The following is a 54,307-nucleotide window of genomic DNA, read 5'->3' as shown; positions in this document are numbered from 1 at the left end:
AACCCGGCATCGGCCAGCAGGACACGCCCCAGCTGCCGCAGCCGCGCGGCCGGCGTCGCATCGTCGTTGATCCCCTCCGAGATCCGGCCGCGCTCCTGCACCGACAGCGGCACCTCCCGCGTGGTCTCGCCCCACACCGAGTCGGGCAGGACCAGGCCCGCGCGCTGTCCCGCCTGCGCGAGGGCGTCCCACTCCTGCGACGAGACGATCGCCAGCGCGATGCCCGCCGCGGTCTGCCGCGTCTTCATGGCCTCGTTGATCACGGCGGCCATGGCGTTGACCAGCTTCGTGTCTGTCACGGCGCCACCGCCGCATCCGCCGGAGCGTCCAGCAACGCCCACGCCCGGACCGGCACACCGGCCACGACCGTGGTCATCTCCACGTACGGACGGGGGTCGTCAGGTCCGAACGGCGCGGTCGTGGCTGCCGCGCCGAGCGCCTGCGCCAGCGCCCTCACGCCCTCGGCCGACCGGTGGAAGTGCATTTCGACGCCCGGCTCCTCCGGGGCGTAGTGGGCGCACTCCGCGGTGACCGTGGTGGGGACGATCGGACAGAGCGTGACAACCTGTTCGATGACCGCCAGAGCGGCCGTGTACCCGCGGCGCTGTGCCTCGGCAGCGTCCGGCGGGGACGTAGTCTGTGTGATCACGGGAGCCTCATTTCTGGATTGGTGAGGCGAGCCCCAGGGGTCGTGTCCGGGGTCCAGCCGGCGCGGCCCCGACTCGCATCAGAAGTCGGTCAGGCGCTCTTGGGCGGCTTGATGAAGGGCCGGATGTCGCCCATCTCGGCGGTCTCGCGGATGTGAGCGAGCCGGAACGTGATCCGGCCACCCGCCTTCGAGTGCGGGATCTCCCGCGCGTTCGCCTTGTCACGCAGCGTTCGAGCGGTGTACGGGAGCCAGCGGTTCGCCGCGACTTCCTCGGGCGTGTAGTGCACCAGCTCGGCGAGGTCCTGGACGGGCGGAGTGGCGTCGAGGTCGGCGCTCCGATCCTTACTCTTCGTGGCCATGGCGGTCACGTCGTCTCCTCGTGGGTGATTGCGGAGAGCGGCACCCGCATCGCAGCCGCGATGGCCAGCACGTTGTCGTCTCCCGCGCGCCGGATGTGACCCCGTTCGAGGCGAGAGAGGTAGCCCCGGTCGAGTCCGGTCTGTTCGGACAGGGAGCGCAGGCTCAGCATCTGAGCCCGCCGTATGTACCTGATGGCGGCGCCGTTCGGTCTCACGCTCAAAATCTATGCATCGCGCCCGGTTGGCGCAACCCATTCTGCGCACATTTTGAGCCCGGTGTGGCACGTCCTGAGCCCGTCGGCGGGTAACGCGGACCCCGTGAGACCCGCTTTGCAACCCTCGAAGCGCAAAAATTAGGCTTTGGCCAAGGTCAAAGGGCTGGATCCTGGCTTCTGGGTTGCACCCGCGTCAGGCATGATGAGGAGTCATGGAGCGAGACTGGGCATGGCTGGGCGACGCCATCAGGCGCGACCGCAAGGCGGCAGGGATGAGCCAGGAAGAACTGGGTGCAGCCCTGGGCGTCAGCCGCGCCACCGTGCAGAACATCGAGCGGGGCCTCGCCTTCAAGAAACTGACGCCTACGCACCGCGCAGCCGCAGCCCACTTCCGCTGGACGCCGGACTCCCTCGACACGGTCCTGGCCGGCGGGGAACCCGCGTACGTGGACGCTGACCAACGAGCAGCGACCTTCATCGCGGACACCGGGGGCGCGGCGCCCGCCGATCTGCCTCTGCGGATCAAGACGGCGCTGGCGGACGGGCCGCTCCTGGACGCCGCCGTGCTGGCACTGCCCGGAGACGATGACGACGATCCCGACGCCCAGATGGTGGTCATCGTCAAAGGCCGTAAAGGAGCGACCCCCGAGCAGGTGCGGCGCGCCCTGCTCCGGTGGGAGAAGACCGAAGCGCAACTCAGGCGCTCAGGACCTGAGCGGACAACCTCCGAAGGTGGCGCCGAAAAGTAAGCGTGACCCTCCACATGCGCACATTTTGTGTGGTTGCATGGTCAACACGTAGTGAAGGTGCCGCCGTACTCGGATCCTTGGGGGGAACCGGTGCGGGTTGAAGTGAGATACGTACAGTCCCTGCCCGAAGGTGTGTGCGTCTGGCTGGTCAAGCGCGCCCACGCCTGGGTTCTCTACATCGTTGAAGAGGTGGCTCGCCACCTCGGTGGCAAGTTCATACCGGGGCTGCCGTTTACGCCCGTACGGCCGACCGCAGCTCGGCGCTGAGGGGAAGTTGTGGCGTACGCAGAGAAGCGCGTCAGCCAGGCGAAGGGCAGCAAGGGCAAGGTCAGCTGGCGCTCCCGGTACAAGAAGCCGGACGGGACGTGGGGGAGCGAGCCCGGATTCCCGACGAAGAAGACGGCCGAGAACTGGGGCGAGGAACAGGAAGCTGCTATCCGAGCCGGCCGGTGGATCGACCCGGACCTTTCGACGGGCTTGTTCGGCGTGTGGGCGCGCGAGTGGATGGCGGCCAAGGCCCCTCGCGGGCGGACCATCACCACGAGGTGGGACCGCCTGGACACGCACCTGTTGCCCAAGTGGGAACACACTCCGCTCAATAAGATCACTTGGTTCGAGGCCGAAACCTGGGCGAACGCGGTGTCGCTGACCCACGACGACGTCACCGCGAGCCAGTGTCTGACGCTCATGTCTCAGATCATGACGGGGGCTGTGGACGCCGACCGGATCCTCGTGAACCCGCTCGCGGGTCGCCGCCGGTCGAAGTCGGCTGCGGTGAAGGAGCGCATCAGGCGGAAGGAGCAGGCGAAGGCCGAGAGGCCGGCGGTGTCGCCCGAGGCCCTGTTGCGCATCGCGCGGCGGGTAGGACGGCTCAATGGCACCCACATGATCATGACGGGCTTCGTCGGGCCGCGGTGGGGCGAAGGGCTGGCGTTCACCCGGGACAGTCTCGGAGAGCGGCGCGAGCCGTACGGGGAGGGATGGTTCACGTGCCCCGTTCTCCAGGTGCGCCAGGAGGTGGCCGAGTACCAGACCCGCGATCCGGCGACCGGAAAAAGGGGGCCGATGTTCTTCGGGCTGGAGCCGGTCAAGACGGACGGGAGTCTGCGGGACATTGACCTGCCACCGTTCTTGCACGCGATGGTGCTGGAGGGCATCGAGCTACTGCCACCCCAGTATGAGTACCTGTACTGCACGCCGAACGGGAAATGGTGGCGCAACAGCAACTTCGGCCGTCAGGTGATGCGGCCGGCCGCCGACGGGCGGGAGGAGCGCAAGAGGAGCCGCGGGCGCAGCGCCAGGGAGGCGTGGGAGCCGCTCTGCCCTGGTCTGAACATGGATCTGCTGCGGCATCTTCACGACTCGCTGCAGGCAGAGATCGGAGTGAAGGAGCCACTAGCCTTCGAGCAGGCTGGACACCGCCGACCGGGAATCAAGCGCGTGTACCAGCATCCAACGCCTACGATGAGGATGGAGCGACTGAACGGATTGCAGGAGATCTTCGAACGCGCCATGAAGTCGCTGGGGTGGGAAAGCGTCTGGGACAGTTGATCTCCCAGATATCTCCCAAATGATCTACGCGGGCGTTGAAGTGGCAGGTCAGAGTCCTCACCATCGCTGCTCTTACAAAGCAGATGTCACAGGTTCAAATCCTGTTGTGCCCACCAGCGCGAAGACCCCTCGTCGATCTTGACGGGGGTCTTTGACATCCAGGATCGACATCAATGGCGCTGGTCAGCCGGTCACTGATGAGCTGCTTCCGAGCCGCCTCCTGAGCAGCCGACCCATGTACTCACGGCCTCACGCTGCGTGTCCTGCACGATGTGCGTGTACGCGTTCATCGTGATCGCGATCTGGCTGTGCTCAAGGATCTCCGGCACGACGTGGGGAGCGACCCCGGCGGCGGTCAGTAGGCTCGCGCAACCATGCCACGGGCCATGCCACGGGCATCGTGCAGCCGGATCGCTCGAAGATCAGCACTCGCGGCGACGCGGTAGGGGAGCGGTACAGATTTCTCATCTGCTGCCACCGGAGGGGCGCGACGTTGCCTACGGCCCGCCGGCCCGCCGGCCCGGCGTCAGAGGCCGAGGACAGTCCGGATGGTGCCCACCCATTGCAGCGCCTCGTGTACGAGACTTCCCCAGTCCGTGGCCTGTCGGCTGCTGGCAGCCAGTAACTGTGCGAGCAGCCCCGTCAATGGGTGTGCGGCGTTGCGGGTCTGCATTTTTGCCCAGTCCGACTGTGCCCGCGCTCGGTCTCCCAGCTGGAGGCTGGCGGCTCCGTGCACCCACAGGCAGGGGAGATGTTCGGGCTGTTGCCGGAGAGCGGTAGCGGCGTCATCGGCGGCGGCCGCCCATCGTTCCCGGCCGAGTTGAACAGTTCCTCGCACCACTAAGGAAAAGAACTCGTCCGTTTCCGATGGAGCACCATCTCGGCGTCCCGCAGCGCGGGCTCGTCCCGATCCGTGAGCAGGAGCAGCCAGGAACGTGTCGCAAGCATTTCCAGACTGCGGGGGAACGCAGACAAGCCCGCGTTCAACCGAGTGAGCGCACGGTCGGGGTCGTCCAGAAGCATGTGGCACACGGCTTCGCTGTGGCATATCGCTCCGACGGCGGACGGACGGCAATGGCTCGGCTCGGGCATAAGGGCAAGTGCGCGCTGGGGCTGTTCGTCGTTCAGTTCGATGGCCGCCCGCGTCGCGAGCATTGCATGGCTGTCCGGGGCAAGCCGTACGGCAGGACGCGAATCGCAGATCCTCCTCGCTCCCCGAGGTGATGTGTACCAGGGCCTGGGATATCAGGCCGACGGCGTGGTGCGGCCAGCGGGACACCACGATGCTCAGGTCCTGTAAGGCTTCCGACTTCCTATCCATTTCGTTCAGTACGTCGGCCCTGGCAATACGCAGTTCGGTCTCGAACGGCGCCCGCTCCAGTGCGGTCGACAGTAGTCCCAACGCCTCCTCGAACTGCCCGTGCTCCTGCAGGAGGTTCGCCAGCAGGAAGATGGCAAGCGGATCGGTGGCGTCCGCGCGTCGAGCGGCCTCGGCATCTGCCCAAGCATCGCTCAGCACCCCCTGTTCCAGGCTGCTTCGGCCGTGGCCCGCCCTGACGATCGGTATATCCGGGCCCAGTCGCACGCCCCGTTCGGCGCATTCGTGAGCGGCTCCCGTATGCCCAATGTCCAGGAGGATGAGCGCACGTACAGCCAATTGCTGTGCTGTCAGCGTCTCGACAGGCCCCCGCGATTCGTGGAGCGCAGCCGTCACTTGCCCCTGCTGCCGTTATTTCCGTCAGCGCGGTGTGCCAGCGGCTGGAATGGAGAATTTCCAGGCTGTAGGCGACAGGCTTCGGGTGACATCAGTGACTGTCATCAATGAGGGCGGGCGTCTCCGAGCCGCAGCGTCCTGGAGAAGGATGTTCGTTCGTTGTGGTGGCTGCCAGGCCGGGCTCCAGTCGACGTGCGTGGTGGTTGGTTGCGGTGCACGCTGAAGGTATGGCTGAGCATCCGCCGGTGATCGTTCATCCGCCCTCGTCGTCCGGGCGGCGACGGGTCACGGTTCATGGGCAGATCGTCGGGTTGGCGCATGGGCGTGGCGATGTCGCCGAGTTCCTGCGGCATGCGGGGTTGGCGCCGGACGCGGATGACATTGATCTGGATGCGCCGGGGCTCGTTGAGTGGCGTGGGGGCGATAAGGACACGTGGGTGGGGGTGGAGGGGGAGGGGGAGGGATGAGGGTGTGTGCGTGGGGGCAGGGTGCGGGTGTGTGCGGGTGCGTAGTGTGAGGGTTGGGTGACGGAGGGTGAGGTTTGGGAGTGAGGTTGGGGTGTTTGGGGGTGGCGTGGTGGGTATCGTTGGGGTGTGACTTGAAGTTTCAAGTATTTTGGTTGAAGGTTGAAGGGCGTTGGTGGGGTCGCCGGGTCGGGCGGGCCGCGCTGAGCAGGTAGACCGGATGGATCAGATAGGCCGGACAGGACAGGCCGGACAGGCCAGATAGAAGTGAGTGCTCGTATGACTTCCCCCCTCAGTCCTCTTCGTGATTACGGCAGCGGTGTCGACGACCGGCATGCCGCCACCCCGCACGCGTACGACGTCGGGCTGCTCGTGTTGCGGCTCGCGGTCGGCTTGATCATGGCCGCGCACGGCGCGCAGAAGCTGTTCGGATGGTTCAGCGGGCCCGGGTTGGACGGAACCGGGCAGTTCTTCGAGGCCAGCGGCTACCCGGCCGGCAAGGCCATGGCCGTGGTGGCCGGCCTCAGCGAGACGCTGGGCGGCCTGGGGCTGGTCCTGGGGCTGCTGACGCCGCTGGCGGGCGCGGCGGTCGTCGGGACGATGGTGAACGCGCTGGCGGTGAAGTGGGGCGGCGGGTTCTTCGCGCCTGAGGGTGTGGAGTACGAGCTGCTGCTCACGGCGGGCGCGGCGGCCTTGGCGCTGACCGGCCCCGGTCGGTACGCGGTCGACCGGCTGCTCCCGGTCCTGCGTACGCATCGACTTGCGTACGGGGTGGCTGCCCTGGTCTTCGGGGTGGTCGTGGCGTTCGTGATGTTGCTGGTGCGCGACTGAGCCGAGTGCCGAGTGAGTGCCGAGTGCGAGTGCCGAGTGTCGAGTGCCAGGCCGAGTGCGAGATGGAGTGAGCGGTGAGTGAGAAGCGGGAAGGGGAGGGATTGATGTGGCAGTTCGGCGGCTGAATCATGCGGTGCTTTACGTACGGGACGTGGCGCGCGCGGTGGCCTTCTATACGGAGGCGCTGGGGTTCCGGGTGGATACCGAGATCCCGGGGAGGGCCGCGTTCCTGAGTGCGGAGGGGACGGCCAACGATCACGATCTCGGGCTGTTCGCGGTCGGTGCCGCGGCGCCCGGCCCCGAGCACGGCCGGGTGGGGCTCTACCACCTGGCCTGGGAGGTCGGGACGCTCGGCGAGCTGGCGGACGTGGCCGCGGACCTGGTGCAGCGGGGGGCGCTGGTCGGCGCCACCGATCATCTGGTGTCCAAGTCGTTGTACGCCAAGGATCCGGACGGCAACGAGTTCGAGGTCATGTGGCGGGTGCCGCGTACGGAGTGGCCGGGGCCGGACGAACCGGACCGGCTCCGTCCGCTCGACCTCGAAGCGGAGCTGGCGCGCTGGGGACGTGACCTGAAGACGGGTGCGGCGGCCGGGTCGGCGACCTGAGGGTGGAGTGGGGTCGAGGTGGCGGATCCCGTGGGCCCGGTGGGACCAGGGGAGCTCGGGAGCTCGGGAGCTCCGGTGGTGGCGGGGCCACGGGATCCGGTGGCTCAGGCCGGTTCCCGGGCCTCCGTGGCCCTCGCCGACCAGCGCTTTTCCACTCCGGCCAGCCGCCAGTACGCCAGGGCCGCCGCCCAGACGACCACGAACAGGCCGACGATGATGAAGCCCACGTTGTCCAGGTCGATCGACGAGATCCAGCCGGTCAGGCCGTCCGTCAGGTCCAGCTTCTCGTGCAGGACGGTGACCAGCTCGATGGTCCCGATGAAGAAGGCGACGGCGATCGACAGGCCGGTGATCGTGAGGTTGTAGTAGACCTTGCGTACCGGGTTCGAGAACGCCCACTGGTACGCGAAGTTCATGAACGTACCGTCCAGCGTGTCGAACAGGCTCATCCCCGCCGCGAACAGCAACGGCAGCACCAGGATCGCGTACCACGGCAGCCCGGCCGCCGCGCCGCTGCCCGCCATCACCATCAGCGTCACCTCGGTCGCGGTGTCGAAGCCGAGGCCGAAGAGCAGGCCGAGCGGGTACATCTGGCCGGGCCGGGTGATGGAGCGGGTGAAGCGCCCCAGTACGCGGTTCATGAAGCCGCGGGAGTCGAGGTGCTGCTCCAGCTCCGCCTCGTCGTACCGGCCCTGCCGCATCGCGCGGAACACCCGCCAGATACCTGCCAGCGCGACGAGATTCAGCGCGGCGATGAGGTAGAGGAAGGTGCCGGAGACCGTGGTGCCCACGGTGCCGAGCACCTGGTGGGTGCTCGATCCGTCGTCGAGCAGGGTGCCGGCCAGCTGTGCGCCGCCGGCCACCAGCGCCGCCATGGCGACGACCACGCTGGAGTGCCCGAGCGCGAACCAGAAGCCCACCGAGACCGGGCGCTTGCCGTCGGCCATCAGTTTGCGGGTGGTGTTGTCGATGGCGGCGATGTGGTCGGCGTCGAAGGCGTGCCGCATGCCGAGGGTGTACGCGGTGACGCCGAGGCCGACTCCGAAGACCTGCGAACCCACGGTGTAGTGGTTCGGCACGACCAGGAGGAAGAGCACGCCGAAGGCGACGACGTGCAGTGCGGCGATGACCGCCATCAGTCCCGCGGTCCGCACGGTGTCCTGGCGCCGCCAGCGGAATCCGGGGAGAGGGGTTGAGGCGGTTGAGGCGGTTGAGGCGGGTGGGGCGGGTGATGAGAGGGGAGGGGGAGAAGAGGAGGAAGGGGTAGGGGAATCGGCGGACAGGGACATCCGGTGGTCACGCTCCAGCACCTCGTGGATCAATTCGTGAGATGCCGTGGCCGGTCTCCTGGCTGACGGGTGTACGCGCCCGCCCCGGCCTTCCCGGCCGCGGGCTGCGGCCAGTGGCTCCGTACGGGCGCGGGGCACGTACGGAATGGGGCGGGAACTTCCCGATCACAGTGGCGAGGGCCGCTCCGGTCTGGACCCGAAGGTCTTCACCGGTCTTCCCGACACCACGGCCCGGACACTCTAACGCCAGGTAGCGGCATGGTCATCGGATCAATGTCCCGGGAACCCGTGGCGCTCTCCGCTCGACTACCTGGTCCTGGGCTCGCAAGGGCGAGCCGTCGGGCAGTCGAGAGGCAGGGAGAGCGGACGTATGCGTTGTGGTGAGGGGTTGGGGGGCTCGGTGGGGTCAGTAGATTCGGTGAGTTCGGTGAGTTCGGTGAGTTCGGTGGGTTTTGGAAGTTCGGTGGGCTCGGTGGGCTCGGTGGGGGCGACGAGGTCGGTGGTCAGGGGGCGGACGGTGGTGGCGGTGCTGGTGGGGCTGGCGGTTGCCGGGCTGGCCACTGGTTGCGACAGCGGCAGCGGTGGCGATGGCGGTAGCGGGCGTACGGCAGGCGGTGCCGCGAACGACCAAGGGGGTGGAGCCGGTGGTTTTCCCGTCTCGGTCACCGATTGCGACGGGCGGCGGACGACGTTCTCCGCGGCCCCGCGGAAAATCGTCACGAGCAATGCGGCGAGCCTGGAAATGCTGCTTCGGCTGGGAGCGGGCGACCGGGTGGCCGGTACCGGGTTTCCGCCGGGGAAGGGAACGTTGCCGCCTGAACTCGATGCCCAGGCGCAGCGTGTCCCGGTACTGGGGAAAACGGTGATTCCGAAGGAAAAGCTGCTCGGCTCCGGAGCCGAGGTTTATATCGACACGTTCGCTTCCATGGGCAACATGGGCGGAGCGGCGGCCGGCCCGACCGAGGAAGAATTCGCTGCGGCGGGCATCAAGCACGTCTACCTGGCCTCGACGGCGTGCGCGCCACGCAAGAAGGCGCCGCAGCAGGACTTGTCCGCGGTGGAGGGGGACATCCGGCGGCTCGGGCAGGTCACGGGCACCTCGAAGCGCGCGTTGCAGCTGGTGGCGGAGATGGAGAAGAAGGTGTCCTCGGTACGCAAGGCCATTGCGGACGTGCCCGTGGCGAAGCGGCCGTCGTACTTCTTCTTCGATTTCGACGCGGGGACGAAGCAGCCCGTCGCGGTCTGCAACCGGCAGGTGGCCAACGCGGTACTGACGGAAGCCGGGGCGCGGAACGTCTTCGCGGACTGTGCGAGCGACTTCAAGCCGGTGTCGTGGGAGGACGTGGTCGGAAAGAACCCGGACTGGATTCAGCTCGGCGTACGGAACCGGGGGAGTGCCGCGGCCAACGAGAAGGCATTCGACGAGGCCGAGAAGTTCCTCAGGGAGTTTCCGGCGACGGCGGGACTGCGTGCGGTGAAGGAAGGCAAGTTCCTGCGTATCGGCTCGGAGCAGACGACCATCGCGGGGATGGGGAACGCGGATACCGTGCGGCGGATCGCGGAGACGCTTTATCCGGATCGTCTGGCCAAGGGGCGTACGGGCGGAGGACGCACGGGTGAGGGACGTACGGGCGAGGATGGGGCGGGGCGCTGATGGGGGCGCCGGCCGTTGTTGCGGGTGAGGCTGGTACCGGTGGCTCGGAGGGTACCGGTGGCTCGGAAAGTAGCGGTGGGGCGGCTCGTGCCGTCGGGGCGGCTCGTACCGTATGGCTTGCCGGCGGGCTGCTGGCCGCGCTGTTCGTCGCGCTGACCGCGGCCGTCGCGCTCGGTGCCACCGACATCGCTCCGGCCGAGGTGTGGTCGGTGGTGTTCCGGCGGCTGGGGGGCGCGCCGCCCCGGCCGGGTACGGACGACCTGATCGTCTGGCAGCTACGGGTTCCGCGGGCGCTGCTCGCGGCGCTGGTCGGCGCGGGCCTCGGACTCGTCGGTACGGCCACGCAGGCGCTGGTGCGCAACCCTCTGGCGGACCCCTACCTGCTGGGCATCTCCAACGGGGCTTCGCTGGGCGCGGTGGCCGCGATCGTGCTGGGTGCGGGCACCGTGGCGGGGGCGGGCGGCGTATTCGGTCTGGGCGGAGGCGTGGGGCTGTCGCTGGCGGCCTTCGCGGGGGCGCTCGCCTCGTTCGCGCTGGTGTGGACGCTGGCCCGCCGAGGCGGCGGCTTCGCGCCGTTGCGGCTGGTGCTGGCCGGAGTCGGTATCGGGCAGTTCCTGGCCGGGTTCACCAGCTATCTCGTACTGCAGGCCGGGGATGAGCAGCAGACGCGTGGCGTGCTGTTCTGGCTGATGGGCAGCCTCGGCGGTGCCACGTGGGGCACGCTCCTGCTGCCGGCCCTCGCCGTACCGGCCGGGCTGCTGGTCCTCCAGGCGCGGGCCCGTGCGCTGAACGCGCTGACGATGGGGGACGAGACGGCGGCGAGCGTCGGCGTGGACGTCGTCCGGCTGCGCCGCATGCTGTTCGTGGTGACGAGCCTGCTCACCGGCGTTCTGGTGTCGGTGTCCGGGGCGGTCGCCTTCGTAGGGCTGATGGTGCCGCATCTGTGCCGGCTGATCGTCGGGGGCGACCATCGCAGGCTGTTGCCGCTGGCCGCGCTGACCGGGGCGTTGCTGCTGGTGGTGGTGGACATCGTGTGCCGTACCGCTATGGACACCCAGGAACTGCCGGTGGGCGTGGTGACGGCGCTGATCGGCGCGCCGGTGCTGCTGTACGTGCTGGACCGGCGGCTGGGGGCCGGAAGGTGAGCGGGAGGACGCGCGGGAGGATGAGCGGAAGCGGGCGTATGGGCAAGGGGGTAGGTGCGGGTACGGAAACAGGTACGCGCATAGGTATGGGTGCAGGTACGGAGACAGACGCAGGTACAGACACAGCGACCGGCATGCGGATCGACATCGAGGACCTGCGGGTGTCCTACGCCGGCCGGTGCGTCGTGGCCGGAGTGCGTCTGATGGCCGCGCCGGGCGAGATCGCGGGGGTCGTCGGCCCGAACGGCAGCGGCAAGTCCACGGTGCTCCGTACGGTCTACCGGCACCTGCGCCCCGAAGCGGGCCGTGTGCTGCTCGCCGGTGAGGACATCCGGGCCATGCCGCCCACGCGCACCGCGCGGCACGTCGCCGCCCTGCCCCAGGAACGCGGCGGCGACTTCGAACTCACCGTCCACGAAGTGGTGGCGATGGGCCGTACCCCGTACAAGCGGGCCTTCGCGGGCGACGACCGCGCCGACCGGGAGACGGTGGCCCGGGCCCTGGCCGATGTGGGGCTGGCCGAGCACGGCGGCCGGCGGTTCTCGGCGCTCTCCGGCGGGGAGCGGCAGCGGGCCCTGCTCGCCCGCGCCTTCGCCCAGGACCCGGACGTCTTCGTACTGGACGAGCCGACGAACCACCTGGACGTACGGCACCAGGTCGAGCTGCTGGCCCTGCTGCGCGGCCGGGCCTGTACGACGCTCGTCTCTCTGCACGACCTGAACGCGGCGGCCTCCGTCTGCGACCGGCTCCACGTGCTCTCCGAGGGGGCGGTGGTGGCGTCGGGCGCGCCGCGCGACGTGCTGACGCCGGAGCTGCTGGCCGAGGTGTTCGGGGTACGGGCGGCGGTGGTCGACCACCCGCTGACGGGCGACCCGCTGATCGCTGTCGATCAGCGGCAGACCGCCGCCGCGGCGTCCCCGGCCGGCACCGGTCGCCCCGCCTCCTCCGCGTAGTGGCTCGGGCGGCCGTCCCGGTGTACGAGCCGCCCGCGCCGCGCCGCGTCCGCCGCGCGCAGCAGCCGTACGCCGCCGTTCGCGTCCCGCAGTACGCACGCGTGCCACGGCGTCATCCACACGTCGGGCGCGTCGAGCAGCCGGATCCCGAACTTCGCCGCGCCGCGCGGCTGCGGGTGGATGGACAGCCGTACGGCGTCCGGGTGGTGCTCGGCGATCAGCGCGCCCCACGCGCGGCTGCGCTGGATGACGCCGTAGGCGCGGCTGCGGCACGCGCGTTGCAGGGCGGAGCGGGTGCCCTCGAAGCCGGTGGCGTCCTCGAAGAGGAAGCGGGTGATGCCCCGGTAGAGGCGCAGCGTCTCGCTGCCGCGGGCGTCGCCGTCACCGCTGCGACTGTCGCCGTCCCCGCCGTGGCTGCGGCTGCCCCCGTCGTCGGCGGCCGTTCCCCGGATCTCGGCGCGCAGCGACTCCAGGGACGGGGCGTACCGGCGGTGCACCTCCGCGCGTTTGGTGTCGCAGGGGAGGTCTCCGTAGACGTCCCGTAGGTCGAAGGTGCTGAGGTGGGTCAGTCCGGCCGTACGGATCATGGAGCGCAACGCGTCGTTGTACGCGTCGACGTGCGGGTCCGGGACGCCGATCAGATCGCTGAAAAGGTGCCCGTCCGAGCAGATGACGAGCTGCGCGCCCGGTGCGTACAGCTCCCCGATCCGTGCACAGAGCCGGTCGAGGAAGTGCAGGGCCAGGCGCTCACCTTCGTCGGGGAGCCGGCCGATGACCTTGGCCGGGTTGGGGGACTTGCAGGGGAAACCGGGGAGCGTGAGGCGGATGGGGTTTCGGGCGGCCACCAGAGCTTCCAGTTGGCGGAGTTGGTGAGGGAAGTGGGCGGGGGTGACCTCGCCTGTGGCCGGTGTCTCCAGGGTGCGGCGGTGGGGGAGCAGGGTGGTGAGGATGGCGGTTGCCGTGTGTTTCATCGGGCGGCTCCGGCTCCGGCTCCGGCTCCGGTTCTGGCTCCGGCTCTGGCTCCGTCTCCGTCACCGTCTCTGGCTCCAGCTCCGTCTCCGTCTTTCGCTCCGGCTCCGTCTGCGCTGCCGCTGAAGGGGTAGCTGGCGCGTTCCGCCTGCGGAAGCGTCGCCGGAGCGGATCCGTACCTGACCGGAAGCTCGCTCACCCCCCGCGCGAGTACCGCCGGTATCCAGTTCAGCGCGCTGTCCGGTACGGCAAGGCGTAGGCCCGGCAGGCGGCGTAGCAGCGTCTCCAGGGCGATGTGCAGTTCGGTACGGGCCAGCGTGGCGCCCGGGCAGAAGTGGATGCCGTGGCCGAAGGCGAGATGGGGGTTGGGGGACCGGTCGAAGTCCAGCGTGTCGGGGGCGGGGAAGCGGGCGGGGTCGCGGTTGGCCGCGCACAGCGAGACGATCACGGAGTCGCCGGCCGGGATGCGGGTGCCGGACACGTCCGCGTCCTCGGTGAGGAAACGCCAGGTCGTCAGCTCGAAAGCGCTGTCGTAGCGAAGCAGTTCCTCGACAGCGCGGGGGAGGAGGGCGGGGTTGGCGCGCAGAGCGGCGACGTGGTGAGGGTGGCGCAGCAGGGCGGTCAGGGCCGTCGTGATCTGGTTGGTGACGGGTTCCTGGCCGGCGACGAGGAGCTGAAAGATCATGGAGTCCAGTTCGGCGTCGGTCAGGGCGCCTTCGTCGTGGGCGGTTACGAGGCGGGTGAGCAGGTCGGCGCCGTGTCCACGTCGTTCGTTGGGTTTGCTGGGTTCGTTGCGCTCGCCGCGGACGTCGCGTTCGTTGCACCCGCCTCGTGCGCTGCGCCCGCCTCGTGCGCTGCGCTCGCCTCGTTCGCCATGTACCTGCTCGTCGCAGGCCGCCGCCCCCGCCCGCTTGTGGCGTACCAGTGCGGCGATGTAGTCCTGCAGGCCGCGCAGTCGCGCCTCGTACGCCGGACGGCCGGGGTCCTCCGGGCCGACGGGCTGGACGACCTTGCCCCAGTCCCGGTCGAAGCGCTGGGCGAATTCGTCCGGCAGGCCGATGACCTCGGCGAGTACGAGGAAGGGGAAGCGGGCGGCGAACGACGCGACCAGATCGGTGGGGCCACCGTGCCGCCCCGGGCTCACGGGCGGCAACTCGTCCAGCAGCGCCTCCGCCAGGGCCTCGAAGCGAGGCCGGAGTTCCGCGACGCGTCTGGGCGCGAAGGCGTCGGTGATCAGCCGGCGCAGGGCGGTGTGCCGGGGCGGGTCCTGGTGCAGCAGATGCACCTGGAGTTGCGAGTGCTGCGGCTCCGGCATGATCGAGGCGCGGGCGCGCCAGGCCGCGTTGCCACGGGAGTGGTGCTTGCCCAGCCGCGGGTCGTTGAGTGCCTGGTGGGCGGCCTCGTATCCGGTGACGAGCCAGGCGCACACGCCGCTCGGGAACCGGACACGGTGGACCGGACCGCGCTCGCGCAGCTCGGCGTAGAGGGGGTACGGGTCACGCTTGTAGTCCTCACCGTAGAGGGGGAGCGGTTCGGGGAGGGGCATGGGCGGGGCTCCTTGAGAGGGGCAGAGGAGAGGGAGGCCGGTGGGGGCCGGCCGACCGGTCGCCGGCCGTACGTACGCCGACGGGGGCGGGGGAATCAGAAAGCCAGCTCGGGCCGGTGGTGCTCCAGCCAGAGCGACAAGTCGACGACGCGTTCCAGGCGCAGGCGGTGGCTCCACCGCAGGTGCTCGAGCGGGGTGTCGAGGCAGGCCTTGACGACGCCCTCGTCCACCAGGTCGCGGACGCGGCCCTGGCCGGCAGCGAGCGCGTCGCGCGCCAGGTTCTGGAGGCCGCGGTTGTAGGCGGGGTGGTGGGTGGCCGGGTAGTGGTTCTTGGGGCGGTGGAGTACGGAGCGCGGGGCGCGGCGGGCGCCGGCAGCGCGCAGCAGGCTCTTCTCCCGCCCGTCGAAGTCCTGGAGCGCGGCTGGGACGTTGAAGGCGTACTCGACGAGGCGGTGATCGCAGTACGGCACCCGCACCTCCAGTCCCTGCGCCATGCTGAGCCGGTCCTTGCGGTGCAGCAGCTGGCGCAGCCAGCGGGTCAGGGACAGGTGCTGGAGTTCGCGTCGGCGGTGCTGCGCCGGTGTCTCGCCGTCCAGGTGCGGGACGGCGGCCAGCGCCGACCGGTACGTGTCGGCCCGGAATTCACCGATCCGCAACGTTGCCGCCAGCGCCGGGTGCAGCGGCATCGCCGCCTCGTCACCGGTCACCAGCAGCCAGGGGAAGGTGCCGGCGTCCCGCGCGGCGGGGCTGCGGAACCAGGGGTAGCCGCCGAAGACCTCGTCGGCCGCTTCGCCGGACAGCGCGACCGTCGAGTGCCGGGCCGTCTCGCCGAAGAGGAGGTACAGCGAGGTGTCCATGTCACCGACGCCGATGGGCGAGTCGCGCGCGGCCACCACGGCCGTTCGGTGTACGGGGTCCAGCAGTTCGCGCGGGTCGAGCACGACGAGGTGGTGGTCGGTGCCGATGAAGGCGGCGGCCTCGGCGGCGTACGGGGTGTCGGGGCCGGTACGCAGGACATCGCCGGTGAAACGTTCCACTTGGTCGGTGAAGTCGACCGCGTACGACCGGATCCTGGCCGCGGGGCCCTTCCGTACGCGGAGTTCGTCCGCCAGCAGCGCCGTCAGTACGGTGGAGTCGAGACCGCCGGAGAGCAGCGTGCACAACGGAACGTCTGCCTCCGCCTGGGTGCGGACGGCCCGCTCCACGTGGGAGCGGACGGCGTCCACCATCGCGGCCACACCGGTGTCCGGATGCGGACGGGCCTCCAGGCGCCAGTAGACGCGCTCGCTCAGACCGCTCCGGTCGAAGACGGCCAGGCCACCCGGCTGCACCTCCCGCACGCCCGACCAGAGCGTCTCCCCGGGACCGGTACCGAAGACCAGGCCGTACGCCTCCCGCATCCCCCGCGCGTCGACGCGCGGCCGGCAAGCGGGGTGCACGAACAGGGCCTTGGGCTCGGAAGCGAAGCCCAGACCGCCAGGAACCTCGGCGAAGAACAGCGGTTTGACGCCCAGCCGGTCGCGCACCAGGAGGAGCCGCTCCCGCCGGGCGTCCCAGACGGCGAAGGCGTACATGCCTTCCAGGTGCTCGGTGAGGGCGTCGCCCCACTCCAGGTAGGCCCGCAGCACGACTTCGGTGTCGCTGCGGGTCGCGAAGCGGTGCCCGCGTGAACGGAGTTCGGCGCGCAGGGTGTGGTGGTTGTAGATCTCGCCGCTGTAGGTCAGAACGGCTTCCGGCGGGTGGTGCTGCGGCGGTGCCGCTCCTCCGGAGAGCGGTGGCAGGGGGCTGGTGGCGGCGGGCGCGACCATGGGCTGCGTACCGCCTTCGAGGTCCAGAACGGCCAGGCGCCGGTGCCCGATCGCGGCGTACGGGCCGCACCAGGTGCCGGAGGCGTCGGGGCCGCGGCGGGACAGTGCGGCAGTCATGTGCTTGATGAGGGATTTGAGGGAGGGGTGGGGGGCCTCGCGGTTTTCGTGGTCCTCCCAGTAGGAGATCCATCCGGTGATGCCACACATGGCCCGAGCTCCTCGGCGGTCGATCGAGTGTCCGCGTACACGCCGGAGGCCGGGCGTGTGCGCGCTTCACTCAGAGGTCGGGCGGAGATCGCGGGGAGTTCCCGGCGGGTTACGGGAATTCCGTCGGGGCTGTGGGAATCGCTACGCGGGCGTTCTCGTGAAAGGCCGCCGAAACTCAGGTAGTCGGGCGGGCGCCCGGTCGGGTTCCGGCGTGTGGCCAGGACAAACCTCACGTGGGAGGGGGAGCGGTTCGGGGCGGAGCGGAGGGTGAGTGCCGTGCCAGGATGGTTGCTTCGGGGCGGTCGGTGTCGAGTTGGTGCTCGCGGAGCGCGGTGCGTTCCGGGAGACCCGCCTTGCCGGTCCGCCATTCTCCCTTCCTTTCCGTTCGCCTGATGTCTCGATCTCCGTTCTTCGGGGAGCCCTTCTCTTTCCTCCTTTCGTCGTCTGTGTATCGGAGCGCAGCCATGCCTTTCGTACGGCGTCTCTCATCCGTGCTGCCCGCGAAACCGGTGATCGGGTTCGTGGCGCTGCTCGCCGTCCTGTTCGTGTGCGCGTACGGGGCGGGGTCGGCCGCCGGACCGGTGGCGCCGGGCCTCCGGCCGAGCGGCTCGCTCCCCGGCACCCCGCAACAGTCCGGAAGCGGCGACTCCATGAACGGCATGAACGGCATGGAAGACATGGACGGCACGGGTGGCACGGGCGGCATGGGATGAGCGAGCGCGTCACCGTACTGACGGTGGGTGGGATGACCTGCGCCGCATGCGTGAACCGGGTGGAGAAGAAACTCGGCCGGCTCGACGGCGTGACCGCCACGGTGAACCTGGCCACCGGCAAAGCCCGCGTCAGCCACCCGCCCGCACTGCCGGTGAGTGATCTCGTGGCGACGGTGGAGGCGGCGGGATTCACGGCGGAGCTCCCGGAAAGCCGACCGCACGCCACAACAGAGAATGCGCCTCTTCCTGAAGGGCAAGCCTCATACCTGGGAGGGCAGGTCTCGTGCCCGAAAGGGGAGGCATCGTCCCCGAAAGGGGAGGCACCGCCCCCGAAAGGGGAGGCATCGACCCCAGAAGAAATGACATCGCCCCCACGAATTGCCGCGCCAGACACCGAACGCAACCGCCTCCTCATCACCGCGCTGCTGTCCGTCCCCGTACTCGTCCTCTCGATGGTCCCCGCCTGGCAGTTCCGCAACTGGCAGTGGCTCTGCTTCGCGCTGACCGCGCCGGTCGCCGTCTGGAGTGCCCTGCCGTTCCACCGCCGCGCGGCACGCGGTCTGCGGCACGGCGCGGCGACGATGGACACCCTGGTCTCCCTCGGCGTGGCCGCCTCGTTCGCCTGGTCCGCGTATGCGCTCTTCCTGAGCGGCGGCACCGCGCACATCTATCTGGAAGCGGCCGTCGGCGTACCGCTGTTCGTTCTCGCGGGGCGGCGGCTGGAGGCTGGGGCCCGGCGGGGTACGGGGTCCGCGCTGCGGGCACTGGCCGAACTGGTCGGTCATGACGTGTCCGTACGGGTACCAGCCGCCGGTCCAGCAGGCAGCGGGCCGGGGGACGCTCCCGCCACCTTGGAACGCCGCATTCCGGTAGCCCGGCTCCAAGTCGGCGACCGGTTCCTCGTACGCCCCGGGGAGCGGGTGGCCACCGACGGCACGGTGCTGGAGGGCAGTTCCGCCCTCGACCTCTCCCTCGTCACCGGCGAGAGCAGTCCGGTGGAGGTCGAGCCGGGTTCGGCGGTCGTCGGCGGCGCGGTGAACGTGGGCGGCCTGCTCGAAGTACGGGCTGCCGCGGTCGGCGCGGACACCCGGCTGGCCCGGATCACCCGCCTCGTGGAGGAGGCGCAGACCGGCAAGACCCAGGTGCAGCGTCTGGCCGACGCGGTGGCGGGGGTCTTCGTCCCGGCGGTGCTGGCGGTGTCCGTCACCGTGCTCGGCTTCTGGCTGGGGGCGGGTGCCGACCCGCAGGCCGCGGTGACCGCCGCCGTGGCCGTACTGGTCGTCGCCTGCCCCTGTGCGCTCGGACTGGCCACCCCCACCGCGCTGCTGGCCGCCACCGGGCGAGGCGCGCAGCTGGGCATCCTCGTCAGTGGACCGCAGGCCCTGGAGCGGCTCCGGCGCATCGACACGCTGGTGCTGGACAAGACCGGCACGCTGACCACCGGACGGATGAGCGTGATCGCCGTGACGGCCCGTACGGAGGCCCCCACCCCCGCCCCGACCTTGACCCCCGCCCCCACACGCGCCCCCACCTCGACCCCCAACCTCACCGCCGACCAATCCATCCGCCTCGCCGCCGCCGTGGAACACGGCTCAGAACACCCCCTGGCCCGCGCCATCACCGCGTACGGCGACCTGCGCCGCGCAGCCCTCGCCGACCACCGGCCGCCGCCCACCGCACGCCACTTCGCCTCGACCGCGGGGCACGGCGTGACCGGCGAGGTGGACGGGCGGACGGTGACCGTCGGGCGGCCCGGCGAGCTGACGGGGCTGCCCGCCTCGCTCGCGGACGCCGTCCGTACGGCCGAGACCGCAGGCCACACCGCCGTACTGGTCACCGTCGACGGCACCCCGCAGGCCGTCGTAGCCATCGGCGACACGCTGCGGCCCGACTGCTACCGGGCGGTCGACCACCTGCGCCGCCTGGGCCTGCGGCCGGTACTGGCCACCGGAGACCGGGCCGCCACCGCGCGGGCCGTCGCCGGGCACCTCGGCATCACCGAGATCCACGCCGGAGCCCTCCCGGAGGAGAAGGCCGCGCTGGTCACCACGCTGAAGGAACAGGGTGGCCGGGTCGCGGTGGTCGGGGACGGCATCAACGACGCGGCCGCCCTGGCCCGCGCCGACCTCGGCATCGCCATGGGCAGCGGTACGGACGCGGCGATCGGCGCGGCCGACGTCACCGTGCTGCGCGAGGACCTCCAGGCCGTACCCGACGCCGTACGGCTGGCCCGGCGCACCCTGGGCACCATCCGCGCCAACCTCGTCTGGGCCTTCGGCTACAACCTGGTCACCGTGCCGCTCGCCGCCGTGGGACGGCTGGATCCGATGATCGCGGCTGCCGCGATGTCCGCGAGTTCGCTGCTGGTGGTGGGCAACAGCCTGCGGCTACGGGCATGGCAACCGGGCGGCGGCCGGCCCAAGGACCCCCGACGGGGCACCCGGCGAACCGGCACACAGGCCGCAGCCCGCGCCTCCCACCCCCGCCCCCACTCTCACCCCCACCCCGCAACTCCCCAGGACACCCCATGAGACCCGCCCCCGCCCTACGCTCCGCCGCCGTCCCCCTCCTCACCGGTGCGCTGACGCTCGGCTGTCTCACCGCCTGGACCGTTACCGGCAACGCGGGCACCCCGCCCCAGCTCCACGTCACCGACGGCCGCATCCTCACCGCCTCCAACACAGAAGCCACCGCCGCCTTCTTCACCATCAGCAACACCGGCACCACCGCCGACGAACTGACCGGCGTCACCGGCCCCGCCGGGCTCCAGGCCATGGTCGGCCGCGATGTCGAGGTCGCCGAGGGAGCGCACCGGATGGAGATGGCCGGCCCCGTCACCGTCCCGGCACGCGGCGAACTGCGCATGGCACCCACCGGCCTGGACATCATGGTCAGCCCACCACCCCACCTCGCCCCGGGCGACCGCCTCACCCTCACCCTGCACTTCCGCAACAGCACCCCCGTCACAGCCCAAGCCGTCGCCGTACGCCCAGGCCAACTGCGCCCCTGACCCGCCCGGACACGCCACCGGACACGACACCCCACCGACCGAAGGCCGGTGCCCCGGGCACGCACCCGGGGCACCGGTCTGTTCAGTCACCTGTTCAGAGATCTGTTCAGAGATCTGTTCAGAGATCTATTCAGTGGCGTGTTCAGGTACGTACCTGTTACGAACACCTTCCTCACGCGGCAGAGCCCGCCGGTACGCGCTCGCGCGCCCTTCCGAAGCGCTCCCCGCGCTCCGCCTGCTCCCCGCGCTCCTCCTGCTCCGCCAGGAGTGACACCAGTGTTTCGCGGGCGCGTGCGACGCGGGAGCGTACGGTGCCCACCGGGCAGTCGGCGATCGCTGCTGTTTCCGCGTACGGCAGGCCCAGCAGCTGGGTCAGGACGAATGCTTCGCGGCGGGGGGCGGGCAGTGCTGACAGGAGTTCGGTGAGGGCGATGCCTTCGTCGAAGCCGGGTACGCCTCGGGGCTGTGCCATTTCGACCGCGGTCTGCCAGTCGTCGGTTCCGGCGAGCCGGGGTCTGCTGGCCAGTGACCGCAGCCGGTCGGCGACCGTTCGGCGTGCGATGGTCAGCAGCCAGGTGCGGGCCGACGACCGGCCTTCGAACCGGGGCAGGCTGCGCAGTGCCCGTAGGTAGGTGTCCTGCACCAGGTCGTCGGCGGCCTGCGCGTCGCCGCTGAGGTGCGTGACGTAGCGGCGTACGTCCAGCTGTGTGGCGCGGACAAAACGTTCCACGGCTGTCTCGTCGCCGGTACGGGCCGCCAGGGCCCAGGCCGTCACCGTGCTGTCATCGCGCACGCCGCACCTCCTCGCCGCCGGCCGCGGACGCGTGGCCGTACGCGTCGGAGAGGATGGGGCCATGCACTGCTCGCGCGTACGAACCGCCGTTTCCGCCCGTCTGGACGGCGAACAGCTGCCGCCGGGGGTCACGGGCGGGCTGCTCGACGCCCACCTGGCGGGGTGCTCGGACTGCCGGCTCTGGTCGGAGCGGGCTGCCCGGTTGCAGCACCTCACCTCGGAAGCGCGGAGTGCACACAGCGGTGGCGGGTCGGCTGCTCTGGACGGGCTGCTCGACCGGCTGCGGCGGTCGGCCGCGCAGGACAGGGATCATCATCAGTAGTCCTTCGGGAGAGCCGGTCCCGTGCCGCCTCGCCGCTCAGGGCGGATGACGGCGTTCGGGACCGGTGACGATTACGAGGACCAGGGCCGGCGGAGCCACCGGGACCGATGGCAAGGGCATGGCGGCACAGCGACATGCCGGCACAGCGACATGCCGGCACAGCGGTACAGCGGCATGACCACGTAGAGGCGTGGCGGCCGGGTGCCGAGTCCTGGTTGTGACCGTGCTGTCAGCGGACAGCGGTCTCCCGGGGCGGGCCGCGGAGCCAGATGACGTGGACGAGGACCAGCTGCCGTAGTGGCTGCCGGGGTTCGCGGCGTACGGGACGGGCCGGCCGGGGCGGCTCGGGGAGGGCCGCGCGCAGGACGAGGACGAGCGGGACGAAGAGCCGTACGGAGACGGTCCGTACGACGCGGAACGCCGCCCGTTCGCCGCCGCACAGCCACCAGGCGCTCAGCAGCGCGACCAGGACGTGCGCCGCGACCATGCCGGTCATGCTGCCGCCCATATGGTCGCCCATGTGGCCGCTCATGCCCGCCATGTCGTGCAGGTGGTGCGATGCGGCCATGTCGTGCGCCCCGTGCGCCCCGTGCGCTCCGTGTGCCCCGTACGTTCCGGCCACGGCCTCGCCGTACTGGCGTCCGATGCCCGCGTCGTGCAGCATCTGTTCGGCCTCGCGCTGCGGGATCGGGCCGGCCGTGCCGCACACCAGCGAGGCGGCCCATCGCTGGGCCAGGGACATCTGCCCGTCCCCGCCCCCGCCCCCGGCCCCGGCGGCGGACAGGCCGGCCGCGACCGACTGGCCGAAGGAGAAGGCGGAGTGCAGGGCGGCCTGGGCCGCCAGCGTCAGCGAGGTCACGAACAGGGGCCCGCGCTCGCGTCCGGCGAGGCACCACGCCCCGCAGGCCGTCATCGTCACCGCGCCGAGCAGTACCCACCAGGGCACGGGCGCGCCGGACATGAGGGCGTGGCCGAGGGCGGCGAGCAGCACACACACCGCCGCGAACACCCCGGCCCGCAAGCCCCTGAGAACACGCCCAGCAATCATGACCCGCTCATCGTTGCACCCCGCTCCGGCCGCCGTACGGGCAGGGCTCGCCATGGGTGGCGGGGCAGGTGCTAGTACGGGAGGTTGGAGAGGAACGTGTGCAGGGCGTGGTCGAAGTGGCCGGTGTTCTCCAGGTTCACCATGTGGCCCGCACCCGGTATCCGTACCCGCTGGGCACCCGGCACGGCGAGGGTGATGGCGTGCGCGTTGGCGGAGATGTCGGAACTGTCCAGGTCGCCGTCCAGCACCAGGGTCGGTACGCGGATCTCCGCCAGCCGCTCGTACGCGCCTGCCTCGATCGGCACACCGGCGCCCATGCCGCCCGCGTGCACCACCACGTTGGCGTCCGCCGATGCCCGCATCCGCTCGCGCAGGCCGGGGTCCACGGCGTCGGGGCTGCGGTGCGGACCGTCCACCCACATGCGCAGGAAGTGCTCGATGTAGCGTTCCGTGCCGTCCTCCTCCTCGTCGGTGAGGGCGGCCACCTGCTCCTTGATGTGCGCCAGGATGAACGGGTCGGTGAAGGCCCGGCCGCTCACCCCGGGCGAGGCCAGGGCCAGCGCGAAGACGCGGCCGGGGTGGGTGAGGGCCATGTCCAGGGCGATTCGGGCACCGTGCGAGAGGCCGACGAGGATGGCGCGCGCTATGCCGAGGTGGTCGAGGAGCGTCCGCAGGTCCTCGTGGTTGGCGTAGTCACCGTCGATGGTGGAGGACAGGCCGTGGCCGCGCGCGTCGTAGCGGACGGTGTGCAGGCCGGACCGGATGAGCCAGGCGAACTGCTCGTCCCACATGCGCTGGTCGAGCATCCCGCCGTGCAGCAGTACCACCGAGGGGTCGCCCTCCGTACCGGTGCCGGCCGCCTCGTAGAACAGTTCACCGTTCTCGACCGGGACCGTGCCGTTCTCGACCTCCGCCCCTGGCCAGGCGCCGGCTTGCTGGATGTCTTCGGTGGTCATGCTCCGTGCCGTCCTGTGTGGGGTGCGGGTGAGGGGTCGGGGGTGGGGCCGAGCCCGGGGCCGGGGCCGGATTCGGGTGCGGGTGCGGGTGCGGATTCGGGTACGGGATCGGGTGCTGGTTCGAGTTCGGGTTCGGGTTCGGCGGGCGGGCCGTTCCGGGCCAGTGCGCGGAACTCCGTGCCCAGGTGGTCCAGCACCCGTAGCGCGGTGGCCACGTCGGCGGCCGGCACCCCGGCCAGCACGCGGCGCAGCCCGGCCGCCTCGGACCGCTGGAGCGCGCTCATGACCTCGGAGCCGTGCGGCGTGAGCTGGATCAGGGGTGAGCGTCGGTGCGCGGGGTTGGGGGCGGCCTCCACCAGGCCCAGTTCCGTCGCGTGGTTCACCCAGCGCTGCACCGGCTGCCGGTCCAGTTCGAGGGCGCGGGCCAGCTCCGGCACGGTGCGCGGGCCCTGGGTCCGCAGGGCGTCCAGCAGCGCGTGCTGACCGGCCGTCAGGCCCGTACCCGCCAGTTCGCGCTCCGTGGCGCGTACGACCGTGCGGTGCAGCGGCCACAGACGGCGGATCACCTCGTACGCGAGGTGCTCGGCGGGGTCCGCGCCGCCCTCGATGACACTCATGGTGTCATGATGACATTGGCAGTGTCATTACGGAAGTCGCCGTGCCGGGCCGGTAGTTACAGGCCGCCGCGTCAGTCGCCGCCGCGCCCGTCATCGCCGCATCCGCGGGAATCGCCGAACCCATCGAACTCGCCGAGCCCAACGAACCCGCCGGGCCAACGAACCCGCCGGGCCAACGAACCCGCCGGGCCAACGAGCCCACCGAGCCCGCGAGCCCACCGAGCCCGCCCAATCCGGAAAGACGGGAATCGGCGGATTACGGCGTTGACGGTGATTCCGCTGTATGTACGGATGAGGGCGCTTCCGAGTTCCCGGGCCGTGCCGTCCGGTTCTTCCCGCGCCCTCGGAGGGGGTGGCGTACGGGTACGGTCCCGCGCCACAGGCGGCGGGCGGACAGCCAGGCCGCCGCGAGCAGCAGCAGGTTGCGGGCGTACAGGTTGGTGATGGACAGCCAGGACGCGTCGTCCCGCAGCCCGCGGTAGAGGAGCGGGAAGTCCAGGGTGGTGAAGACGCAGGCGGCCAGGATCAGCAGGGCGACCGGGCGCTGGGTGGTGTCGCCGCGCAGCAGGCAGACGGCGGCCAGGCCGAGCAGCCACACCATGTACTGCGGGCTGATCACCCGGCTGGTGACCACGAACAGCAGCGTGGCGGCCAGTGCGGCGTCCGGCAGGACCCGGGCGGTGGTGCGGTCCGAACGGCGCCGCCACCACAGCAGCCATCCGAGCGCCAGCACGGTCGACACCTGCATGGCGAGGCTGACCCCGTTCACCCACGGCCCGACGAACTCGTGCGACCCGTCCTTCGCCGCCCACGTGCCGCTCCAGCCGAGGTGCCGGGCCAGGTGGAACGGCAGGGAGCCGACCGACTCGATCTGGATGCCGCGCGAGCCCTGCGCGGAGAGGAAGGAGAACGCGTTCGGCATGGCGAGGGACAGCCCGGCGGTCACGGCGGTGCCGGTGACGGCGGCGGCCGTCCAGGCCGTACGGGTGCGCCGGCCCCGCGACGTACCGGCGAGCAGCAGTGCGGGCCATATCTTGATGGCGGCGGCGATCGCCGTCACGGCGCCGAAGGCCCGGTCGGCCCAGGCGCGCCGCGCGGACGCGGCCGTCAGGGCGAGCATCGCCAGGGCGGTCACGTGCAGGTCGAAGCGGTTCCACGGCATGGTGCTGAGGACGGCCAGGCCCACGGTCCACAGCCAGGGCGCGGCGAGGGAGCGGCCGCGCCGCCGGGCCGTCCGCACCAGCAGTGCGAAGATCGCGGCATCACATGCGGCGGCCAGCACGATGAACGCGTGCCCGAAATCGAGGCCGGGGACGAGCCCGGGGGCCAGGATCGGCAGGGCCGCGCCGGGCGGATACTGCCAGCTCACGTCGTGCAGCGGGAAGCTGCCGCTGCTCAGGACCGCGTACCAGCCGGTGTAGACCTTGCTCACGGACGGATCGAGCCCGCCGCCGCCCACGAACGGGCTGATCTTCAGTGCCGCCGGCACCAGCCAGAGCCGGGTGAGGAACCAGCCGGCGAGGAGGGGCGGGAGGGCGGTGCGGGCGTAGGCCCAGGGGCGGGTGCGTAAATGGTCTTCGACGGCGGAGTGGGGGCGGCCGGTGGTCTGACCGGTTTCCCGGTCAGTGGTCTGGTCGAGCACTTCGCCGGATGCTCCGTTCGTGCGAAAGGGACGGATCCCGCTGTAGGGACGGAGCCTGCTGCCTCTTGAAGTCGGGGGCAGCACGCTAACAGCAGAGTGTATACACCAGATCTATACATCGAGTGTATGCATGTAGTGTATATATGCTGAGTGTGCTACGGGTTCCGTTCACCCCCCCCGCAAGCGGCCCCGCTATTCCGCGTACGGCCCCGGCGCCGCCCCCGGGCCGAACTTGACGATCAGATCGGCACGCTCCCGCCCGGCCGCCACCAGGCGGGCGTTGGCCTCGTCCGAGGTGTGGACGAACCGCTCGGCGTGCGCGCGGGGTTTGCCGAAGCGTTCGTGCCGGTCGACCAGGCGGCGTACCCGTTCCGCGTCGTCCAGGTCGACGTACCAGATCTCGTCGAGGAAGGTCCTGGCCCGCTCCCAGGACGGGTCGTCGAGCAGGAGGTAGTTGCCCTCGGTCACGACGAGCGGCACGTCGGGCTTTACGGGGATGCTGCCGGCCACCGGCTCCTCGATGCGGCGGTCGAAGGCCGGGGCGTAGACGACGGTGTCGGGCGCGGGGGAGCGCAGCCGGGCGAGCAGGGCCGCGTACCCGGCCGCGTCGAAGGTGTCCGGCGCGCCCTTGCGGCCCGTACGCCCCAGCCGGCGCAGCTCCGCTTCGGCGAGGTGGAAGCCGTCCATGGGGACGAGCGCCGCCGATCCGGCCAGCCCGGAGATCAGGTGGGCGGCCAGGGTGGACTTGCCCGAGCCGGGCGGCCCCGCGATGCCCAGGAGCCGGCGGCGGGCCGGGGCGGCGGAGGCGGCGAGGTGCCGGGCCCGTGCGACGAGTTGCTGCAGTTCCATGGTCGGGGTGCCTGCTCCTCCTTCAGGTACGGGCTCGGCTCGGGTCCGCCGCCCCCAGCCGCCACAGCGACGTCACCTCGGCGGCGCGGGCCGCGTGCAGAGGGTCGTCGGCGTCGCGGGCGCGGGGATGGCGGGGCTGGATGTCCAGGCGGTCCAGGACCGTCAGGCCCGCCGCGTCGAACGCGGCGGTCAGTTCGGCGCGGGGGCGTAGCCCGAGGTGTTCGGCGAGGTCGGAGAGGATCAGCCAGCCTTCGCCGCCCGGTTCGAGGTGGGCGGCCAGGCCGTTCAGGAAGCCGCGGAGCATGCGGCTGCCCGGGTCGTAGACCGCGTACTCGACGGGGGAGGTGGGCTTGGCCGGTACCCACGGCGGATTGCAGACGATCAGTGCCGCGCGTCCGGCCGGGAACAGGTCGGCCGCCACGACCTCCACGCGGTCGGCCACGCCCAGCCGTTCGGTGTTCTCCCGCGCGCAGGCCAGCGCCCTCGGGTCCTGGTCGGTGGCCACGACGCGGGACACGCCGCGGCGGGCCAGCACCGAGGCCAGGACACCGGTGCCGGTGCCGATGTCGAACGCCGGGCCCGGGACGGAAGGGAGCGGCGCCCGGGCCACCAGGTCGACGTACTCGCCGCGCACCGGCGAGAAGACGCCGTAATACGGATGGACGCGGTCACCGCCGAGCGCCGGTACGACGACGCCGTTCTTGCGCCATTCGTACGCGCCGATCACTCCGAGCAGCTCGCGCAGCGAAACGACCAGGGGCAGGACCACCGCCCCCGCCCCCTCCGCTGCCTCTACCGCTTCTGCTGCCGGTCCGGTGTGTTCGTCGTCCGGGCCGTACGCCTGGAGGCACGCCTCCCGTACGTCGGGCGCGCGGCGCAGGGCGAGTCCGTACCCCGGCTCCAGGGACACCAGCACCATCCCCAGGATGCGGGCGCGCTGGCTCTGCGCGGCCCGGTGCAGGTGGAAGGCCTGGGCGGGGTCGGCCGGCGGCCGCTTGCGCGGGCGGCGGTCGATCCGGCGGGCCAGCGCGGTCAGCAGCTGGCGGGCGTTGTGGAAGTCGCCGCGCCACAGCAGCGCGGTGCCCTCGCAGGCGAGCTTGTAGGCGTCGTCGGCCTTCGTGCGGTCGTCCGCGACGGCCACCCGGCGGGGCGCCGGGGTGCCGCTCTCGGAACGCCAGCGTGCGGTGCGGGCGGCGCCGGCCTCGGTCCACGCGACGTACTGCGGGGCCTGAAGTGTGTTCATTGCGTCCCAGGTAAGGGGCTGAGAAGTGACGTTCGACTCTACTCCGTGCCGGGGAGGGACCTTCTTCCCCTGTCGTCCGGACGGCACGGGGTAGGAGGATGGAAATAGTTGGGCATAGCACACGCTGTTGGTCGTATGGAGGCGTACATGGACACCCTGCCGGTCATTGTCGCGGTGGACGGATCTCCCGACAGCGAACGGGCGCTGCGCTGGGCGATCGAGGCGGCCCGGCTGCGCTCCGCGCCGCTCCAGATCGTGCACGTCTGGCCGTACGTCACCACGGAGGGCCGCGCGGCGGCCGAATCCGGCATCGGCGACCCCGTGCTGGACGAGCTGCGCAAGACGCTGGACGGGCAGGCCGACACGGCCGGGCTGCCGGGCATCGAATTCCGCAGCCTCAGCGGGCTCACCGACACCCTGCTGCCCGCCCTCGGGGCCGAGGCGCAGCTGCTCGTGCTCGGCTCGCGCGGCCGCGGCGGCTTCGCCAGCCTGCTGCTCGGCTCGAACGGCATGGCGTGCGCGGCGCACTCCGAGGGGCCGGTGGTGGTCGTACCGCGCCCGGACCGGGCCGGCACCGAACTCGGCCCGGACGGCGAGCGGCTCCCCGCCGACCCGCCGCAGGTCACCCTGGGCGTCGACGCCTCCTCGGACGAGCCGGGCGCGATCGGCTTCGCCTTCGCGGAGGCGAGCCGCCGCGGCGCGCGTCTGAAGGTGGTCTCCGGTTATGCGTGGCCGATGCTGACGCCCCCGGCGTTCGAATACACGGCGGTCTACGAAGGCACGCAGCAGGAGTACGAGAACGCCCTGGCCGAGCAGGTGACGCGGGCGCTCGCGCCGCACCGTGAGCGGCACCCCGAGGTGCCGGTGACGACCGAGCTGCGGGACGCGGACGCGGCCGGACAGCTCGTCGAGGCGTCCAGGACCAGCGACCTGGTCGTGGTCGCCCGGCACCGCAGGCGCCTGCCGGTCGGCCGCCGGCTCGGCTCGGTCGCCCACGCCGTACTGCTGCACGCGGTGTGCCCGGTCGCGGTCGTACCGGAGGAGTCCGGCCGGAGTACGGCACTGGAGGAGCCCGGCCGGACTACGGCGAAGGAGGAATCCGGGCGGACTACGGCGGCTGAGGAATCCGGACGGAATGCGGCACCGGAGGAGCCCGGCCGGAGTACGGCACCGGAGGAGTCCGCCCGGAGTACGGCAGCGGAAGGATCTGGACAGAGCGCGGAAGGAGAGTAGCGGCGCGGGTACCCCGGCCCCGGTCCCGGCCCCAGCCGTGGTCAGCAGCGGCGCGGGCACCCCGGCCCCAGCCCCGGTCAGCACCAGCGCGGGCCCCCCGGCCCCAGCCCCAGCCCCGGTCAGCACCAGCGCGGGCCCCCGGCCCCGCCCCCTCACCCCACGCCGAACGCCTCCGCATAGCGCACCGTGCCGCGCGGTGGGGTGCTGCCGTCCAGGGGCAGGGCCAGGAACGCCTCGTCCGGCCACTCCTGGGGCGGCAGGATGCCGAAGCGGGAGGCGGGCTCGAAGCCGAACCTGGGGTAGTACGGCGGGTGGCCCAGCACCACGGCCGTGCGCTCGCCGGCTGCCCGGGCCGCGTCCAGCAGGGCCCGGATGACGGCGCTGCCCGCGCCCTGGCCGTGGTGCTCGGGCAGGACGGCGCACGGCGCGAGCGCGACGGCCGGTTCGCCGGATATGTGGCAGCGGGTGAGCAGTGCGTGCGCGACGACGGGAGCGGCGCCGGCCGGCCGGGCGGCGGGCGCGGCCACGTACGAGAGGCCCGGCAGCCAGGCCGCCGGGTCGAGCCGGAGCGCGTCGACGAGGTCGGCCTCGCCGGCGGTCTCGAAGGCGGCCAGGTCGACCCGGCGGACGGCCGGAACGTCCTCGGGTGTCTCGGGGCGGCACTGCCAGGTGTTCATGCCCACATCGTCGCACCGGGGTCTGACAATCAGCCGGCCCCGGAGTTCTCCGCCGCCTCGAAGACAGTGGGGGTGATCAGTCCGAGCCCGCCACCGTCGCCGTCGCCGGGAACGTCGTATCCCGGCGCTCCGGCCTGCGCATCAGGAAGACCGCCGCCGACCCGGCCGCGAACAGCGCGAAGACCGACATCGCGGTGCTGATCCACGACGCGCCCAGCCACTGGCCGCCCACGTAACCCAGGCTCACTCCGTACGCGGCCCAGGCCAGCCCGGCCAGCGCGGACCACGGCAGGAACTCCCGTACCGTACGGTGCGCGACGCCCGCGCCCAGGCTGACCACCGAGCGCCCGGCCGGTGCGAAGCGGGCCAGGACGACGATGCCGCCGCCCCCGCGCGTCAGCGCCGCGCCGAGTCGTTCCTGCGCCGCGGTCAGGCGGCGGGAGCGGGCGATGGCGCGGTCGAAGCGGTCGCCGCCGCGCCAGGCGAGCCGGTAGGCGACCATGTCGCCGAGCACCGAGGCGGTCGCGGCGCACAGCACCAGGGCCACCATCTCGGCGATGTCGGCGTCGCCGCGTACGGAAGAGGTGACGCCCACCGCGCCGGCCGCGGTACGGGTGCCGGCGGCCGTGGTGGCCGCGGTGATCACCAGGACACCGCTGGGCAGGATCGGCACGAAGACGTCGAGGAGTACGGAGAGACCGACGATCGCGTAGACCCAAGGGGTGCCGCTCAACGACCCCAGGTTTTCCAACAACGCCCTACTCCTGATCCGAACCCCTGCCGCGACGTCGCATCGGCGGCTGGGGCGGCTGTACCGCCATACAGCGTACGCCTGGCGTGCCCGCGGTGACGTCCTGGGGCGCCCGGTGTTGTTGGCTTCACACCCCCGGGGAGGGGCCCTCGGGGCCGCTGTCACCCGTCTGCTCCGGCCGTGGCGCAAAAGAGCACGGCTTTGGGCATGTTATGTGCCGATATAGGTGCCTTGTGAAACGCGCAAACAGGGTGCTCCGGAGCGGAACGGCACACGAATGGAGACAGGGATGCAGACGATGAGGGAGCGGTCGACGGCGTCGGGGACTGCGGCGGATCGGGCCGCCCGTAGGGGGCGGGCCGTGAACGGGGGGCGGGCCGAAAACGGCGTGACGCGGACACCTGCACCGGCACCGGCACACGCACGGACACGAACGGCAGCCAAGGCCGCAGGCGCCTCCGTGGCCGTCCTCGCCACGGCGGGCGCGCTCCTGCTCGCCCCGGCGGCCGTGGCGGCGGACGGCGACAAGGTCACGAAGACCAGCGTCGACCAGGAGTACTCCGTCACCGTCGCGGCACAGTTCACCCGGCCGGACGGCGCGATGCTGAGCAGGGCGGTGACGTACGACCCCAAGCTGGTGCCCGTGAACTCCCGCGTCACGGTCAGTGAGCGCGCCAACGGCAAGCGGACCAGGGTCGGCCTGCGGGTCTCCGGCCTGGTGGCGAACCGTACCTACGGGGCGCATGTCCACACCGGCGTGTGCGGGGCCCGTCCGGACAGCTCGGGGCCGCACTACCAGCACCGCAAGGACCCGCGCTCGCCGTCCGTCGACCCGGCGTACGCCAACCCGAAGAACGAGGTCTGGCTGGACTTCACGACCGACGGGCGGGGCGAGGGGAGCGCCGTGTCCCACAACGCGTGGCGCTTCCGGTCCGGTGAGGCGCGGTCCGTGGCGATCCACGAGCGGCGCACCGCGACCGGGGCCGGGGTGGCGGGGACCGCAGGCCGGGTGGTGGCGTGCTACTCCGTGCCGTTCAACATGTCGAAGGAGGCCGGGAAGGCCGTCGCCGGCGTCCTGTCGAAGATCTTCTGACGGCGGCCGGCCGGGCAGCCGGCCGGTGCGCGGACGAGCGGCGGCCCCCGGTACGCACCGGGGGCCGCCGCTCATCGCCGGGTGGCGGCCGCCCGGGCCGCCGGTCTGCCGTCAGGCCGCGCTCGGCTCGCGCCGGGCGCCCGCCGTGACCTCTTCGGCCGGCTGCCGGGAGCGGAAGAACAGGCGGTCCAGCGACCAGACGCCGGGGCCGGTGAAGACGAGCAGCAGGAACGCCCAGCAGAACAGCACGGAGAGCTCGCCGCCGTTCTGGAGCGGCCACAGGGACTGGCCCGCGTGCGCGGAGAAGTACGCGTACGCCATGGAGCCGGAGCAGATCAGCGCCGCGACGCGGGTGCCGAGGCCCAGCATCACCAGGACGCCGCCGACGAACTGGATGACGGCCGCGTACCAGCCGGGCCAGCTGCCCGCGGGCACGGTCAGGCCCTTGCCCATCGCGCCGCCGAGGATGCCGAACAGCGAGGACGCGCCATGGCAGGCGAAGAGCAGGCCGGTGACGATGCGGAAGAGCGAGAGCGTATGCGGCTTGAATCGTTCGGTGAACTCGGTCACCGGGGACTGAGCGGACATGAAGGAACTCCTGCGGTTTCGGGGACGGGAACCGACAAGGACAAAGGTTAGGGAGACCTAATCGGTACTTGCAAGTTCAACATCTGGCCATATCCGGCCGTTGGCCGAAAATGGTCATGGCGCGAAGTGCCGCACGGGCGACGGCGAGAGTGTCTGTGCAGTCCACCGAACTCACCCGGGGATGCCCCGGAATGTGCCCGTCCGCCGGGTGGCACGCTGCGGACGGCAGCAGAAGCCCGGCCGGACGGACAGTCCGACGACAGGTCGAGTGAAAGAGCGGGTGAAGGGCTCGGCGCCGGGGCAGCGGTGTCCCCGGCGCCCGGCGCGACGGCCTCGGCGCCTAGCGCGCCGCCTCCTGCCGCCCCGTCAGCTGCTCGTCCCACGCGCACAACAGCCGTGCGCCGCCGCCCCGTTCACGCTGCGCCTGGTCCAGCCGCAGCCGCGCCGTGCGCCCGTTCAGCGCCAGGGTCATCAGCTGGTTGCCGAACCACGGGCCTCCCGTGCGGCGCCAGCCGATCGACGGGCGTTCCAGCCGGGCGTGCCGGGCGAGCGCGTGGCCCAGCCGGCGCCCGAGCCGGCTCCACCCGAAACGGAAGCCGGCCCGCATCGTGGCGGGGATGCTGTTGTGCACCGGCGAACAGGTCAGCTGGAGCACCCGGCCGGCGGGCGCGGAGCCCTCGTGCCAGTGCGGCTCGGCCACGTAGGCGTGGTGCACATCACCGGACAGCACGCACACCGTCGCCGGTGCCGCCTCGCCCGAAGCGGCCTCGGTGAGCAGGTCGGTGAGCGCGGCGAAGGACTCCGGGAACGCCGCCCAGTGCTCCAGGTCGGCCCGCTGCCGCAGCGACTCGCTCCGGCGCGCCCAGCGCGCGCCGCGCGCCCCGGCGCACAGTGCGGCGTTCCAGCCTTCCGCGTCGTGGATCAGGTTCGGCAGGAGCCAGGGCAGCGAGCTGCCGATGAGCAGGTGGTCGTACGCGCCGTGGTCGGCCAGCACCTGTTCGCGCAGCCACTCCGCTTCGGCCGGGTCGAGCATCGCCCGCCGGCCCTCGTCCAGGACGCGGGTGGCGCGGGTGTCGACCATGACCAGCCGTACGCGGCCGAAGTCGCGGCGGTAGCTCCAGCGCGCGCAGCCCGGGTCGGCGTCGGCCGCGGCGGCGAACTCCCGTACCAGGTCCGTGCCGTCCGGCAGCGCGCGCACCCGGGCGTACAGCTCGTCCTTCTCCAGCTCGGCGGGGGAGAGGTTGCCCAGGTGCTGGTACACCCAGTACGACATCAGGCCGCCCAGCACCCGCTCCCGCCACCAGGAGGTCGCGCGCATCCGGGTCTGCCAGGCGGCGGAGGTGTTCCAGTCGTCTATGACGTCGTGATCGTCGAAGATCATGCAGCTGGGCACGGTGGACAGCAGCCAGCGGACCTCCGGGTCGAGCCAGGACTCGGCGTAGAGGTGGGTGTACTCCTCATAGTCCGCGACCTGTTTCCAAGGCGGCTCGGAGGTGTCACGGCGGGTGGCGAGCAGCTCGGCGGTCGCGTCCGAGGTCTGGTCGGCGTACACCTGGTCGCCGAGCAGCAGCAGGACGTCCGGGCGCGGGCGCGCGGGGTCGGCGGCGAGCGCGGCGGCGAGGGTGTCCAGGGCGTCCGGGCCGACCGGGTCGTGCGCGTCGGCGGGCGGCGCGGCCCAGCGGCAGGAGCCGAACGCGACCCGCAGGTGCTGGTCCGCCGGGGCGTCGTCCGGCGCCGCCGGCGTGTGGATCGTGCTTTCCGGGAAGCGGCTGTCCGGCAGCGGCCAGACCTGCTCGCCGTCCAGCAGGACGCGGTACGGGGTCTCGCTCGCCGGCGCGAGCCCGGCGACGGGCACCAGCGCGTAGTGGTGCCCGGCCACCTGCCACGTGCGCTCGGCACCGCCGGCGCCGTTCTCGCAGCGGACGTGCACCTCGCACGGCCGGTCGGTCTCGACCCACACCGTCGCGCTGATCTCGTCCACGTACCGCAGCAGCGGCCCCAGTCGCAGCCCGGCCATCGGCGATCCTCCCCTCGTACGGGCCGGTGCCCGTACGTGTGTGCTCAGAGGATAGGAGCCGATCGCGGGGCGGGGGGACGGCTCCGGCCTCCTCGCGGAGGAAGACGGAGCCATCCGGCCGTACGGTTGCGTCGTCCGGTTGCCCGGTCCTGCGCCGGTCAGGCGTGACAGCAGGAGTAACCATTCAGCAGCGGCCGCCCGGAGGCGGTGTTCAGCAGCGGTCCAGGATCTTCTTCAGCGCCGCCTTCTCGGCCGAGTCGGCGGTCAGCCCGTACACGTGCTTCACCGAGACCCACATCCGCGCGTACGTGCAGTGGTACGAGGTCTTCGGCGGCAGCCACTTGGCCGGGTCCTTGTCGCCCTTCTCCTGGTTCACGTTGTCGGTGACGGCGATCAGCTGCGAGTGGGTGAGGTCGTTGGCCAGCTGCTTGCGGCGCTCGGTCGTCCACGTCGAGGCGCCGGACTTCCACGCCTCGGACAGCGGTACGACGTGGTCGATGTCCACGTCGGACGCCTGGGTCCACACGCCGTCGTCGTAGGCCGACTTCCAGGTGCCGCTGGTCGAGGCGCACTTGCCGTCGGTCTGGACGTTCTCGCCGTCCCGCTTGAGCACGACCTCGCGGGTGTTGCAGTTCTTGCCCTGGTCGGACCAGTGCGGGAACTTGTCGCGGCTGTAACCGTCCTGCGAGCCCTGCGGTGCTTCCTTGAGCTGGGCGAGGTACGTACGGGCCGTGGCGGCGTCCGGCGGGGTGGGCGGCGCCGCCTGGGCGGGCTGGGTGCCGAGCACCAGCGTGCAGACGAGGGCGGCGGCGGACCCGGCGGCGACCGATACACGACGCGCGTAGACCTTGGGCATGCGTAACTCCCTGGAAGTGGGGGGAAGTCGAGGGGCGGAACGGGGCCCATGGTGGCGCCGTGGGGTTACCACCGGGCGGGCTCCAGGTAACAGAGTGACGACATGCCCACGTCAGTTCAAGGGGTTGACATCACGTCACCCCCTCCCGGCGCGCCGGGATGTGGCTCGCGCGGGCGCGTGCGCCCCGCCCGCGGCACTGCCACGAGCCCCCTACAGTGAGCGCGTGCTGCTGCCGGTCAACGCCACCCTCGGGGCCGTTCTCGCCGTCCTGCTGGCCGCCGCCGTGGCCGTGGCCGCGCTCGCCCGCCTCGGTCACGCGCGCGCCGTCGCCCTCGCCGGGCTGCGCGCCGCCCTCCAGCTCGCCGCCGTCTCGTACCTCATCGGCTGGGTCGTCCGGGCCGTGCCCTGGCTGCTCTGCTTCCTCGTACTGATGTTCACGGTCGCCGTACGGACCGCGGGCCGCCGCCTGACCCCGAACCGCACCTGGTGGTGGGCGGCCGCGCCGCTCGCCGCCGGGGTCGTGCCGGTCGTCGGCGCCCTGCTGCTCACCGGCCTGGTCCCGCCGCGCGGCGTCGCCCTGATCCCCGTCGCCGGCATCCTCATCGGTGGCGCCCTGACCGCCACCGTCCTCGGCGGGCGGCGGGCCCTGGACGAGCTGGAGACGCGGCGCGGGGAGGTGGAGGCGGGGCTGGCGCTGGGCCTGCTCGACCGGGAGGCCCGGATGGAGGTCGCCCGTCCGGCCGCGTCCGACGCGCTGCTGCCGGGCCTGGACCAGACCCGCACCGTGGGAATCGTCACGCTCCCCGGGGCCTTCGTCGGCATGCTGCTCGGCGGCGCGTCACCCGTTCAGGCGGGCGCGGTGCAGCTCTTCGTCCTGGTCGCGCTGCTCGCCGTACAGGCGGCGGCCGTGGCGGTGGTGCTGGAGCTGGTGGCCCGCGGGCGGCTGCACCGCGTACCCTTGGCCGCAGCAGAAGGGGAGTAGCTCTTCGCCGGACCGTCGACATACTGCCCGCCCGTCGGCCGTCACCGCCCAGGTGACAGGCCGCCCGCGGTGGGCCGGCGCCCGGAGCGTGGCAGGTGGCCGGTGTCCCTGCCGCGCCAGCGAGACCTTCGGCCGCAGTGTTTGCGCAGACGCACGTGTGCGCAAGAGACGCTGCCGTGCCGAAGCGACCCCTTTTCCGGGCCCCTCGGTGCGGCCCGACCGATCGAGGTAAGACACCCCGTGTTCAGTTTCACCGTCGCCGCCGTCGTCTTCGGCGTCGTCTTCCTGGCCGAGCTGCCGGACAAGACCGCCCTGGCCGGGCTGATGCTCGGCACCCGCTACCGCGCCTCGTACGTGTTCGCCGGCGTCGCCGCGGCCTTCGCCGTGCACGTCGCGCTCGCCATCGCCGCGGGCAGCGTGCTGTCCCTGCTCCCGCACCGCCTCGTGCAGGCGGTCGTCGGCGTGCTCTTCCTGGCGGGCGCGGCGGTCCTGCTCTTCAAGAAGGACGAGGACGAGGAGGAGGTGAAGAAGCCCGCCGACCAGAGCTTCTGGAAGGTCTCCGGGGCGGGCTTCATGATGATCCTGGTCGCCGAGTTCGGCGACCTGACCCAGATCATGACCGCGAACCTCGCCGCCCGCTACGACGACCCGTTCTCGGTGGGCGTCGGCGCGGTACTGGCCCTGTGGGCGGTGGCCGGCCTGGGCATCCTCGGCGGCCGCACCCTGATGAAGTACGTACCGCTCAAGCTGATCACGAAGGTGGCGGCGGCGGTGATGGTGCTGCTGGCGGGCTTCAGCCTGTACGAGGCGATCGTGGGCTGAGTACGGGTACGGGTACGGGTACGGAGCGGGGTCACCGGCGGGTGGTCCCCGCCCCGGCCGGTTCAGCCCTCGATGTGCAGCGCGATCGACCCGTCCGCGCGCGCCTCGACCCGGACCTGCTCCAGGTCGCGTACGTGGACGTCGGGACCGAAGGCCCCGGCCCGCTCGCCGACGCCGACCACGCGCATGCCCGCCGCGCGCCCGGCCGCGATGCCCGCCTCGGAGTCCTCGAAGACCACGCAGTCCTCGGGCGCGTACCCCAGCTCGGCCGCGCCCTTGAGGAAGCCCTCGGGGTCCGGCTTGCTGGCGCTGACCGACTCGGCGGTGATCCGTACGGCCGGCATCGGCAGCCCGGCGGCGCCCATGCGGGCGTCGGAGAGGGCGATGTCGGCGGAGGTCACCAGCGCGTGCGGGAGGCGGGCGAGGGCCGCCATGAAGGCGGGCGCGCCCGGGACCGGCACGACGCCCTCGACATCGGCGGTCTCCTGCGCCAGCATCCGCCGGTTGTCCTCGTGGTTGAGCTCCATCGGGCGGTCGGGGAGGAGCGCCGCCATCGTGGCCCAGCCCTGCCGCCCGTGCACCACCTGGAGGACCTCGTCCGCGTCGAGCCCCTGCTCGGCGGCCCAGCGGCGCCAGCAGCGCTCGACCACGGCCTCGGAGTTCACGATCGTGCTGTCCATGTCCAGCAGCAGGGCGCGGGCTATGAGCGGGGTGGTTGTCGGCATCGGCGGGCTCCTGGGCGCTGAGGAAAGAGTCAAGCGGCTCCGCCCGCCGGTCAGGGAGTGCGGGCGGAACCACTTTGTTCCTACACGATACAAAGAGCCTCCGCGAGAGACCAAACGCCCCCTGGTCCCACGGGCCGCACCCGTGCCCCCGCATCCCGCGGGCCACTCGGCGCATCCCGGCTCACGGCTCGACCGTTCGGGCCTCCAGCGACCGGCGGGTCTGCACCCCGTAGACACCGGCCGGGTCCTGCGACAGCCCGTAGGAGCGCTGGTACGCGGCGACGGCATCGCGTACGGCACGGTCGTACCGGCCGTCCTCCGGGCCCGGGTACACGGCCATCTGCACCAGTCGCCGCTGCAGCTCCAGCACCTCCGGCCCGCTGGCCCCCTCCCGCAGCACGAGGGGCCCGTTCGGCGGGCTGCTCGGCGCCCGGCTCTCCGGGGCGCTGGTGATGCTGCCGGACGCCGTGGCCGTGCGCGCGGCCGACGACGGGCTGGCGGAGGGCGCAGGGGTACGGGGCGGGCCGGCGGACGGCTGGGTCCTGGTCACCCGCTGAGGCGGCGTGGTGGGGGCGGCGGGCGGCGGCACGGCGTGCCGGCCGGCACCGCCGCCTCCGGAGCTGCCGCCGTCGCTGTCCGAGGTACGGGCGGAGCTGGGCATGTGCCGGTGGTCGTCCGGCAGGGCGCGGTCCTGGTCCGTGTCGGACAGCAGCGCGCCGCTGAGCAGCACGGCGCCCGCGGCCAGGGACGCCGCGGCGACCGCCATGGCGGCGAAGGCCGCCTGCTTCTTACGGGGCCGGGGGGCGTCGGTGCCGGCATCCCCGCCCGTGTGCTTACACCCGGCCCCGGTCCCGGCCCTCGTGCCCGGCCCCGAGGCGCCCGGCCTGCCCCTCGCCCCCGCCCGGACCCCGGCCCCGCTCCGTGCCCCCGTTCCGGCCGGCGGCACCGTACGGAAGCCGAATCTGGGCGCGGGACGCGGCTCGGGACGCATCACGTCCGCCGTCCGGGCCCCCGGCCGCCCCGCCGCCGTGTCGCCCCGTCTCCCCGCCGTCGCGCCCGTCACCCCGGTGCCGTCCGCCCCGCCGGTACCAGTGCCACCGGCACCTGTTCCGCCGGCCCTGGTCCCACCGGTGTCCGCCCCGTCCGGCAGTCGCACATACGGGCGTACCCGTAGGGGATCGAAGTCCTCGGCGCCGGCCGCCTCGCACAGACACCGCGTCCGGCCGTCGTCCCGTGTGGGTGCCGAGCAGTGCGGGCAGGTTCGGTCCGTCACGAGCGTTCCCCCTCCTGAAGCCCTCGATCGGTCAGCGAATTATCCCGGTCTGGCCCCTTCCTGCACAGGGAGCATCTACAAGCCACCGGACCCCACGGCTCTCAGCAGGCCGTATCCGCCCGAAACGATCAGGATGGAGGGAAGCGACCCCGCCCGTCCGAAGCATGGAGAGAGACGCTCATGGCGCAGGACACCGGTACTCCGGCCGTCCCCGGCGAGGGCCGGTCCCGGCGGACGGTCCTCGTCGCGATCGGCGCGCTGCTGCTCGGTCTGCTCATCGCGGCACTCGACCAGACCATCGTCGCCACCGCGCTGCCCACCATCGTCAGCGACCTCGGCGGCCTGGACCACCTGTCCTGGGTGGTCACCGCGTATCTGCTGGCCTCGACCGCCACGACCCCGCTGTGGGGCAAGCTCGGTGACCAGTACGGCCGCAAGCGGCTGTTCCAGACCGCCATCGTGATCTTCCTGATCGGGTCCGCGCTGTGCGGCATCGCGCAGAACATGCCGCAGCTGATCGCCTACCGGGCGGTCCAGGGCCTGGGCGGCGGCGGGCTGATCGTGCTGTCCATGGCGATCGTCGGCGACCTCGTGCCGCCCCGGGACCGTGGCCGCTACCAGGGCCTGTTCGGCGCGGTCTTCGGCGCGACGAGCGTGCTCGGGCCGCTGCTCGGCGGCCTGTTCGTGGACCACCTCAGCTGGCGCTGGGTGTTCTACATCAACCTGCCCATCGGGATCGTCGCCCTGGCCGTCATCGCCGCGGTGCTGCACATCCCGGTCCGCCGCACCCCGCACCGCATCGATTACCTCGGCACCGCGCTGATCGCCGCGGTCGCCGCCTGCTTCGTGCTGATGACCTCGCTCGGCGGGGTCAGTTACGGCTGGGGCTCCTGGCAGATCATCGGCCTCGGGGTGCTCGGACTCGTCCTGCTGGCGGCGTTCGTCGCCGTCGAGCGGCGGGCCGCCGAACCGGTCCTGCCGCTGCGCCTGTTCCGGCTGCGCTCCTTCACCCTCACCGCGGTCATCGGCTTCGTCATCGGCTTCGCGATGTTCGGCTCGATGACCTACCTGCCGACCTTCCTCCAGGTGGTGCAGGGCGTCTCGCCGACCATGTCCGGGGTGCACATGCTGCCGATGGTCATCGGCATGCTGCTGTCCTCGACCGGCTCCGGGCAGCTGGTCAGCCGTACCGGGCACTACAAGATCTTCCCGATCGCCGGTACCGCCGTCACCGCCGCCGGTCTGCTGCTCCTGCACCAGCTCGGCCCGGCCAGCAGCGTCACCGTGATGAGCCTGTACTTCTTCGTCTTCGGCTTCGGGCTGGGCCTGGTCATGCAGGTCCTGGTGCTGATCGTGCAGAACGCCGTCGCGTACGAGGACCTCGGCGTCGCCACCTCCGGCGCCACCTTCTTCCGCTCGATCGGCTCCTCCTTCGGCGTCTCCATCTTCGGCACGATCTTCGCCAACCAGCTGGGCCCCCGGATCGCCGACGCCCTCGCGGGCCGGCAACTGCCGCCCGGCGTCGACCCGTCCCGTATCGCGGAGGACCCCAGGACGGTGGGGCAGCTGCCCGCCGACGCCGCGTCCGGCGTCCTCGACGCCTACTCGACCTCCATCACCGACGTCTTCCTCTACGCGGTCCCGGTCGTGCTGATCGCCTTCGTGCTGGCCTGGTTCCTGCGCGAGGAGCCGCTGCGCCGCGGCGTCACCGCGCCCGACACCTCCGAGGTGCTGTCCTCCAACCCCGTGCAGCGCTCCTCGTACGAGGAAGTCTGCCGCGCGCTGTCCAAGCTGGGCAGCCTGGAGGGCCGCAAGGCGGTCTACGAGCGGATCACCGAGAAGGCCGGACTGGACCTGAAGCCCGCGGCGAGCTGGATGCTGCTGCGCATCAGCCGCTACGGGTCGGTGGAGCCCGCGCTGCTCTCCGAACGCAGCATCGTGCCGTTCCGGGTGATCACCGAGGCCGCCCGGCAGATCGAGGAGCGCGGTCTGGCCGTACGCGAAGGGCTGCCGCTGGTCCTCACCGACAGGGGCCGCGCGGTCGCGGAACGGCTGGCCGCCGCGCGCCGGGCGTCGCTGGCCGAACTGCTCGGCGACTGGTGGACCGAGGACCGGCCGACCGACCTCACGGAGCTGGTCGACCAGCTGTCGGCGGAACTGTGCGGCTCGGACGCGGAGAGCCCGCGCGACGGCGACGCCCGGAAACGGCGCCCGCCGGCGGCGTCGCGCTGAGGGCGAACTACCCGCCCGCCACCGCCTTCTCGAAGAACAGGTCCGAGTACGGGTCCTCCTTGTAGGCGGGAATCTCCGCGTACCCGTAGGCGCGGTACAGCGCGACGGCCTCCACCAGGTCGCTCCTGGTGTCCAACCGGAGACGCCCGGCGCCCAGTTCCGCCGCGCGCCGTTCCAGGGCGCGCATCAGGACGCCTGCCGCCCCCTGCCCGCGCCACGCTGTGCGGATGAACACCCGCTTCAGTTCCGCCGTACGTCCGCCGTCGAGGAGCAGCAGCCCGCCGCACCCGACGGCCTCCTCGTCACCGTCGCGTACGACGAGCAATTCACCATGAGGCGGCACGAGTTGGCCCGGCGGGTACTCCGTCAGCCCCTCGTCGATCTCCTCCGGCGTGATCGGCGGAAATCCGTGCACCACGTGGTAGCGCGCCGCGACCTCGGTGTAGTACTCGCGGAACAGGGCGGTGGCGGTGGGGGAGTCGTCGGGCTCGACGGAGAGCCGCCAGCTTCCGGGCAGGCCCTCGTCCCCGGAGGCGGTCGCGGGCCCGGACGGGCTGCCGGGCCCGGACGGGCTCACGTGCCCGGCCAGGCCCTCGTCTCCGGTCACATTCCTGACGGCGGCGTCGGTCATGGCGGCATTGTGCCGGTACGGGGCGGACCGCCGCCCCCGAATATCACACGGCACACCGCCGGCCCGCCCCAAGAGCCCCTCACCAGGCGGGGTTTGACGCCCGGCGGCGTGGCTACCCGCCCCATATGTCCATCACCTTGATCATCGTCCCCATCGTGGCGCTCCTGGTGATCGCCGCTCTCGTCCTCATGGCGCGCGCCAAGGTCGCCCGCAGTGGCAGCAGAGGCCTGCGACGACGCTTCGGCCCCGAGTACGAACGCGCCGTCGCCGTGCACGACGGCGACACCGCGGCCGCCGAACGCGAGCTGAACCAGCGGCTGGACCGGCACGGCGCGTTCCGCCCGCAGCCGCTGTCCGCCGAACTCCGGCTCCAGTACGAGGAGCGGTGGGAGGCCGTGCAGCGGCAGTTCGTCGACGAGCCCGAACAGGCCGTCGTCGAGGCGGACCTGCTGATCGGCCGACTCGCCCGCGAGCGCGGCTACCCGGCGGACACCTACGACGAGCAGACCGACGCGCTCTCCGTCCACCACGCGCAGGGCGTCCACGACTACCGCAAGGCCCACGAGACGGCCGTACGCGCCCGGAACAACCGGCCGGAGAACGCCGCCGGCACCGAGGAACTGCGCGCCGCCGTCGTCCACGCCCGCGCCCTGTTCACCGAACTCCTCGACGCCGGCTCCGGCCGTTCCGGCGCCCCGCGCGGCCCCCGCGACCACGGCCGCGGCGGCACCGCCCACGGCCGCACCGGCCTGGCCGGCCGCGACGGCCACCACCCGGCGGCCGGCCACGGCCCCCGGCACGACAAGCCCACCGCCCGGCGGCTCGGCGACCGGCTGCGTTCCCCGTGGACGCACGGCGGCGGCCACGGCCACGGGCACGACACCGCGGAAGGCGGTGCGCGATGAGTACGTACGACGAGCGCGGGACCGGCCCCGCCGAGAGGCCCGCCCGGACGCCCGCCGAGACTCCCGGCGAGCGCGCGTCGAGCGAGGGCATGCCGCCTCCGGAGCGCGGCGCCGCGGCGTACGAGGGGGACCGCAGCGCCCAGCAGCCGGCCGCTCCGCCGCCCACCGCGACTTCGGGCGCCTCCGAGTCCGCACCCGGTGTGTACGCCGGCCTGCCCGGCACCGAGACCGATTACCCGGCGGGTACACCCGGCGCTCCCGGGGCATCAGGCACACCCGCCTCACCCGCCCCGACGTCCGGAGCCACGGACCGCGGCCGCGCGGGCGACCCCGAACCGCTCCTCCCGTCGGACGCCCGGGAGAAGCTGCGGCAGCGGCTCGACCACGCCGTCAACGGCTTCGTCGACCACCCCCGTGAGGCCGTACAGGAAGCCGACGGCATCTACGAGGAGCTGGCCGCCCTCCTCCCGGAGGCCCTGGCCGCCCGCCGCCGCGCCCTGAGTTCGGCCTGGGAGCAGGGCGGCACCGACACCGAACAGCTCCGTGTCGCCCTGCGCCACTACCGGGAGACCGCCCAGCGGCTGCTCGACTTCTGAGCGGCCGCCGTCCCGGTCACCCGGCTGCTCAGCCCTGCGCCTTCGGCCCGGCCTGCTGCACCACCTCGAACGACCAGAGCGTGGACCCGGAAGCGGCGGGCTTGGGCCGCTCGCCGCCCTCCGCGCCGCCGCCCTGGTGCGCGGCCTTCATCGGCCCCTCCATCCACGCCTGGAACGACTCCTCGTCCCGCCAGCGCGTGTAGACGAGGTACTGGTCGGTGCCCTCGACCGGGCGCAGCAGCTCGAACCACTCGAAGCCGTCCGACGACTCCACGGAGCCCGCCCGCGCTCCGAAGCGCTTCTCCAGCACCTCCCGCTGTTCGGCGGGAACGGTCAGCACATTGATCTTCACGATGCTCATACCGAACATCGTGCCCCATACCGTCCGGCGGGCGTGGGCCAGGGCCACCCGCCGGACGGTCCGCGTCTCAGCCGTGCAGCTTCAGGCCCTTGATCACCTTGTCGACCTGCTTGCGGGGGCCGTGCACCGCCACGCCGGCCAGGTCGAGTTCGTCGGCGGTGACGGCGCGTACCACCGCGCGGTTGTCGTCGTCGTTGCCGGTGGTGAACATGTCCGCCGTGTACACCGCGGTGGGCAGTTCCCGGGAGAGGGCGCGGGCGCGCGTACGGGCCAGGCCGGCGGAGTCGGCGGCGTAGCACAGGACGGGTTCGCGGAGCAGCGCCAGGTAGTCGTTGCCCGAACCGTCCTCGTAGCGCTTGCCCATGACGTCGTCGGAGGCGTGCGCGATACCGCTCGCCAGGAAGGCCGTCACGTTCAGCTTCTGCCAGTCGGCGAGGTCTTCGCGGACCACGATGGCGATCTTGGTGGGGAAGCGTTCGGTGGTCCCGGAGGGAGTGTCGGTGCTCATGGAGGGAGTCTCGTCCGGACGCGGAGCCGCCGTATTGAACGCTGGTGCGCCCCGGGGCGGAGCGGCCGCCCGGAGGGCCGCAGCTCGGCCGGTTGCCTCACTCCGGTTGTCGGTGGGCGGGGTTAGCGTCGGAGTATGTCGAACTCAGAAGCGGGACAGGGACCGTCGCAGACGCCGCGGGCGGCGCGGCGGGTCAGCAGACCGGTGCGGCCGACGGGCTGGAAGCGGCTCGCCTTCCGTGCTCCGGTCCACCTCTACCGGCTCGGCCTCGGTGGTCTCTTCGGCAAGCGGCTGCTGCTTCTGGAGCACCTCGGCCGTACGTCGGGCAAGACCCGGCGGGTCGTCCTGGAGGTGGTGTCGTACGACCGGCAGGCCCGTACGTGGACGCTGGCCTCGGGCTTCGGACCGGGCGCGCAGTGGTACCGCAACCTTCAGGCGCAGCCCCGGGCCACCATTCAGGTCGGGCGCAGGAGGTGTGCCGTCATCGCGCACTTCCTCCCCGCCGAGGAGGGCGGCCGGATCATGGCGCGGTACGCGCCGAAGCACCCGAAGGCGGCCAGGCAGTTGACGGCGTACATGGGCTTCGAGGTCGACGGCACGGCGGAGGGCTACCGGCAGGCGGGGGAGAACATACCGTTCGTACGGCTGGTGGAGCAGTGACCTGAGGGGTTCAACGGGGTGGCGGCGCGGCGGTAACGGCCGTGTCCGCCGTTGAGGTTGCAGCCGTCGGGGCGCCGGAGTGTGGCCGGGTCCGGACGGCGGTTTCCCGCCAGCATGGCCACCAGGGCGCGCGAGGGCGCGGCCCGGTGACGAAAGGCAGTCTCTTGTACCCCATGCGGAAGTTCACCCGTGCCGTGGTGGTGTCGGTCTCGGCGGCCGGCGCCGTACTGGCCGCCGTCCCCGCCGCGTCGGCCTGCCCCGCACACGACCGTGCGGCGCGCGGTGAGAGCTGCCGTGCCGCGTACACCAGCTTCTTCCCCTCGCCGTCCGGGGCGACCTCGGGGGAGGGGGTCTTCGCGCACGGCCAGAAGGACCCGTCGGGGCGCACGTGCGACAACGGTGAGTGGGAGCGGCCGTACCGTCCTAGCGATACCTGAGGCAGGGGGCGACCGGATACGGGCGGGCGGATGCGGGCGGGTGGATGCTGGTGGGCGAGTACGGGCGCGCGGATACGTGAGTGCGTTCACCGGCGCGCGGATACGGGCGCGCTTCCCCGAGAACCCGGAACGCCGGTGCGCGAGGACCCGAAGTCCTCGCGCACAGGCGCCGTGGGGGCCGGGTGACCGGCGGCGGCTCGCGCCGCCGGCCAGGTCAGGCGGGCGACTCCGCGGCGACCCGCCGCTTCTTGCCCGCGACGCCCGTGACCGGCTTCGACGCCGCGGCCTTGCGCAGCGCGCGCGCCTCGGACTCGGTCTCGACGGCCGGCGGCGACCCCGGCAGCGGCTTGCGCGCGCTCTCCGACATCAGCAGGACCGCGATTCCGCCGACCACGGCGGCGGCCATCATGTAGAACGCGGGCATCATGTTGTTGCCCGTGGCGCCGATCAGCGCGGTCACCACCAGCGGAGTCGTACCGCCGAAGACGGAGACCGAGATGTTGAAGCCGATGGACAGCGAGCCGTAGCGCACCTTCGTCGGGAACAGCGCGGGCAGCGTGGACGGCATGGTGGACGTGAAGCACACCAGCAGCAGGCCGAGGACGGCCATGCCCAGCGCGATGCCGGCCAGCGAACCCTGCCGGATCAGCAGCAGCGACGGTACGGACAGCACCAGGAAGCCGACGCAGCCGGTCGCGATGACGGGGCGGCGCCCGAAGCGGTCGGTGAGCCGGCCCGCGAAGGGCTGCACGCACATCATCACGACCATGACCGCCAGCACGACCAGCAGTCCGTGCGTCTCGTCGTACTTCAGCTCCGAGGTCAGGTAGCTGGGCATGTACGACAGCAGCATGTAGTCGGTGACGTTGAAGACCAGGACCAGGCCGACGCAGAGCAGCATCGCGCGCCACTGGCCGAAGATCATCTCGCGCAGGCCGATCTTCTTCTCGGCCTCCCGGCGCTCCTTCTCCTTGGTCCGCGCCTCCTTCTCCAGCTGCGCGAACGCCGGGGTCTCCTCCAGCCGCATCCGCAGGTAGAGGCCGATGATGCCCATCGGGCCCGCGATCAGGAACGGGATGCGCCAGCCCCAGGAGAGCAGCGCGTCGTGGTTGTCGCGCAGCAGGTAGGTCAGCAGGGTGACCAGGCCGGCGCCGCCGACGTACCCGGCGAGCGTGCCGAACTCCAGCCAGCTGCCCATGAAGCCGCGCTTCTTGTCGGGCGCGTACTCGGCGATGAAGGTGGAGGCGCCGCCGTACTCGCCGCCGGTGGAGAAGCCCTGCACCAGCCGGGCGACCAGCAGGAGGACCGGGGCCCAGACGCCGATGGAGGCGTACGAGGGGATGAGGCCGATCGCGAAGGTGCCGGCCGCCATCATGATCATGGTGATGGCGAGGATCTTCTGCCGTCCGATACGGTCACCGAGCGGCCCGAAGACCATGCCGCCGATGGGGCGTACGAGGAAGGCCGCGGCGAAGGTGCCGAACGTCGACAGCAACTGCGCGGTCGGGTTGCCGGACGGGAAGAAGACCTGTCCCAGCGTGACCGCGATGTAGCTGTAGACGCCGAAGTCGAACCATTCCATCGCGTTGCCGACCGCGGCTGCCGAGACGGCGCGCTTGACCATGGCCGGATCGACGACGGTGACGTCGCCGCCCTGGCCGCGCTTCTCCGGTTTCTCCGGCTCGGCCGGATCGGGGGCCGGACCACCGGTACGGGTCCGCGGTGCCACGGGTGACTGCGTCGGCACGTGCTCGCTCGCCTGCGCTCTCTGGGACGACTGCATGGAACACCCGCCGGGGGCGGGTCGGGCCCGCCATGGCGTGGCGGGCAAAGGTCGACCATAGGGGCAGAGCGCCTCATCACGGACAGTGCACGGGCGACCGCGCAACAGCGTGCATCCCTGCTCTCGGCAGGGGAAACGCGGTTCCGAGGGTCCTTATCCGGCCTTTATGGATGTGATCCATCTCGCGACGATCACCGCAACCGAATTGCCCTGTCTTGCGCCACATGCGCACGGCACGGACCTGACCCTGCCCACTCCTCGCGGATGTATGCAGGTCGATCGGAAGAATTTTTCCGGGGTTCGTCCGGAGGTTCGCGGAGCGCCTCCCGTGTGCCCCGTGGATCCTTCCTCAACCCCCTCCCCGGCCTCTTCCCTCACCCCTTTCCCTGACGTGCCCGTGCGGCCCGCCTGACCGGATATCCGCTTCCGGCCGGTGCGCCGGGACGCAAGGGTGCGACGCATGTCTATCGCTACCGCAGTGCTGACCGCGTCACTGGCGATGGCGCCGGTCGCCGCGCCATCCATGGGAGTGCAGTGCACCAGCGTGACCGTCCGCGCCCACTTCACCGCGTCGCCGGCGGGTGAGGCCGTCACCTACGACCCGGCCCTGGTGCCCGAGGGCAGCCGGGTCACGGTCGTGGAGAAGCGGTACGGATCCGGCAAGGACGCCCGTACGGCCGTCGGTCTGCGGCTGTCCGGCCTGGTCCCGGACCGTACGTACGGTGCTCATGTCCACACCAAGCCGTGCGGGCCGAAGCCGAACGACTCCGGGCCGCACTACCAGAACGTGCCCGACCCCGTGCAGCCCTCCACCGACCCGGCCTACGCCAATCCGCGCAACGAGGTGTGGCTCGACCTGACGACGGACGCGGACGGCGACGGCGCCTCGGCCGCCCGGGTCAGGTGGCACGTCCGTCCCGGACAGGCCCGCTCCGTGGTCGTCCACGAGCACATGACGCACACCGAACCGGGCCACGCGGGGACCGCGGGCGCCCGCCTGGCCTGCGTGAACGTTCCCCTGGCCTGAGGGAGGCGAGCGGCGCGGCAGCCGTCCGGCCGCCGCGCCGCGGATCGTCGCGCCCGTCAAGCATCAGCCATCCGGCCGCACCCCGCCACTCGGGGGAACCCCTGCGCGCGCCCGCCCCGAAGGAGGCGGGCGCGCACCTCACGGCATCCACGCCTCGTACGACAGCACGTCACCCGACTTGATCCTGAAGTCGGGGATGTCCTCGGTGAACGACGTCTCCATGCCGAGGATCCGGCCGGTCTCCGGGTCGAGGATGACCAGTTGCAGGGTGCCTTCCATGGACCCCTGCGACGCGTCCGTGCCCCGGTACGCGTACGCCTGCCCGCGCCGCCCGAGGCGGTCGATGACCTGCCCGGCCGGGCGGAGGCCCTTCGTGCGCGACAGCATCCGGACCAGCGCCGCCGACTCGCGCGGGCCCGGGGTCCACTCCTGGAGGAAGGAGGAGAGGGCCATCAGGAGAGGCTGCGTCTGGGTGCCGGCGCCGCTGTAGAAGGTGGCCAGGTAGGAGCGCAGTTCGTCGGGGTCGGCGGGCGGCCGTGCGGGCAGCGTGCCGTCACCGGTGACCGGATCGTCCAGGCGGGTGCCCGCCGGGTACGTCCTGCGGTGCAGGACCTTGCCGTCGTTGACGGTGCGCCACTCGCCGTCGGCGTCGTTGATCACCGGACGGCCGGGGTGCCGGGGGTCGGTGGCGACGACGAGTTCCGAGCCGCTGCCGTCCGGGTTCCAGCGGGTGATGCGCTCCTCGGGGACGGTGACCGGCGGCTTGGCACCGGGGCCCGTCTGCATGCTCAGGTACCAGCTCTGGAGGTGGCTGCCCCGGTGCGGCTGGGGGGCGTCGCGCAGGGCGCGGGCGTACGTCTCCGCCCGGCGCGCGACCTCGTCCAGCGGGAGCACCGGGGCATCGGGCTGCACGACGAGCGCGGTGGGGGAGGCCGCCGCCGGGGTCGTACCGGCACCGGAGAAGGCGAGGGTGAGGACGGTCAGTACGGCGGCCGAGGCGGCGGTGGCACCGATGAGAAGACGGCGGGTGCGGCGGGGACGGCGGGTCCGGGGGGCCCGGCGGGCGGGTTCAGGGGCGCGCTCCAGGGTGGGCGTGGTGGTGTACTCGGTGGTGCGCTTGAGGTCGCGCGCCGGTGTGGGAGACGGCGCGCCGGTGCTCATGAGTGCTGCCAGCCGGTGCTCCGCGCGGGCGTCGAGCGGGCGGTCGCGCCAGGGGCCCTCGTCGGACCGTACGGGGTCGGCCTGCCGCAGCAGCTCCAGTTCGTCAGTCAAGGCCGCGGCCTCCGGCTCGGGTCGGCACCGCGGGTGCGGGCAGGGGGGAACGTGCGGGGGTACGGCGTGCGCGCGGGCGCGGCGGGGGCGGAACGGGAGCCGGGGCGCGGTCCGGCGCAGCGCGCAGGGCGGGGCCAGGGTCGGGGCCCGGATCCGGCGCGTCCTTCGGGCGGAGGCGGTCTATCTGCGTACGGAGCCGGTTGCGCGCCCGGTGCAGCCGCATCGCCGCGGCGCTCTGGCTGCAGTCGAGGGTGACGGAGAGTTCCTGGAGGGTCAGTTCCTCCCAGGCGGTCAGCCGCAGCACCTCCTGGTCGGCGGGGGACAGGCGCTCCAGCGCCTCGTGCACCCAGGAGCCCGGCCGTTCCGCGTCGGGGCTGTCCACGGTCTGGCGGCGGTGCGCGGCCTCGTGGTTGCCGAGGCGGTGCAGCAGGCGCCGGTAGCGGCCGAAGCCGCGCACCGTGTTGGACAGGCAGTTGCGGGCCACGCCGTACAGCCAGGGCAGCGGGGACGGCGGCAGTTCCGCGCGCCGCCGCCAGGCCGTGGAGAAGACCTCCGCCACCACCTCCTCGACGTCGTCGGCCTGTCCGCTGTCCAGCCGCCGGGCGACGAAACGGCTGACCGCCCAGTAGTGCGCGCGGTAGGCGTCGGCGAAGGCTTCGTCGGCGTCCTTGCGGACGTCCTCGCCGACGCCCTGGTCGAAGTCCTGGCCGGGGCCGTCCTCGGCGCCTGCGTCCTTGCTCATGATCTGTTGGTGTCCGGCACGTACGAGATCTTCACACCCTGCCGCGGTGAAGATTTCCGCGGCCCCGGACACCTACGGTGCATGAAGTCCCCCGTGAAGTGGCTGACGACCACCGACCACAAGACCATCGGCACGCTGTACCTGATCACTTCGTTCGCGTTCTTCTGCGTCGGCGGCCTGATGGCCCTGCTGATGCGCGCGGAGCTGGCCCGGCCGGGCCACCAGCTCCTGTCGAACGAGCAGTTCAACCAGGCGTTCACGATGCACGGCACGATCATGCTGCTGATGTTCGCGACGCCGCTGTTCTCCGGCTTCGCAAACTGGATCATGCCGCTGCAGATCGGCGCCCCCGACGTCGCCTTCCCCCGGCTGAACATGCTGGCGTACTGGCTCTACCTCTTCGGCTCGCTGATAGCGGTCGGCGGCTTTCTCACGCCGCAGGGCGCCGCCGACTTCGGCTGGTTCGCCTATGCGCCGCTGTCCGACTCCGTGCATTCCCCGGGCATCGGCGGCGACATGTGGATCATGGGGCTGGCGCTGTCCGGCTTCGGTACGATCCTGGGCGCGGTCAATTTCATCACCACGATCATCTGTATGCGGGCGCCCGGCATGACGATGTTCCGCATGCCGATCTTCACCTGGAACGTGCTGCTGACCGGCGTCCTGGTCCTGCTCGCCTTTCCGGTGCTGGCGGCGGCTCTCTTCGCCCTGGAGGCGGACCGCAAATTCGGCGCGCACGTCTTCGACGCGGCCAATGGCGGCGCCTTGCTGTGGCAGCACCTCTTCTGGTTCTTCGGCCACCCCGAGGTGTACATCATCGCGCTGCCGTTCTTCGGCATCATCTCCGAGGTCATTCCGGTCTTCTCCCGGAAGCCGATGTTCGGTTACATCGGTCTGATCGCGGCGACGATTTCGATCGCGGGCCTTTCGGTCACCGTCTGGGCGCACCACATGTACGCGACGGGCGGCGTACTCCTGCCGTTCTTCTCCTTCATGACGTTCCTGATCGCCGTGCCGACCGGCGTGAAGTTCTTCAACTGGATCGGCACGATGTGGCAGGGCTCACTGTCCTTCGAGACCCCGATGCTCTGGGCCGTCGGCTTCCTGATCACCTTCACCTTCGGTGGTCTGACCGGCGTCATCCTGGCGTCGCCGCCGATGGACTTCCACGTGACGGACTCGTATTTCGTGGTCGCCCACTTCCACTACGTCATCTTCGGCACCGTCGTCTTCGCGATGTTCGCCGGCTTCCACTTCTGGTGGCCGAAGTTCACCGGCAAGATGCTCGACGAGCGCCTCGGCAAGATCACGTTCTGGACGCTGTTCATCGGCTTCCACGGCACCTTCCTCGTCCAGCACTGGCTGGGCGCCGAAGGAATGCTGCGCCGCATTCCCGACTATCTGGCCGCCGACGGCTTCACCACGCTGAACACGGTCTCCACGATCGCCTCGTTCCTGCTCGGCCTGTCACTGCTGCCGTTCCTCTACAACGTCTGGAAGACCGCGAAGTACGGGGAAAAGGTCGAGGCCGACGACCCGTGGGGCTGGGGGCGTTCCCTGGAGTGGGCGACCTCCTGCCCGCCGCCGCGGCACAACTTCACCGCGCTGCCGCGCATCCGCTCCGAGTCCCCGGCGTTCGACCTGCACCACCCCGAGGTCGGCGCGCCCGCGCTGGGCCGCGAAAAGGAACGAGGTGCGCTGGTATGAGCGGCGGTACGCCGGTGAGCACGGCCGAGGCGGTCAACGAGATCGAGGGATATCTGCTCTGGGAGGCCGAGAAGGACCGCGCGCGTACGCGTGCCCGTGAATTCACCGCCCGGCTGCCGTGGCTGACCCGCGCACAGCGGGAAGAGGTCGAGCGGCACTACCAGGCCGACCAGCTGGAGTTCTCCCACGCCTACCTGAAACGGATCGCGGCGCGCAGCGGAGAACTGCGCGCCGAGTACGAGGGCGTGTACGAGGTGCTGCGGCGCCGGCTGGTGACGGGCTGCCTGGCCGCGGCCGTGGTGCTGGTGTCCGGCGCGGTGGCGGTCGCCGTTGCCCTCACCGGCGGGTGAGGGCAACGGTCTGACGACGGCCGGGCGTGCCCGCGGCTGAGGGGGCGGCCGGCGGGCACTCCCGGCCGCCGGCCGGGGGCCGCCCGTCAGCCGGTGACCGTGATCTGCGACGCCGGGTCGGTGCTGTCGGTGACCTTGTACGTGGCGTTGAACAGGGACGTCGTCGCGCTGGTCGGGCAGCCGAAGCCGCCGACGACGTGGACCGGCACCGAGGCGTTGGTGAAGGTCAGGGTGGACGGGGCCCCGTTGGTCCAGGCGCCGTCGACCGTCGCGGCGCTCTGCGGCGCGGCCGTCACCGTACAGCTGGCCAGACCGCTGGTCTTCAGGACGAAACCGCCGGTCGGTATGGTCAGCCCGGCGGTGGTCGGCGCGCCGTTCTGCATGGCGACGCCCCAGGTGCCGGAGGTCTCGATGGTGGCGCTGACGCCCGGCATGCTCGTCGTGCAGGAGCTGTACGTGGGCGCCGAGAGGGTGCTGCTGACCGGGCCGGCGGCGTTGGTGTTGTCCGGGGCGTCCGGCACCTGTCCGGCGGCGTGCGAGACGGTGCAGGTCACCGTCACCGAACCGGCCTTGAACGTGGCCTTGCCGCTGAGGTCGGCGGCGTAGGCGTGACCGGCCGGGGTGACGGTGGTCGAGGCGGGGGTGACCGCGGCCCCGGTGGGCTGGGCGGTGGCCGAACCGGTCAGGGCCAGGGAGAGGGACGCGGTCGCGAGGATCCCCGTACCGGCGGCGACCAGGGCGCGCGGTCGCCGTACGGCGGAGTGATGTGCGCGAGAGCGTGCGGGTCCGTGCGTCATCGCGAATCTCCTTCTGCGAGCGGTGTGGATGGGGCTACGCAGGTGCCTGCGAACACCTGCGGGTCATGGGGGGCGTGCGTGGGCCTGCCGTGCGCGGGTGGGCGGGCCGTGCGCGTACGGAGCGGTCGTGCGCGCACGGAGGTGGGTCGTACGCGCATGGAGGCGGGTCGTACACGTACGGGGGCGGTCGTACGCGTACGGCAGGGAGCGAGTGGTACGCGTACGACCGTCCCGACGCCCGGCCCGGTCAGCTCTGCGGCTGGGTGTGGGGCGGCGGAGGCGGCGTGTTCCCGGAGGGCTCGGGCCCCGGTTCGGACCCCGTCCCCGCTGCCGGCTCCGGCTCCCGTTCCGGCAGCGGGCGTGGCTGCCAGGCGAAGATCATGCCGCCGCCGAGGATGCCGACGATCGTGCCGAACAGGAACCCGCCGAGGTTGGACATCACCAGCGCGGCGGTGGCGACCAGGACGGTGAGGATGCCGGCCAGGCCCCGGTAGTGCGGCGCGAACCACGCGGACAGGCCCATCAGGATCATCACCAGGCCCATCAGGACGGACGGGATCCCGGCGATGCCCTGCTGGAGCATCACCTTCAGCGGCGCCAGCGGGATGGCGCAGATCTCCGCCCCGGCGACGACGGCCGCCAGTCCGCCCCAGAAGGGACGGCCCTTGCGCCAGCGCCGCCAGGCAGCCCGGCCGCGCCGCCAGGAGCCCTGCGAGGTCAGAAGCATTCCTTCTTGCCCTTGGAGATGTTCATGCTCAGGCCGGCCAGCCGGAACGTCCCGGCGTTGGTGGCCCAGGCCGTCTGCCTGAGGTTGGTGATGCTGACGTCGTCGGCCTGCTGGGCGAACAGGTCCTGCATGCCCTGGGCGGTCGCCGGGCCCTTGTCGAGGGTGGAGGCGTCCCGGCCGATCTCGATGTTGGTGAAGGACGCGTTGCCGGAGAGCTGGGTGGCGTCCACGAAGAGGTCGGTCGCCTGGACCGGTGTCTTGCCGCCGCCCGCGGTGAGGTTGAGCGAGATGTCGCCGATGACCGGCAGGGTGGTGACGACCGACTGGCACAGGCTCTTCAGCTCGGCCTTCTTGATGGCGGTCACGGCCACCGGCAGCAGTTCGCCCCGGGCGTTCTGGTCGACGCCGCCGTACTGGGCGAAGCCGTCGCCCGTGAGAGAGGCGGCGGACACCTTGAACTGCTGTCCCGATACGGCGAACGAAGCCGCCAGCGCGCCGTTGGCCAGGGCGATGGCCAGCGCGGCGGTCCCGGCGAAGGCCGGGACGGACAGCACGGCGAACTTGCGCCAGCTGACCCGCCCCGTGACGTGTCTGCCGTGTGCGTCCTTCATGAGAGTGGTCCCCTTCGAAGTGCGGTGGATCGCGCAGCCGA

54 protein-coding genes, 1 tRNA gene, 1 pseudogene and 1 riboswitch (1 of these 57 running past the window's edge) are annotated in these 54,307 nt (G+C 71.7%); of the genes and pseudogenes, 24 read left to right on the top strand and 32 right to left on the bottom strand.

Annotated elements, in window-relative coordinates; all coding sequences use genetic code 11:
- The 4 genes from AB0L45_RS32195 to AB0L45_RS32180 all read right to left on the bottom strand — a co-directional run.
- Positions 1-299: the 5' portion of a hypothetical protein gene (locus tag AB0L45_RS32195; RefSeq protein WP_365846260.1), read on the bottom strand. Its footprint begins 283 nt before the window's first position; the window shows 299 of its 582 coding nt (coding positions 1-299); the start codon lies at positions 297-299; the stop codon falls past the left edge of the window.
- Complete coding sequence (locus AB0L45_RS32190; RefSeq protein ID WP_365846258.1) at positions 296-649, bottom strand: hypothetical protein; 354 nt, start codon at positions 647-649, stop codon at positions 296-298. The genes AB0L45_RS32195 and AB0L45_RS32190 overlap by 4 nt, the downstream gene beginning before the upstream one ends.
- An 89-nt stretch (positions 650-738) precedes the next feature.
- Positions 739-1,008, bottom strand: a complete 270-nt coding sequence (locus tag AB0L45_RS32185) for a helix-turn-helix domain-containing protein (RefSeq protein ID WP_365846256.1) — start codon at positions 1,006-1,008, stop codon at positions 739-741.
- A 5-nt stretch (positions 1,009-1,013) separates the two neighbouring features.
- The gene (locus tag AB0L45_RS32180; protein WP_365846254.1) at positions 1,014-1,223 is read right to left on the bottom strand and encodes a helix-turn-helix transcriptional regulator; all 210 of its coding nucleotides are present in this window, start codon (positions 1,221-1,223) and stop codon (positions 1,014-1,016) included.
- 212 nt (positions 1,224-1,435) lie between these two features.
- Between AB0L45_RS32180 and AB0L45_RS32175 the strand changes: the two genes are divergently transcribed.
- The 3 genes from AB0L45_RS32175 to AB0L45_RS32165 all read left to right on the top strand — a co-directional run bounded on the left by AB0L45_RS32175 (position 1,436) and on the right by AB0L45_RS32165 (position 3,639).
- Entirely contained in the window at positions 1,436-1,972 is a 537-nt protein-coding gene (locus tag AB0L45_RS32175) for a helix-turn-helix transcriptional regulator (protein ID WP_365846252.1), read from the top strand.
- A 276-nt stretch (positions 1,973-2,248) separates the two neighbouring features.
- Positions 2,249-3,523, top strand: a complete 1,275-nt coding sequence (locus tag AB0L45_RS32170) for a hypothetical protein (RefSeq protein ID WP_365846249.1) — start codon at positions 2,249-2,251, stop codon at positions 3,521-3,523.
- 30 nt (positions 3,524-3,553) lie between these two features.
- Positions 3,554-3,639, top strand: a tRNA-Val gene (locus AB0L45_RS32165).
- A gap of 410 nt (positions 3,640-4,049) precedes the next feature.
- On the opposite strand, the gene AB0L45_RS32160 is transcribed toward AB0L45_RS32165, so the two are convergent.
- A complete protein-coding gene (locus AB0L45_RS32160) occupies positions 4,050-5,042 on the bottom strand; it encodes a hypothetical protein (protein ID WP_365846290.1) in 993 nt (330 codons plus the stop codon).
- 422 nt (positions 5,043-5,464) lie between these two features.
- Here AB0L45_RS32160 and AB0L45_RS32155 point away from each other — a divergent pair, with 422 nt between their 5' ends.
- From AB0L45_RS32155 to AB0L45_RS32145, 3 genes are all read left to right on the top strand, one after another.
- Positions 5,465-5,704 carry a hypothetical protein gene (locus tag AB0L45_RS32155; protein WP_365846247.1) on the top strand — a complete coding sequence of 80 codons (240 nt, stop codon included), beginning with the start codon at positions 5,465-5,467 and terminating at the stop codon, positions 5,702-5,704.
- 276 nt (positions 5,705-5,980) lie between these two features.
- Positions 5,981-6,532 carry a DoxX family protein gene (locus AB0L45_RS32150; protein ID WP_365846245.1) on the top strand — a complete coding sequence of 184 codons (552 nt, stop codon included), beginning with the start codon at positions 5,981-5,983 and terminating at the stop codon, positions 6,530-6,532.
- 106 nt (positions 6,533-6,638) lie between these two features.
- Positions 6,639-7,139 carry a VOC family protein gene (locus AB0L45_RS32145; protein WP_365846243.1) on the top strand — a complete coding sequence of 167 codons (501 nt, stop codon included), beginning with the start codon at positions 6,639-6,641 and terminating at the stop codon, positions 7,137-7,139.
- Positions 7,140-7,243: 104 nt separating this feature from the next.
- On the opposite strand, the gene AB0L45_RS32140 is transcribed toward AB0L45_RS32145, so the two are convergent.
- Positions 7,244-8,428 (bottom strand): HoxN/HupN/NixA family nickel/cobalt transporter, encoded by a 1,185-nt coding sequence (locus tag AB0L45_RS32140; RefSeq protein ID WP_365846288.1) that lies wholly within the window; start codon positions 8,426-8,428, stop codon positions 7,244-7,246.
- Positions 8,429-8,458: 30 nt separating this feature from the next.
- Positions 8,459-8,672, bottom strand: a riboswitch (cobalamin riboswitch).
- Positions 8,673-8,945: 273 nt separating this feature from the next.
- On the opposite strand from AB0L45_RS32140, the gene AB0L45_RS32135 reads away from it, so the two are divergent.
- The 3 genes from AB0L45_RS32135 (at position 8,946) to AB0L45_RS32125 (ending at position 12,180) form a co-directional block, all read left to right on the top strand.
- Positions 8,946-10,082, top strand: coding sequence for an ABC transporter substrate-binding protein (locus tag AB0L45_RS32135; protein ID WP_365846241.1), 1,137 nt, complete (start codon positions 8,946-8,948; stop codon positions 10,080-10,082).
- On the top strand, positions 10,082-11,227 hold the full coding sequence (locus AB0L45_RS32130) for an iron ABC transporter permease (protein ID WP_365846239.1): 1,146 nt from the start codon (positions 10,082-10,084) through the stop codon (positions 11,225-11,227). The genes AB0L45_RS32135 and AB0L45_RS32130 overlap by 1 nt, the downstream gene beginning before the upstream one ends.
- Before the next feature lie 134 nt (positions 11,228-11,361).
- On the top strand, positions 11,362-12,180 hold the full coding sequence (locus AB0L45_RS32125; RefSeq protein ID WP_365846237.1) for an ABC transporter ATP-binding protein: 819 nt from the start codon (positions 11,362-11,364) through the stop codon (positions 12,178-12,180).
- Here AB0L45_RS32125 and AB0L45_RS32120 read toward each other — a convergent pair.
- The 3 genes from AB0L45_RS32120 to asnB form a co-directional block, all read right to left on the bottom strand.
- Positions 12,117-13,151 carry an isocyanide synthase family protein gene (locus tag AB0L45_RS32120; RefSeq protein WP_365846235.1) on the bottom strand — a complete coding sequence of 345 codons (1,035 nt, stop codon included), beginning with the start codon at positions 13,149-13,151 and terminating at the stop codon, positions 12,117-12,119. The two genes, AB0L45_RS32125 and AB0L45_RS32120, sit on opposite strands and share 64 nt — an antisense overlap.
- Positions 13,148-14,695 (bottom strand): cytochrome P450, encoded by a 1,548-nt coding sequence (locus tag AB0L45_RS32115; RefSeq protein ID WP_365846233.1) that lies wholly within the window; start codon positions 14,693-14,695, stop codon positions 13,148-13,150. The genes AB0L45_RS32120 and AB0L45_RS32115 overlap by 4 nt, the downstream gene beginning before the upstream one ends.
- A gap of 95 nt (positions 14,696-14,790) precedes the next feature.
- Positions 14,791-16,710 carry an asparagine synthase (glutamine-hydrolyzing) gene (gene asnB / locus AB0L45_RS32110; RefSeq protein WP_365846231.1) on the bottom strand — a complete coding sequence of 640 codons (1,920 nt, stop codon included), beginning with the start codon at positions 16,708-16,710 and terminating at the stop codon, positions 14,791-14,793.
- Positions 16,711-17,174: 464 nt separating this feature from the next.
- Here asnB and AB0L45_RS32105 point away from each other — a divergent pair, with 464 nt between their 5' ends.
- The 3 genes from AB0L45_RS32105 to AB0L45_RS32095 are packed head-to-tail and all read left to right on the top strand — an operon-like array spanning position 17,175 to position 20,433.
- Positions 17,175-17,423 carry a hypothetical protein gene (locus AB0L45_RS32105; RefSeq protein ID WP_365846229.1) on the top strand — a complete coding sequence of 83 codons (249 nt, stop codon included), beginning with the start codon at positions 17,175-17,177 and terminating at the stop codon, positions 17,421-17,423.
- Positions 17,420-19,954 carry a heavy metal translocating P-type ATPase gene (locus tag AB0L45_RS32100; RefSeq protein ID WP_365846227.1) on the top strand — a complete coding sequence of 845 codons (2,535 nt, stop codon included), beginning with the start codon at positions 17,420-17,422 and terminating at the stop codon, positions 19,952-19,954. Before AB0L45_RS32105 ends, AB0L45_RS32100 begins: the two co-directional genes overlap by 4 nt.
- Positions 19,951-20,433 carry a copper chaperone PCu(A)C gene (locus AB0L45_RS32095; RefSeq protein ID WP_365846225.1) on the top strand — a complete coding sequence of 161 codons (483 nt, stop codon included), beginning with the start codon at positions 19,951-19,953 and terminating at the stop codon, positions 20,431-20,433. The genes AB0L45_RS32100 and AB0L45_RS32095 overlap by 4 nt, the downstream gene beginning before the upstream one ends.
- Before the next feature lie 172 nt (positions 20,434-20,605).
- Here the strand turns inward: AB0L45_RS32095 and AB0L45_RS32090 are convergent, their stop codons facing one another.
- Entirely contained in the window at positions 20,606-21,226 is a 621-nt protein-coding gene (locus AB0L45_RS32090; protein ID WP_365846223.1) for a sigma-70 family RNA polymerase sigma factor, read from the bottom strand.
- A gap of 61 nt (positions 21,227-21,287) precedes the next feature.
- Between AB0L45_RS32090 and AB0L45_RS32085 the strand changes: the two genes are divergently transcribed.
- Complete coding sequence (locus AB0L45_RS32085; RefSeq protein ID WP_365846221.1) at positions 21,288-21,548, top strand: zf-HC2 domain-containing protein; 261 nt, start codon at positions 21,288-21,290, stop codon at positions 21,546-21,548.
- A gap of 229 nt (positions 21,549-21,777) precedes the next feature.
- Here AB0L45_RS32085 and AB0L45_RS32080 read toward each other — a convergent pair whose 3' ends face one another.
- The 6 genes from AB0L45_RS32080 to AB0L45_RS32055 form a co-directional block, all read right to left on the bottom strand.
- Entirely contained in the window at positions 21,778-22,596 is an 819-nt protein-coding gene (locus AB0L45_RS32080) for a PE-PGRS family protein (RefSeq protein WP_365846219.1), read from the bottom strand.
- A gap of 71 nt (positions 22,597-22,667) precedes the next feature.
- The gene (locus tag AB0L45_RS32075) at positions 22,668-23,552 is read right to left on the bottom strand and encodes an alpha/beta fold hydrolase (RefSeq protein WP_365846217.1); all 885 of its coding nucleotides are present in this window, start codon (positions 23,550-23,552) and stop codon (positions 22,668-22,670) included.
- A complete protein-coding gene (locus AB0L45_RS32070) occupies positions 23,549-24,169 on the bottom strand; it encodes a MarR family winged helix-turn-helix transcriptional regulator (RefSeq protein ID WP_365846215.1) in 621 nt (206 codons plus the stop codon). Before AB0L45_RS32070 ends, AB0L45_RS32075 begins: the two co-directional genes overlap by 4 nt.
- A gap of 256 nt (positions 24,170-24,425) precedes the next feature.
- Positions 24,426-25,811: a glycosyltransferase family 87 protein gene (locus tag AB0L45_RS32065; RefSeq protein ID WP_365846213.1), complete on the bottom strand. Its 1,386-nt coding sequence runs from the start codon at positions 25,809-25,811 to the stop codon at positions 24,426-24,428.
- A 192-nt stretch (positions 25,812-26,003) separates the two neighbouring features.
- Positions 26,004-26,660, bottom strand: coding sequence for a nucleoside/nucleotide kinase family protein (locus AB0L45_RS32060; protein ID WP_365846211.1), 657 nt, complete (start codon positions 26,658-26,660; stop codon positions 26,004-26,006).
- Positions 26,661-26,682: 22 nt separating this feature from the next.
- Positions 26,683-27,903, bottom strand: a complete 1,221-nt coding sequence (locus AB0L45_RS32055) for a class I SAM-dependent methyltransferase (protein WP_365846209.1) — start codon at positions 27,901-27,903, stop codon at positions 26,683-26,685.
- Between the two features lie 147 nt (positions 27,904-28,050).
- On the opposite strand from AB0L45_RS32055, the gene AB0L45_RS32050 reads away from it, so the two are divergent.
- Positions 28,051-29,136 (top strand): universal stress protein, encoded by a 1,086-nt coding sequence (locus tag AB0L45_RS32050; protein WP_365846207.1) that lies wholly within the window; start codon positions 28,051-28,053, stop codon positions 29,134-29,136.
- A gap of 152 nt (positions 29,137-29,288) precedes the next feature.
- On the opposite strand, the gene AB0L45_RS32045 is transcribed toward AB0L45_RS32050, so the two are convergent.
- Together AB0L45_RS32045 and AB0L45_RS32040 are read right to left on the bottom strand one after the other, a co-directional pair.
- Positions 29,289-29,813: an N-acetyltransferase gene (locus tag AB0L45_RS32045; RefSeq protein WP_365846205.1), complete on the bottom strand. Its 525-nt coding sequence runs from the start codon at positions 29,811-29,813 to the stop codon at positions 29,289-29,291.
- A gap of 76 nt (positions 29,814-29,889) precedes the next feature.
- The gene (locus tag AB0L45_RS32040) at positions 29,890-30,567 is read right to left on the bottom strand and encodes a VTT domain-containing protein (protein ID WP_365846203.1); all 678 of its coding nucleotides are present in this window, start codon (positions 30,565-30,567) and stop codon (positions 29,890-29,892) included.
- 457 nt (positions 30,568-31,024) lie between these two features.
- Here AB0L45_RS32040 and AB0L45_RS32035 point away from each other — a divergent pair, with 457 nt between their 5' ends.
- Positions 31,025-31,657 carry a superoxide dismutase family protein gene (locus tag AB0L45_RS32035; protein ID WP_365846201.1) on the top strand — a complete coding sequence of 211 codons (633 nt, stop codon included), beginning with the start codon at positions 31,025-31,027 and terminating at the stop codon, positions 31,655-31,657.
- A 111-nt stretch (positions 31,658-31,768) separates the two neighbouring features.
- Here the strand turns inward: AB0L45_RS32035 and AB0L45_RS32030 are convergent, their stop codons facing one another.
- The 3 genes from AB0L45_RS32030 to AB0L45_RS32020 all read right to left on the bottom strand — a co-directional run bounded on the left by AB0L45_RS32030 (position 31,769) and on the right by AB0L45_RS32020 (position 35,118).
- Complete coding sequence (locus AB0L45_RS32030) at positions 31,769-32,245, bottom strand: DoxX family protein (RefSeq protein ID WP_365846199.1); 477 nt, start codon at positions 32,243-32,245, stop codon at positions 31,769-31,771.
- A gap of 340 nt (positions 32,246-32,585) precedes the next feature.
- Positions 32,586-34,262, bottom strand: a complete 1,677-nt coding sequence (locus AB0L45_RS32025; protein WP_365846197.1) for an alkaline phosphatase D family protein — start codon at positions 34,260-34,262, stop codon at positions 32,586-32,588.
- Between the two features lie 211 nt (positions 34,263-34,473).
- Positions 34,474-35,118 carry an HNH endonuclease family protein gene (locus AB0L45_RS32020; RefSeq protein ID WP_365846195.1) on the bottom strand — a complete coding sequence of 215 codons (645 nt, stop codon included), beginning with the start codon at positions 35,116-35,118 and terminating at the stop codon, positions 34,474-34,476.
- A gap of 223 nt (positions 35,119-35,341) precedes the next feature.
- Between AB0L45_RS32020 and AB0L45_RS32015 the strand changes: the two genes are divergently transcribed.
- Together AB0L45_RS32015 and AB0L45_RS32010 are read left to right on the top strand one after the other, a co-directional pair.
- Positions 35,342-36,100, top strand: a complete 759-nt coding sequence (locus AB0L45_RS32015; RefSeq protein WP_365846193.1) for an ABC transporter permease — start codon at positions 35,342-35,344, stop codon at positions 36,098-36,100.
- A gap of 240 nt (positions 36,101-36,340) precedes the next feature.
- Positions 36,341-36,922, top strand: a complete 582-nt coding sequence (locus AB0L45_RS32010; RefSeq protein WP_365846191.1) for a TMEM165/GDT1 family protein — start codon at positions 36,341-36,343, stop codon at positions 36,920-36,922.
- Between the two features lie 62 nt (positions 36,923-36,984).
- Here AB0L45_RS32010 and AB0L45_RS32005 read toward each other — a convergent pair whose 3' ends face one another.
- Both AB0L45_RS32005 and AB0L45_RS32000 read right to left on the bottom strand, forming a co-directional pair.
- Complete coding sequence (locus AB0L45_RS32005) at positions 36,985-37,647, bottom strand: HAD-IA family hydrolase (protein WP_365846189.1); 663 nt, start codon at positions 37,645-37,647, stop codon at positions 36,985-36,987.
- Positions 37,648-37,828: 181 nt separating this feature from the next.
- On the bottom strand, positions 37,829-38,413 hold the full coding sequence (locus AB0L45_RS32000) for a peptidoglycan-binding domain-containing protein (RefSeq protein WP_365846187.1): 585 nt from the start codon (positions 38,411-38,413) through the stop codon (positions 37,829-37,831).
- Positions 38,414-39,100: 687 nt separating this feature from the next.
- On the opposite strand from AB0L45_RS32000, the gene AB0L45_RS31995 reads away from it, so the two are divergent.
- Positions 39,101-41,152 carry an MDR family MFS transporter gene (locus AB0L45_RS31995; RefSeq protein ID WP_365846185.1) on the top strand — a complete coding sequence of 684 codons (2,052 nt, stop codon included), beginning with the start codon at positions 39,101-39,103 and terminating at the stop codon, positions 41,150-41,152.
- Between the two features lie 7 nt (positions 41,153-41,159).
- On the opposite strand, the gene AB0L45_RS31990 is transcribed toward AB0L45_RS31995, so the two are convergent.
- The gene (locus AB0L45_RS31990; RefSeq protein ID WP_365846183.1) at positions 41,160-41,783 is read right to left on the bottom strand and encodes a GNAT family N-acetyltransferase; all 624 of its coding nucleotides are present in this window, start codon (positions 41,781-41,783) and stop codon (positions 41,160-41,162) included.
- Positions 41,784-41,908: 125 nt separating this feature from the next.
- On the opposite strand from AB0L45_RS31990, the gene AB0L45_RS31985 reads away from it, so the two are divergent.
- Both AB0L45_RS31985 and AB0L45_RS31980 read left to right on the top strand, forming a co-directional pair.
- Positions 41,909-42,688, top strand: a complete 780-nt coding sequence (locus AB0L45_RS31985) for a hypothetical protein (RefSeq protein WP_365846181.1) — start codon at positions 41,909-41,911, stop codon at positions 42,686-42,688.
- On the top strand, positions 42,685-43,284 hold the full coding sequence (locus AB0L45_RS31980) for a hypothetical protein (RefSeq protein WP_365846179.1): 600 nt from the start codon (positions 42,685-42,687) through the stop codon (positions 43,282-43,284). Before AB0L45_RS31985 ends, AB0L45_RS31980 begins: the two co-directional genes overlap by 4 nt.
- A gap of 28 nt (positions 43,285-43,312) precedes the next feature.
- On the opposite strand, the gene AB0L45_RS31975 is transcribed toward AB0L45_RS31980, so the two are convergent.
- Together AB0L45_RS31975 and AB0L45_RS31970 are read right to left on the bottom strand one after the other, a co-directional pair.
- A complete protein-coding gene (locus tag AB0L45_RS31975; protein ID WP_365846177.1) occupies positions 43,313-43,645 on the bottom strand; it encodes an antibiotic biosynthesis monooxygenase in 333 nt (110 codons plus the stop codon).
- A 67-nt stretch (positions 43,646-43,712) separates the two neighbouring features.
- A complete protein-coding gene (locus AB0L45_RS31970; protein ID WP_365846175.1) occupies positions 43,713-44,153 on the bottom strand; it encodes a DUF2000 domain-containing protein in 441 nt (146 codons plus the stop codon).
- Between the two features lie 135 nt (positions 44,154-44,288).
- On the opposite strand from AB0L45_RS31970, the gene AB0L45_RS31965 reads away from it, so the two are divergent.
- The gene (locus AB0L45_RS31965) at positions 44,289-44,813 is read left to right on the top strand and encodes a nitroreductase family deazaflavin-dependent oxidoreductase (RefSeq protein WP_365846173.1); all 525 of its coding nucleotides are present in this window, start codon (positions 44,289-44,291) and stop codon (positions 44,811-44,813) included.
- Between the two features lie 651 nt (positions 44,814-45,464).
- Here the strand turns inward: AB0L45_RS31965 and proP are convergent.
- Entirely contained in the window at positions 45,465-46,997 is a 1,533-nt protein-coding gene (gene proP, locus AB0L45_RS31960) for a glycine betaine/L-proline transporter ProP (RefSeq protein WP_365846171.1), read from the bottom strand.
- A 496-nt stretch (positions 46,998-47,493) separates the two neighbouring features.
- Here proP and AB0L45_RS31955 point away from each other — a divergent pair, with 496 nt between their 5' ends.
- A complete protein-coding gene (locus AB0L45_RS31955) occupies positions 47,494-48,060 on the top strand; it encodes a superoxide dismutase family protein (RefSeq protein WP_365846169.1) in 567 nt (188 codons plus the stop codon).
- 138 nt (positions 48,061-48,198) lie between these two features.
- Here the strand turns inward: AB0L45_RS31955 and AB0L45_RS31950 are convergent, their stop codons facing one another.
- Together AB0L45_RS31950 and AB0L45_RS31945 are read right to left on the bottom strand one after the other, a co-directional pair.
- Entirely contained in the window at positions 48,199-49,332 is a 1,134-nt protein-coding gene (locus tag AB0L45_RS31950; protein ID WP_365846167.1) for a CU044_5270 family protein, read from the bottom strand.
- A complete protein-coding gene (locus tag AB0L45_RS31945; protein ID WP_365846165.1) occupies positions 49,325-50,074 on the bottom strand; it encodes a sigma-70 family RNA polymerase sigma factor in 750 nt (249 codons plus the stop codon). Before AB0L45_RS31945 ends, AB0L45_RS31950 begins: the two co-directional genes overlap by 8 nt.
- Positions 50,075-50,167: 93 nt before the next feature.
- On the opposite strand from AB0L45_RS31945, the pseudogene ctaD reads away from it, so the two are divergent.
- Positions 50,168-51,781, top strand: a pseudogene (ctaD, locus tag AB0L45_RS31940) (cytochrome c oxidase subunit I); the annotation flags it as partial.
- Entirely contained in the window at positions 51,778-52,131 is a 354-nt protein-coding gene (locus AB0L45_RS31935) for a hypothetical protein (protein ID WP_365846163.1), read from the top strand. The pseudogene ctaD and the gene AB0L45_RS31935, both read left to right, overlap by 4 nt.
- A gap of 86 nt (positions 52,132-52,217) precedes the next feature.
- On the opposite strand, the gene AB0L45_RS31930 is transcribed toward AB0L45_RS31935, so the two are convergent.
- The 3 genes from AB0L45_RS31930 to AB0L45_RS31920 form a co-directional block, all read right to left on the bottom strand.
- Entirely contained in the window at positions 52,218-52,928 is a 711-nt protein-coding gene (locus tag AB0L45_RS31930; protein WP_365846161.1) for a hypothetical protein, read from the bottom strand.
- Positions 52,929-53,175: 247 nt separating this feature from the next.
- Complete coding sequence (locus AB0L45_RS31925; RefSeq protein WP_365846159.1) at positions 53,176-53,655, bottom strand: DUF6114 domain-containing protein; 480 nt, start codon at positions 53,653-53,655, stop codon at positions 53,176-53,178.
- On the bottom strand, positions 53,646-54,266 hold the full coding sequence (locus AB0L45_RS31920) for a DUF6230 family protein (protein WP_365846157.1): 621 nt from the start codon (positions 54,264-54,266) through the stop codon (positions 53,646-53,648). The genes AB0L45_RS31925 and AB0L45_RS31920 overlap by 10 nt, the downstream gene beginning before the upstream one ends.
- Between the last annotated feature and the right edge of the window lie 41 nt (positions 54,267-54,307).

Origin of the sequence: Streptomyces sp. NPDC052496 (assembly GCF_040679095.1) — a bacterium.
Taxonomy (GTDB): Bacteria; Actinomycetota; Actinomycetes; order Streptomycetales; family Streptomycetaceae; genus Streptomyces.
The sequence above is the reverse complement of the archived record's forward strand: the minus strand, read 5'-3'. Positions and strand labels throughout refer to the sequence as shown.

Bases quoted from the DNA above. Each gene is read 5' to 3' on its own strand.
- AB0L45_RS32185 (WP_365846256.1), bottom strand. From the start codon at position 1,008: ATGGCCACGAAGAGTAAGGATCGGAGCGCCGACCTCGACGCCACTCCG.
- AB0L45_RS32175 (WP_365846252.1), top strand. From the start codon at position 1,436: ATGGAGCGAGACTGGGCATGGCTGGGCGACGCCATCAGGCGCGACCGC.
- AB0L45_RS32155 (WP_365846247.1), top strand. From the start codon at position 5,465: ATGGCTGAGCATCCGCCGGTGATCGTTCATCCGCCCTCGTCGTCCGGG.
- AB0L45_RS32150 (WP_365846245.1), top strand. From the start codon at position 5,981: ATGACTTCCCCCCTCAGTCCTCTTCGTGATTACGGCAGCGGTGTCGAC.
- AB0L45_RS32140 (WP_365846288.1), bottom strand. From the start codon at position 8,428: ATGTCCCTGTCCGCCGATTCCCCTACCCCTTCCTCCTCTTCTCCCCCT.
- AB0L45_RS32130 (WP_365846239.1), top strand. From the start codon at position 10,082: ATGGGGGCGCCGGCCGTTGTTGCGGGTGAGGCTGGTACCGGTGGCTCG.
- AB0L45_RS32125 (WP_365846237.1), top strand. From the start codon at position 11,362: ATGCGGATCGACATCGAGGACCTGCGGGTGTCCTACGCCGGCCGGTGC.
- AB0L45_RS32120 (WP_365846235.1), bottom strand. From the start codon at position 13,151: ATGAAACACACGGCAACCGCCATCCTCACCACCCTGCTCCCCCACCGC.
- AB0L45_RS32115 (WP_365846233.1), bottom strand. From the start codon at position 14,695: ATGCCCCTCCCCGAACCGCTCCCCCTCTACGGTGAGGACTACAAGCGT.
- asnB (WP_365846231.1), bottom strand. From the start codon at position 16,710: ATGTGTGGCATCACCGGATGGATCTCCTACTGGGAGGACCACGAAAAC.
- AB0L45_RS32105 (WP_365846229.1), top strand. From the start codon at position 17,175: ATGCCTTTCGTACGGCGTCTCTCATCCGTGCTGCCCGCGAAACCGGTG.
- AB0L45_RS32100 (WP_365846227.1), top strand. From the start codon at position 17,420: ATGAGCGAGCGCGTCACCGTACTGACGGTGGGTGGGATGACCTGCGCC.
- AB0L45_RS32095 (WP_365846225.1), top strand. From the start codon at position 19,951: ATGAGACCCGCCCCCGCCCTACGCTCCGCCGCCGTCCCCCTCCTCACC.
- AB0L45_RS32085 (WP_365846221.1), top strand. From the start codon at position 21,288: ATGCACTGCTCGCGCGTACGAACCGCCGTTTCCGCCCGTCTGGACGGC.
- AB0L45_RS32080 (WP_365846219.1), bottom strand. From the start codon at position 22,596: ATGATTGCTGGGCGTGTTCTCAGGGGCTTGCGGGCCGGGGTGTTCGCG.
- AB0L45_RS32075 (WP_365846217.1), bottom strand. From the start codon at position 23,552: ATGACCACCGAAGACATCCAGCAAGCCGGCGCCTGGCCAGGGGCGGAG.
- AB0L45_RS32070 (WP_365846215.1), bottom strand. From the start codon at position 24,169: ATGAGTGTCATCGAGGGCGGCGCGGACCCCGCCGAGCACCTCGCGTAC.
- AB0L45_RS32060 (WP_365846211.1), bottom strand. From the start codon at position 26,660: ATGGAACTGCAGCAACTCGTCGCACGGGCCCGGCACCTCGCCGCCTCC.
- AB0L45_RS32055 (WP_365846209.1), bottom strand. From the start codon at position 27,903: ATGAACACACTTCAGGCCCCGCAGTACGTCGCGTGGACCGAGGCCGGC.
- AB0L45_RS32050 (WP_365846207.1), top strand. From the start codon at position 28,051: ATGGACACCCTGCCGGTCATTGTCGCGGTGGACGGATCTCCCGACAGC.
- AB0L45_RS32045 (WP_365846205.1), bottom strand. From the start codon at position 29,813: ATGAACACCTGGCAGTGCCGCCCCGAGACACCCGAGGACGTTCCGGCC.
- AB0L45_RS32030 (WP_365846199.1), bottom strand. From the start codon at position 32,245: ATGTCCGCTCAGTCCCCGGTGACCGAGTTCACCGAACGATTCAAGCCG.
- AB0L45_RS32025 (WP_365846197.1), bottom strand. From the start codon at position 34,262: ATGGCCGGGCTGCGACTGGGGCCGCTGCTGCGGTACGTGGACGAGATC.
- AB0L45_RS32020 (WP_365846195.1), bottom strand. From the start codon at position 35,118: ATGCCCAAGGTCTACGCGCGTCGTGTATCGGTCGCCGCCGGGTCCGCC.
- AB0L45_RS32005 (WP_365846189.1), bottom strand. From the start codon at position 37,647: ATGCCGACAACCACCCCGCTCATAGCCCGCGCCCTGCTGCTGGACATG.
- AB0L45_RS32000 (WP_365846187.1), bottom strand. From the start codon at position 38,413: ATGGCGGTCGCCGCGGCGTCCCTGGCCGCGGGCGCCGTGCTGCTCAGC.
- AB0L45_RS31995 (WP_365846185.1), top strand. From the start codon at position 39,101: ATGGCGCAGGACACCGGTACTCCGGCCGTCCCCGGCGAGGGCCGGTCC.
- AB0L45_RS31990 (WP_365846183.1), bottom strand. From the start codon at position 41,783: ATGACCGACGCCGCCGTCAGGAATGTGACCGGAGACGAGGGCCTGGCC.
- AB0L45_RS31985 (WP_365846181.1), top strand. From the start codon at position 41,909: ATGTCCATCACCTTGATCATCGTCCCCATCGTGGCGCTCCTGGTGATC.
- AB0L45_RS31980 (WP_365846179.1), top strand. From the start codon at position 42,685: ATGAGTACGTACGACGAGCGCGGGACCGGCCCCGCCGAGAGGCCCGCC.
- AB0L45_RS31975 (WP_365846177.1), bottom strand. From the start codon at position 43,645: ATGAGCATCGTGAAGATCAATGTGCTGACCGTTCCCGCCGAACAGCGG.
- AB0L45_RS31970 (WP_365846175.1), bottom strand. From the start codon at position 44,153: ATGAGCACCGACACTCCCTCCGGGACCACCGAACGCTTCCCCACCAAG.
- AB0L45_RS31965 (WP_365846173.1), top strand. From the start codon at position 44,289: ATGTCGAACTCAGAAGCGGGACAGGGACCGTCGCAGACGCCGCGGGCG.
- AB0L45_RS31955 (WP_365846169.1), top strand. From the start codon at position 47,494: ATGTCTATCGCTACCGCAGTGCTGACCGCGTCACTGGCGATGGCGCCG.
- AB0L45_RS31945 (WP_365846165.1), bottom strand. From the start codon at position 50,074: ATGAGCAAGGACGCAGGCGCCGAGGACGGCCCCGGCCAGGACTTCGAC.
- AB0L45_RS31935 (WP_365846163.1), top strand. From the start codon at position 51,778: ATGAGCGGCGGTACGCCGGTGAGCACGGCCGAGGCGGTCAACGAGATC.
- AB0L45_RS31930 (WP_365846161.1), bottom strand. From the start codon at position 52,928: ATGACGCACGGACCCGCACGCTCTCGCGCACATCACTCCGCCGTACGG.
- AB0L45_RS31925 (WP_365846159.1), bottom strand. From the start codon at position 53,655: ATGCTTCTGACCTCGCAGGGCTCCTGGCGGCGCGGCCGGGCTGCCTGG.
- AB0L45_RS31920 (WP_365846157.1), bottom strand. From the start codon at position 54,266: ATGAAGGACGCACACGGCAGACACGTCACGGGGCGGGTCAGCTGGCGC.